Below are 43,881 nucleotides of genomic sequence, written 5' to 3'. Positions count from 1 at the left end.
CCTGTAACTTTTGTGTATACCCGAGGGGTTTCCTTGTATTCTGGGAAACTCCTCGGATAACAAAACTCACGGGATTATGCGGTTGGGATGTCCCCGGCGCAGATCCCAAAGCCTATGAGCAAGAGCCGATGGGCATGACGCTCAGTTAGGAGGTGCCGAATTGGATTATCAGAAAAAAGCGTTTGAGGTTGAAATCAGCAACGGCGGACCCAGAGGATATGAAACTGCTATCACACTGAAGCTTCCTGCAACCTGGGCAGAGTTTCATGATGCGCTCCAAAAGGCGCGGATCCCCGATGGCCGGAATTGCGGCATTGAGCTGACACGAAGTTGGTGGGCCGGCCTCTCCTCCGAACTCATCGGTGGCGCCCAAAATCTCTATGAACTGAACCTCTTTGCAATGCGGCTGACCATGCTGACCAGTGTGGAACTGCTTTCCATGGATGGCCTGCTGAAAATGGAACAGGCCCGTGGCACAAAATCCATCCCGATTCCCAGGCTTATCAACCTTACATTCAATGCAGACTGCCATATTCTCCCCGATGTTTTCAATGATGAAAGCCTGGGGGCGTTTTTGTATGAAAACGAGATGCTTACGAAAGAGGCCATGTGCCTGCTGGACACCACCGAACCGGGCAGCGGCTATCATGGGCGTCTTCTGGAGGTCTTTGGCGAAGAACATCGCCAGACCATCGGCGGCGTATTTACCAGCTGCGGCTATATGGAATCAAATGGAGAGTCGTTTGAGGAAGTGTATCGGCCTGGTCAGATGGCCTATTTTGACCGGTCAGGCTCTCCGGTGGTGCTGGAAGTGACCATGGGCCGTTTTGACGACCCGGCGTATGACAGCGATAAAAGCATATTTCTGAATCTTCCTGCTGTCGGAAACGCCATAGGGCAGGCCATTGATAAGGTGGGGGCCAACTCCGAGAAGGAGTGCGGGTTCCAGTGCGTGGAATGCCTGATCCCCTCCCTTCGGGAGATGATTAACGACGCAATAGCAGATGCAGGTGGGCTTGCCCCTGCGGAAAAAATGGCCACCCTGCTCAAACAGAAGCAGCGTATTTGGAATGAGGACGCCATTATAAAATATAAGGCGATTCTGGAAGCAAGCGGCTGTTCCGGCCTGCAGGATGCCATCCGATTGATGGAGGATCTGGACCAATATGAGCTCCGTCCAGATGTGGCCCAACCATGGGGTTATGCGGAACTGGTGCTGCGGGAGAAATACCCGGATCTGCCGGAGGCTCTTTTCCAGACGGGTCAGTCAGCGGAGATCGGCAGAGAGCTTCTGGAGGATAGGAATGGTGTCATCACAGAATATGGGCTGATCCGCAGACTGGACGGTCAGCCCGTTCAGTCTCTCCATGAAGCCCCGGAGCAGAACGGAATGGAGATGATCTGATATGGCAGAAGAACAGGCACTTGTTCAATTGATGGATACACTGGACGGACTGGAACTGACCAAATCTGAATACGAGTGGCTGGAACAGCGGTTTGCCGCCATGACGGAAAAGGAGCAGCTCCTGTTTCGCGGTGCGATGAAGCTGGAGAAGCCTGAAACAGCCAGCGAAGCCATCGATATAGCCGGTCAGCTTCACTGCTATGAGCTGTTTTACAGCGCCGGGGACGAGGACGCTTTGGGCCAGTTTGTTATGAAGCATCTGGAGCAGGTTCCGGATGCTGCCCGCCCCTATTTCTCTCCCGCCTATGTTGGGCAGATGTTCCGGCAGGAAGGAGCCTCCGGCGTGTTTTGCGAAGGCCATTATATCCGGCGCAGTGCTGCCCCAAAACATCAACCGGATAAAAACCTCTCAGAACTCCCCACAACCGGCGATTACGCCATCCGTATCAAGCTGGCCAGCCGCTCCAATATGGAAGGTGTCTGGATAGGCTTTCCCGACGCCGGGGAATACACGGATCCCCATTATCCGGATGAACTGCTTTTGGGCATGGACGCAATGCAGGCAGAGAGCCTCAACGAGTGCATCGCTTTGGAGGTGGACTGCTGTCTGCCCCAACTGATGGATATCCTTTCCCAGTATGACTCAGCCAGCGAACTTGTGCGCCATGCCATTGACTTTGGATATGTATGGGCAGAACAGGGCCAGGGTGAGGCGTACTGGATGGATAAATGGCAGGCTGTTCTGGAACTGGAGGACTGCCACCGGCTGGATCAGGCATTGGACTTTTCCCAGAACCTCCAGCACTTTGCCTTCATACCCCGAGGGGTCGAGCTTGGCAGATTCGGCTTCGAGCTGGCGGTCAAAAGTGGGATTATTGACCGAGACAGCTTTCTGGCCAAATGCTTTGACGGAAAGAGCTATGCCGAATGGTATATCCAAAAGCATGGTCTGAGCGCCACCGACCACGGCTATGTTGCATGGAATGGAGGGGAACTCCGTTACGAGTACAGTGATTTGGGTGGATCGCCGATGACAGCCCAGACAATGTGAAGGCGGTATTTTTATTGGATTTTGGTATCGCTATTCCATAGAGTGTGTGATAGTGTTGTGGAGCAAATAGGAGGTGCTTCCAATGGATGAGCGAAAAGAGATCCTGCAGGATACCATAGACCGCCTCATCGAAACCGCTTTGCAGGAGCTGGATCAGAAGCTGCCTGAAGCTGGCGGGGAGGCTGCTCTCTCCCACATCAGCGACCAGATCCGACAGGACGCACAGCTGGATGAACAGCACCGCAAACTGATGCTGGATTATATCCGGCAATTGAATCAGGTTACTTGCCGCCAGTGCAGACACCTCTACCGCCAGGGAGCATTGGACTGTGTCCTGCTTCTGCGAGGGTTGGGGGTGATCCGGTAACAACAGAATAAGAACACACAGGGGCCGTTTTTCCGCAAGGGATAACGGTCCCTGTTTTTTTGCGCCCTTTTTCGGAAAAACGCCCCGGAAAGGAGGCATCCATGCAGAAGGAACTGCTTGCGGAGCATCTGAGGCGATACCATCCGGGTGCTTTGTGCGCCGCAACCAGCCGGGAATTGGAACGGACCTTTTCCATCAAGGGCACAGAGCTTCGGCAGCTTGTCAATCAGCTGCGCCGGGCCGGGATCCCGATTGCCAGCAACTCCAGCGGCTATTTTTACGCCGCCACCGAGCAGGAGGTGCGGGCAACCATTGGGCATCTGACCCGCAGGATCAGCGGTATCGCCGCCGCCATCCACGGTCTGAACCGCTCCCTGGAACAGTTTGACACCGACCAGACCCGCCTGCCCCTGAAGGGGGGTGATGGCAACTGAACAGCTTCATGTCCTGGATCGGCGGCAAAAAGGCCCTGCGGGAGCTGATCGTGAGTCTGTTTCCAATATACTACGAGCGATACATTGAAGTCTTCGGCGGGGGTGGCTGGGTTCTCTTTCACAAACCACCCGGAAATGATTTCGAGGTCTATAACGATTTCAACGGGCTACTGGTCAATCTCTACCGCTGTGTCAGGGAAAAACCGGAAGAACTCATGGAGGCCCTGCGGTTTGTGCTGAATGCAAGAGAGGATTTCGATGCTGTCCGGGCGGCGCTGGCACGGGACAGCCCCGCAAGTGATGTCCAGCGGGCTGCATGGTTCTATCAGCTGATCCGTTATTCCTATGCTTCGGGATTGACCAGCTTCGGCAGCCAGCCCCACGATATCCGGTCTAATTTTCCTCTAATTGAACAGGCCCACCGCAGGCTGGCGAAGGTCGTTATTGAGAACAAGGACTTCGAAAAGCTGATCCGCCAGTACGACCGTCCGGTGAGCTTTTTCTATCTCGACCCGCCCTACCATGCCACAGAGGGGTATTACCAGAACATCGGTGAGAATGGATTCACCGAAGCAGATCACATCCGTTTGAGGGACACCCTCCTCTCCATCCAGGGAAAGTTCCTGCTGTCCTACAACGACGATGCTTTTGTGCGGAGGCTGTACGACCAGCCGGGAATTTTTCTGATGGAAACCACCCGCATCAACAACATCAAGCAGCGGTACGACAATGGGTGCCAGTTCCCGGAGTTGATCATCGCCAACTATGATCCGCAGGAGAGAAACCGGACAATGCCCTCCCAAATGACACTCTTTGACGGAAATGGGGATGATTTGCTTGCACGAACATCAAAATGAGCTGGAGAAGCTCCAAAAGGCGGCCCTGCTGATTGAGGAAATGAGTATGGGCCGTTTGAAGGCCTGCCCCAGCACGGTGGGCCATGTATATATCCGTCCGGAGAGCGACGCCTATATCGGGCTGCAGATGCAGATAGCGCCCGAATCCACTCCGGGACGATATGCGGTTACCTTCACCGCCTTTCCTCGCAGGATGGGTCTTGAACTGGGCTCTTCCGGCCTGCGCCGGCTGATGACTGAGGTCAACCAGTCCTACGCCCTTCTGACCGCATTGGAAATGCAGAAATATCGCCCCACCCAGTTGGAACTGGAGCAATTCCGAGAATCCATAATCGAACAGCAGGAATCGGAGCAGCTGCTCCCACTCCTGAGCCCAAAGCTATAAGGAGGAATATAATTTGAAGTTTGTAAAAGAAGTGACCGGAGAAAAGATGGCCATTCCTGCCGCCGCACTCAAGCTCTGCGGGTTTGAAAACGGGGACAAAGCGGAACTTCATGCACTGCCCAGTGCCGCCATTATCCTCAAGCAGAAGATGACCGCTATGGAGGTGATCCAGGCTATGGACGCCCTGCACCAGCTGACTGTGGACCTTAGCGTGCATCTGGCCAGAGCCAGCGGACCTTGCGACGGCTGTGATGGCGACTGTCCCTTTGACGGTCTGGATGGACAGGAGATCGCTCTGCCCGACTATCTGCGGGATGAAGCTGGAATCCCGGAGAATGCCAAGCTCTGCGCCTATGTAGACGAGGAGGAGAATACCGTCACCATCGCAGAAGCTGGATATGACCATGATCTGCGGGATGTGCCGCCTTATCTGCTGGAGATGCTTGCCGCCAGCGGGATCTGCATTGGAGAACTGGAGGAGCGCCTTATGCTGGAGGATACCGTTTATGGAGTTTAATACCGGGGGTGAACGGAATGCGATTGGATGGCGTTGAGCATTGGGATCACTTTCAAGATGAAACCATTTACTGGTTGGACCTGTCCGATATGCCGGAACCGATTCAGCAGGCGGCAAGGCGAATTGATGGAAAGGCATACAATGATCGATGCTTTGGTATATGTGTTGTCCATGATCTGGCCACAAATGAGTATGCCGTTGTTACCGAAAGCGGAACTTCTCCGGAGGTGGATCGCAACATTTTCTATGTTGACAATGACGGAGATAAGCACTGGTTTCAGGCAGATCTGCCCGATACGCTCGTTAAAGAGATGTTTAGCTGTTGTGAAGATGTCCACGCCGGCAAGCTTCTCCCCCAAGGATATCAAGCCCTGTTCAGCGTCCTCTTTGATAATGAAACCGGCTTTGTCAGCGGTGAAAACCAGGCAGCTAAATCTCCCTTTTCCACCTGGCAGCTTCGTATAGATCATGGGCATCCAGAGTATTACACACCTCACTATCACACGGACAGAGAGAGTGCGGAACAGGATCTGAATGGCCGGGTTGCGGAATATAAGCGGTATCACACCATCCGGGAGAAAAACGGTGAATTTGCGTATCTTTACCCCTACTCCAAGGCAGAGGCTGGAAGGCGTGGGGAGTTGGACAGGTGGGAGGAGAGTTTCCGGGCCAATGTTTCCTGCGCCAGAGAGATTGAGGCGGCTATTCGCGGTTATTCCAGTGGCGATGGAATACTTCAGCCGGGGACTGCCCGAAACATTTTGGAGCAATGGGGCTTCAAACGGACCAATTTTGTCCTTGCCAATACGCTCCAACAGTTGGGCCCTATCAAGGATCGGCTCAGCGAGGCAAACCGGAACTGGCAGCGTGGGGCATATATCCCACAGGATGGCACAAACCGGTACTTTGCGGTAGACACGGCTTTGATTTGCATGGACCAGTTCATCAGTCAGGTCCGGGATGCGTATAAGCAGTTGGAGCTGCTGGGGCCTGAGCACTGCGAATCTGGTTCCTATGAAAAACTGGACTATGAGGGCCGGGTTCTGGTCCTTGCCCCGGACACCCTCAAGGAAAGTTATTGGAACCAGCGAAGTCAGCTCTGGCTGGCCCATGACGGCTTTGGCTGTACTCCTGGGGCCATCGGGCGCAGCATCCGCTGCACCTGTCTGGGTGATGGCGAGGAAACCCGCTGGAACCGGACAGATTTCATTGGTGTGCTGAAGGAGGAATGCCTCCCCCAATGGGCGGCAGAGGCCCTGAGTAAGCTGACCGAGGGCAAAGAGCAATCCCATACCCAAGGAGGGATGACGATGCAGTAAAGGAGGAATGCCGCCATGCGGAGTGTAGAAATCAGGAATGGCCGTCTGTTCTATTATGGCAGCGCAGTTGGCTATCTGGAGGGGGATGGCCTCACGGCAGACCCCATGTTCCGCCGTGAGGACTTGGAAAGGTGGCTGGAGCGTAAAAATCTTCCGGTCCGCTGGGTGGATGGAGTGTACGACCGGCTGGCCAACGGGGAGTCCATTCAAAACGCCCAGCCCCTCAAGTCCCTGCGGATTTGGCAGCTCAAGCCAGATACCCCCATCGAAATGCGCTTCATTGGGCTGGATCGGATGGCCAGGGAGTTCGATGGCCCCAACCCGAGCCAATACCGCATTGCTTATGATGGACAGGCCGAAAGCCAAGAACTGGAAGACATCTGGAACAAGTTCTGCCGCAGAACACTGCCCGGAGGAGATCATCCTCTCGCTATCTCAGATGTGATCGAGCTTTATGATGTCGATGGAAGCGCATTCTACTATGTGGACAAGCGGGAAATCGTCTCTGTGGACTTCACTCCAGTCATCCATGAAAACATGAACACACCGGAGCCGTCCAGAAAGGATGGATCAGATCAAAGACTGTTTCAAAAGCTGGAACAGGAGTACCTTGCTTATTTGGAACCGCTGCGCTCCGCCGCCCTATCGGAGCTTCTGGAAAAGGCTGGCGAGATTGCCGATACACAGGCAGTGTATCGCTGCCTGTGTGAAAACACTGGCCTGTCAACAGAACAGAAGGAAAAGCTGGCCACACTGGAACAGCCACTCCAGGCCATCCGGGATTGCTGGCGCCAGACGCATCCTACCCCAGAGCCGGAGCTGCTGGAGGCTTGTGAGGCGCTTACAACCTCACAGCAGCAGTCTGAGGAAACACCCGCGCTTTCCATGACCCTATGATTCCAGGGCAGCCGTGGGCTGTCCATTTTTTATAAGGAGGAACGCTACATGAAGTATCTGAAAAACGCTGTCCATTCCATGAAAGAGCTGCCTGTTTCTCTCCGCGCCGCCCTGTCCAATCGCAGCGGAGAGGGTTATGTGGACACCGCCGTGAAGATCCTGATGGCGGTAGTCATCGGTGCTCTGGTGCTGGCTGGGCTGTACGCCCTGTTTGACGACACCGTTATGCCCACCCTGACCCGGCGCATCCAGGAGATGTTTAACTACGCCGGCTGATCCCGGCCAGAAAAAGAAAGGAGCAGCGTATGTCGAAAACCGTACAGAAGTCTGGCGCCCAGCCTGCTGTCCGGCAGGACAGCCACGCCGTCTATCCCACTCATTACTCAGTGAAAATCCACTCCCTGCGCCCGGAGGGAAGCTGCCGTGCCACCGCCTCGGTCAACATCAACGGCTGCTTTGCCGTCCGAGGCATCAAGGTCATGGACAGCTCCAAGGGGCTGTTTGTCTCCATGCCCAGCTACAGGGCCGGAAACGGTGAGTACAAGGATATCTGTTTTCCCTGCACCAAAGAGGCCAGAGCAGAGTTTGATTCGGCTGTTCTGGATGCCTACCAGCAGGCTCTTGTGCAGGCCCAAGCTCCGAATCAGAGAGGTCTGGAAGCGCCGGACCCTACCAAGGGGCCGGCGTATGATGCCGGCCCTGCCATGAATATGTGACTGCAGAATAAGGAGGAAAATACCATGAAGAATCGGATGAATAAGCTGGCAGGCAAGATGAACAGCATGATGATCTGTGCCCATGCAGCCCTGACGGACCGGAGAGGTGAGGGCTATGTGGATACCGCTGTGAAGATCCTGATGGCGGTGGTCATCGGCGCTCTGGTGCTGGCTGGCCTGTATGCGCTGTTTGGCGATGTGGTCATGCCCACCCTGACAGAGCGGATCCAGGAGATGTTTGATTATGCCGGATAATCCTCTATGGATGTTCCGGCCATTCCTCTCACCCGCGCCGCTGCCACTGGAAGTCATCTCACAACTGCAGGAACCAATGAAAGCCCTCCAAATGTGGCTGTTTTTCTCCCTGCTTTTGGTTGGCGCCATCTTCGACTGCCAGAAACGCCTGATCCCAAACACACTCTGTGCCCTGATTACCATGGTGGGGCTGCTGGTCTTTCATCCGGCCCAGTTGATGGGCCCGCTGGCGGCCTTGCCTCTGTTGGCTGCGGCTATGCATAAGCCCGGTTCCATAGGCGGCGGTGACATCAAGTTCACCGCCGCCTCCGGCTTTGTACTGGGAATTACAGACGGCTTGTGGGGCATGGCGCTTGGCCTTGCCCTTGCCGCACTGTTTTATGCAATCAACTGGAGCACACAGAAGTTTCGAAGAAGAAAGTGCGCGGCGCCCAGCCAGACAGCCTTGCCTCTGGTGCCGTTCCTTTCCTTTGGATTTGCTATCATTTACATTTTGAATTATGGAGGAACGCTATGAAGAAGCTGAATAAAAAGGCCATTCTCACCATCACCGGCATTGCCTTGCCCCTGGGGGCTGCCGCTATCCTGATTCCCAGGCTGCGTAAGCGCCGCCGCTGCAAGCGGACCAGCGCCTGACCGGGCGGCATTCATTCCGCCATTCCCATAACAAATCTTGACTGAGGAGGACCTGCCAATTATGAGTCTGTTCAAAAATCGAACCGTTGTCGGTGTTATCTGCATCCTGCTCTCTCTGGTGATCTGCTTTGGTGTGACGCCTCTTTTCAATAAGAGTGTCAGCCAGAAAGAACAGATCATCCGGGTAACTCAGCCAATTCTGGCTGGTGAGGAGATCACTGCCGATATGGTGCAGGCTGTAGAAGTGGGCGGCTATAACCTGCCCGAAAATGTGATCCGCCTGAAGGAAAATGTCGTGGGAAAGTTTGCCACCGCTGACCTGGCCGCAGGCGACTATATCATCAACACTAAAGTATCTGACGAGCCTGCCGCTGACAACGCCTACCTGTACAATCTGGATGGAAGCCAGCAGGCCATGTCCATCACCATCAAAAGTTTTGCTACTGGTCTGTCCGGCAAGCTGCAGAGCGGAGATATTGTTTCCGTAGTGGCTCCGGATTTCAAAAAGCAGGGCCAGACCGTCATCCCACCCGAGCTGAAATATGTAGAGGTCATCAGTGTCACCGCCTCCTCCGGCTATGACGCCAATACCGGCGAGGCACCCTCCGAAGACGATGAGCGGGAGCTGCCCTCCACAGTAACGCTGCTGGTTTCCCCGGAGCAGAGCCGCGTGCTGGCGGAGCTGGAGGCTGACGGTAAGCTGCACCTGACCCTGGTCTATCGTGGGTCCCGCGAAAATGCCGACCGGTTCCTGGCGGTGCAGAATGAGGTGATTGCCAAGATGTATCCCCCTGAGCCTGCCGGAGAGGACTCTTCCAGCGACAGTGCGCAGCCTGACTCTACAGAAACGGAGGATGCAGAGGTTCCGGATGCTGGATCGACGGATGAAAGCGAGGCTTCCTGATGCTGAAATTTAAGAAAAACGGTATTTTCTCCCGCTCTGCCAGCGAGGAAGCCACAGCCTCGGAGCTTCAGGAGGGCGGCGTAGTGGCCGTCTGGGGCAGCCCCGGCAGCGGCAAGACTACCATGGCGGTGAAGATCGCCAAATATCTGGCGGACAAAAAGAGAAATGTTGTCCTGCTCCTGTGTGATATGACTGCCCCCATGCTGCCCTGTATTTGCCCGGCGTCTGAGCTGGAGTGTGAGCGGTCGCTGGGAAGCGTACTGGCCGCTGCCCATGTGACCGAAAACCTGGTCAAGAACAATCTCATTACCCACAAAAGGCTGGGATACCTGACCATTCTGGGGATGCTCAAGGGCGAAAACGAGTACACCTATCCTCCCTATGGTGAAGCGCAGGCCAGAGAACTCATCGATTGCTTGCGTGAAATCGCCCCCTATGTGGTGATCGATTGCGGCAGCTACATTGCCAATGACATCCTCTCCGCCGTGGCGCTGATGGAGGCAGACTCCGTCCTGCGGCTGGCCAATGCAGACCTTAAGAGCATCAGCTATCTCTCCAGCCAGCTTCCTCTGCTGAAAGACGCCAAGTGGGATACGGATAAACAGTACAAAATCGCGGCCAATGTGAAGCCCCAGCAGGCCGGGGAGCAGATTGGACAGGCGCTGGGCAATGTGGCCTTCATACTGCCCCACTCTGAGGAACTGGAGGCCCAGTTCCTCGCAGGCATTCTTCTCTCCGACCTGACTATGAAGGAAAGCAGGAGCTTCCGCAAGGAGATCGAGCAGGTATGCCGGGAGGTGTTTTCATGTTAGGACAGAAGCGAAACGATTCTCTGTTTGGTCCCGGCAGCCGCACCATTGAGGCCCCGCAATCTGTTTTGGAGAAGCAGGAGGCTGCGTTGGAGGGATCTCCTCTGGATGAGGCGGTTCAGCCACCCTTTGAGACCCAGGCCCCGGCGACAGCATTCACCGATGCAGATGACCTGCCCCGGCGTACTATTGCCACGGAAGCAGCTGCTGGCCAGAGGGTCCACTCCCTGTTCTTCACACCGGAGAGTGAGAGTAAGGATTTCAGTTCTGTACTGCAGGATGTTCAGGAATATATCTCCGGCAAATATTCCACCCTCATCACAGATGGTGTGGGAGCGGATACCAGGGAGCAAATCAAGCGATACATCAGCAAATATGTCCAGGACCGGCGAATTGCTGTCAGGGATTTGTCCGGGGAACAGCTGGTGGACGCTCTCTACACCGAGATGGCCGAGTTTGGCTTCCTCACCAAGTACATCTTCGGCTCCGGTATTGAGGAGATCAATATCAATTCCTGGCGTGATATTGAAGTTTTGTATTCCAGCGGCCAGATGGTCAAGCTGGAGGAGCACTTCGACAGCCCCGACCATGCCATCAATGTGATCCGCAGGATGCTCCATGTTTCCGGTATGGTGCTGGACAATGCCAGCCCCGCCGTACTGGGCCATCTCTCCAAAAATATCCGTATCGCAGTACTCAAGACTCCGCTGGTGGATGAGGATGTGGGAGTCTGCGCCTCTATCCGAATCGTCAACCCGCAGAATATGCAAAAGGAGGATTTTGTCCGGGGCGGCACAGCCACAGGTCCTATGCTGGACTTTCTTTCCGCCTGTCTGCGGTATGGCGTCTCGGTCTGTGTGGCGGGAGCAACCGGCTCTGGAAAAACCACAGTGGCCGGCTGGCTGCTCACCACGATCCCCGACAATAAGCGCATCTTCACCATTGAAAATGGCTCCCGTGAGCTGGATCTGGTGCGAGAGAAAAATGGCCGGGTCACCAATAGTGTCATTCACACCATCACCCGTGAGTCGGAGAATGCCAAGCAGAGCGTGGATCAGGATATGCTGCTGGACATGGCCCTGCGGTATCATCCCGACATTATCTGTGTGGGAGAAATGCGTTCAGCGGAGGCATACGCAGCGCAGGAAGCGGCCCGCACCGGTCACGGTGTGCTGACCACCATCCACTCCAACAGCTCACAGGCCACCTGGCGGCGTATGGTCACACTGTGCAAGAGAAAGCATGAGATGGCCGATGATACCCTGATGGATCTGGTCACCGAGGCGTTCCCTGTGACGGTGTTCGCCAAGCAGTTGGAGGACAAATCCAGAAAAATCATGGAAATCATGGAGTGTGAAACTCTCCCGGATGGCTCCCGCCAATACAATACCCTCTATCGGTTCCGGATCACGGAAAACCGGCTGGAGGATGGAAAGTTCCACATTGACGGCGTCCATGAAGCGGTGTCGCCAATCTCTGAGAGCCTACAAAAACGGTTCGTGGAGAACGGGATGCCTCAGCAGGAGCTGGACCGGTTGATGGAGAGCTTTGAGCAGACGGTACCTGCTGAGTCCAGCCCCCACGCTGAAGGCAGCGCGGTAGCGAAGACCACGGCCGCCACCGACAAAAATACGCTTCAGGAAGGAGGCAAGACTGTATGACCAGTATCCAACTGATCGCCTGCATCGGCATGGTCACAGGCTTTTTTATCCTGCTGCGCCTGTCGCCGATGGAATTCACCGACGGAGTGTTCCGCCGTCTGACCAGCCGGCCCAAAAGCCTCAAGGATGAGATCAACGAACTCACCCACCGCAAGAAGAAATCTTTTCTGCGCCGTGAGATCGCCGACACTCAGAACATCCTCAAAATGACCGGGCGCGAGGCCAAGTTCCCGGCCATCTGCGCTATGTCCCTCCTGCTTTTTGTGGTGGGAGCTTCTGCCGCCATTATGTTGGGCAATTTCTTTCTCGTCCCAGTGCTGGCTGTGGGCATGATGTTTGTACCGTTCTGGTTCATCAAGCTGACAGCTTCCTACTACAAGAAGAACATTGCCGCCGAGCTGGAAACCGCCCTATCCATCATTACTACAGCCTATCTGCGCAATGAGGACATCCAGACGGCGGTGGAGGAAAACCTGGAGTATCTGAACCCACCTGTAAAAAGCGTGTTTGCCGAGTTTCTGGCTCGGATCCAGCTGGTGGACCCGGATGTGGATGCCGCCCTGCAGGACATGGGTACCAAAATCGACAATGCGGTGTTTCGGGAATGGGTTGCGGCGCTTCTGGCCTGCCAGCACGACCGCGGTCTTAAAACGATCCTCACACCCATCGTGGCAAAGCTATCCGATATGCGCATCGTCAACGGCGAGCTGGAAAATATGGTGTTTGAACCCCGCAAGGAATTCATCATCATGCAGGTGCTGGTAGTCGGAAATATCCCCTTGCTCTATTTTTTGAACAGGGACTGGTTCAACACCCTGATGCATACTGCCATGGGTCAAATCATCCTGGCTGTCTGTGCCGGGGTGATTTTCGTTTCCACGGCATTTGTCATCAAGCTGACACAGCCCATTGAATACCGGAGGTGACAGACATGGCTGTTTTGATTTTCCTATTCGGCGCTCTGTTGGCTCTGGGCCTGTTTTTCATTGCGGCGGATTTCCTGAAGCTTCCGCGCCTCGCCACCCAGCGGGCCATGCTTTCCGTTGGCCGTCAGGAGAAAAAGCAGGCCAGGAGCATGGAAGCCCTCCTGATGGGCTGGGCTGTCAAGCTGGCGCCCCACATCCACATGGATGAATATAAGCGAAGCCGCCTCAAAAACACCTTGAACGCTGCGGGCATGGGGATGACGCCTGAAGTCTACTCGTCCTTTGCCATCCTGAAGGCATCTGTTATCCTGCTGGGCATTATCCCATGCCTACTGGTACTGCCCATGTTGGCGCCTGTGATTCTGTTTCTGGGTATTGCCGTTTATTTCAAGGAGATCAGGCGGGCGGATGAAAGGCTGGGTGAAAAGCGAGGCGAAGTGGAAGCCGAGCTGCCCCGGTTTGTGGCCACCATCACTCAGGAACTGGCCGCCAGCCGGGATGTGCTGAGCATGGTGGAGTCCTATAAGCGCAATGCAGGCCAGACCTTTGCCGCAGAGCTGGACATTCTCACCGCAGATATGCGCTCCGGCTCTTATGAGGCCGCGCTGACCCGGTTTGAGGCGAGGTTCAATTCACCCCTCCTGTCGGATATAATCCGGGGACTGATCGGCGTACTGCGGGGCGACAACGGCGTCGCCTACTTCCAGATGCTCAGTCATGACATGAAACAGCTGGAGCTTCAAAGGCTGAAAGCCCAGGCCATGAAGATCCCGCCCAAGATCCGGGTGTTCTCGTTCCTGATGCTGATGTGTTTTCTGATGACCTATCTGGCCATCATTGTCTATGAGATCATCACTTCCCTGGGTGGGATGTTTTAGAGAGGAGGATGCCTGTGGACTACCACAAGGAACTGAAAAAGAAAATGTCGGCCAGCTATGAACGGCAGGTCAAGCAGTGGATGGCGTCCGATCCCGCCCAACTCATTGCGGCGGCGGAAGATATCGCCGCCATCCGCTTCATCCATGAAAACCTGGTTGATACGATTAGTGATGAAGACGCTTCCTTCCTTCTGACTCTGGATGACCCCCTTGGGGATGTGAGCAGCAAATGGGTTGAGGAGAACGGATCTGACATGGTACATGACGATGATATCCATCACTGTATCTGGTCATTGTGGGAAGAATGCACGGACGGCCAGACACAAAAGAAGATGGTATTTACCAGCTGATCAGCAACGCGGAAAATGAGATGAAAGAATATGCTCACAAGGTAAAACAGCTGTCTGCTGATAAAATTTATCAGCACTCTGCAGAAACCGCAGCCAAAGAAAATTTGCTCTGCTCTATTATTCATGACAGCTATGACCTGGACGATGCGGACTTGGCCAAAATCCTTCAACAGGAGGAACCGCTGGATACACTGTATCAGTTTCTTCTGGGCGGAAAAACCGACCTGTCATCGGAAAGCTCCATTTCAAGCATTTTGAATGAATATAATGCTCAATGTCAGGAGGAAACCGCAACCATGGACACGGGGGTGACGCTGTGCTGAAAAAGATCCTTAGATCAAAGCGCGGCGAGGGATATCTGGATGTGTGTATCCTTGTCCTCTGCGCTATGCTGGTCATTGCGCTGGCGGTGCGGATCTTCCCGGTATTTGTTGCCAAACAGCAGCTGGACACCTTTGCCACCGAGCTGATCCGTGAGGCGGAGATCGCCGGGCGGGTAGGCTCTGAAACCGACCGGCGGGAACAAGCACTGCGGGAGCAGACTGGGCTTAACCCCGATATTTCATGGAGCCGTACCGGGCGTATTCAGCTCAACCAAGAGGTGGCCGTTACAGTCACCTATGAAACCAACATTGGCCTGTTCAGCGGCTTTGGGAGCTTTCCCATTACACTTCGGGCGGATGCTACAGGGAAATCGGAGGTGTATTGGAAATGACCAGGCTGCGAGAAATCCTGCGGGACCGAAAAGGAAACGGCTTTCCATTGGCCATCGCCATCACACTGGCGCTGGTCATCATCTTCTGCGGCATCAGCGAGTACATCCGCCTTCTAATCATTGCCCAGGGGGTGCGAGACGCAGTGCAGACTGCGGTGATCTCCACCGTCAATGACAACTATGACGATGTGTATCATGGTGTCCGGGAAGGTTACTCCGGGGGGTATCAGCCGATGGCCGGAGATTTCGAGGAATCTCTGGACTATGGTGATATTTATGGTAGACTGGAGGAGGTACTGGGCCTGAGCTATCAGGGTGGGACCCGTGTTAAATTCACCGAGGACGGCAAAACCGAGTTTCGGGTGTGGGGACTGGATGTGGATATTGAAAACGCACCTCTGGCTGGCGGGGACAGGGCCGGAAACCGGTTCGTTGCCAATTGCGAAATCGAACTGGAGGTACCTGTTTCCTTTGGAGGCAGACTGCTTCCAGCCATGCGGATCACCGTGGCTACCAGTGCCGGTTATACGCCGAGGTTTTAGCAGTTTTCAAAAAGTTTTCTATTGTCCCCATAGACTTCTGAAACCTCTTGTGGTAGGGTGTGCCTTGAACAAGGAAGTTCTCCACAAGAGGCTTTGGTAAAACAAGGAGGTATCAACCATGAAAAATGCGACCAAGAAATGGCTGATTGTGGCGGGAGGTCTGGCCGCCTGCGCTGCTCTGGTGTTCATCATAGCTGGTCAGTTTGAAAAGAAGCCAGTCAATGACACCCTGCCTCCCCCCAGCTGCTCCTCCCAGGGCGGTGTGATGGTAGATGAGCCGGACAGCAGCATTAGTCCAGAAAAGGATGATCCGGAGATTACGGTGAAGCCTGAGACCCCGGATACTTCATCCACCCCTGAAACCGGGAACAGCGGCAGCGGGGCCGTGGCCTCGGGCACCGAGCAGACGATCCAGGGGGATCCAGAAAAACCGGAATATGATGATGAGGCACTGAAGGATCCGACTCAAAAGCCGGATGGGACCCCGGTAGAGGGAAAGCCAGATGCGGAAGATCATGATACGGTGGAACCGCCTCCTCCGCCCCCGTCCACCAACACCAGCGGTGGCCTTCCTGGTTTTGATAATGTCCCAAATGGCGGTGCCAATCATGTAACCGAAGCAGATGATATGTACGAGAATGGAAATAAAATCGGCATCATGGGCTGATCTCCAGCCTATCAAAAAGCACGGCGGTCGCCGTGCTTTTTGCTTTGCCGGAAAGGAGGATGCATGAAACGAATCTGGAGCATTCTGCTTACGATGACCGTGGCACTCACGCTGTTATGTCCCATGACCGCCTATGCCGCCACTGGCGAGGGCAATATTGACGGTGGTGGCGGTAACTTGGGGGACGCCACCAGCCACGGCAGCTGGAATCCGGGCAACGAAGGCGTTCGGGTGACCATTGTCCGGTCCGATGACCATGCAGTGGTATCTACTCCTATTGATTTGACAAACAGGGCGCCAGCTGCCTCGATCTATCATTTTGGGAAGGTCAGCAAGCTTCAATATACCAACGGGGTTGCATTATCCCCTGTGCAGGGAAGCTATACCTGCATTAAACCAACTCAAGCCGTCCCACGAATTATTAGCACTAATGGCCGAAATAACATCGAAGCCATTAAAAGTTACTTTACAGATGAGCAGGTGATTCGGGCTATTGCCAATTATAGTGGCATGGACTTCGATACTCTCATAGGCGGGGAGTACAAGATCCTTCTGGAACCCATTGCTTATTATAAGTTTGAGGGAGTCATGATAGCCACTACTGCGACCGAAGCGGTCCTCTATGATGAAATCGTGGGAGGCCAGCTCCGCTATTGGATGGGGTCGCTGACCGCCAAAAACCTTCCGCTGTCCATGTTCCTGGAAACGCCGGATCTTGGCTATCCGGCATGGTCCGGAGCGACCAACAAAAACGCCTCCAATGCGGATATCAAGTCTTCGCTTGGGCTTGGTATCGTGCGGTTCGAGGAGCAGCCGGAGGATCCCGTCATCACCACCTATGACTACGAATACCGGGTCAACACCGAGGTTATCACTGCGGTGGATGTAAGCGGCGGCCAAAGCGACCCGGATAACCCTGCCCGTGTGACCTTTACCATCGATGGCCGGGACTATCATGTGGACAATGTCTATTATCCGGAGGGGGATTCCCAGCTGGCATGGGTGCGCTGGACGACACCGGACACTCCCCAGGATATGGTCATCACGGTCCGAGTGTCCGGCCCCGGAAACGCACATGGGACGATCAACTGCAAAATCGTAGACCTGGACCAGAACCCCCCTCCCAATCCAGTGGCAGATGACCGGAACGACTCCTTCACTCCTTCATCCATCCCCAGCCGGGAGCAAAAGACCTCCAACTACTGGACGATTTGGCGTCCCTGGTGGTATGAGTATTGGGTATGGCATGGGGATGATGAGGATGGCTATTGGTGTGATCACGGCTGGTGGGAGTTTGATCTGGACCGTTATAGTGCCAGCCTTTCCGCCACCATGCGCATCACACCAGACAATAAGAATCCCACTGCTGGCAGCCGAAGCATGAAATCAGGATACGGGGTCAATCAGCTGGTCACTACCGATGTGAGCAGCACCCAGAGTTCAGCCACCACTCCGGCCCAGAATGCAGTCAGCTACTTCTCTGAGTTCAACTATGAGATGTTCTGGAGATTGCTGGAGCAGATGGGCGGCGGCTACAATACCCGATTTGAGTTTCAGAAAAACGAGTACAGTACCTACCGGGGCCGCACACATTTTACCCCTATCTGGTATCCGAATGGCTCGTATACTGTGAACACCTGGCTCATCGACTGCTGGACGCCAGCCGGAATGCTGTCCATGAACCTAAGCGACTCACTCACGATCCGGGGCAGTCTCTGGGATGACTGGCACATTGCCCCGCTGGAACCGTAACAGACCGAGATAAATCACTGAAAAGACAGGCCGTGGGATCTCCTTCTTGCCGCCTGCATAGAAATCAAGCCGCGGGGACGATCTCTGCGGTTCTTTCTTTTCGCAAAAAGAAAGGCGGTTTATATGAAAAAGTGCAAGAAACTCCTTGGCTTTCTCCTGACTATTCTCCTGCTGACCTGCCTGTTCAGCACCACGGCCCTTGCTGCGGGAACCGGTGATGTAGCGGGAGCCATCGAGGGAACCTGGTCGGATGCCTCTGAGCAGATCAAGCAGGTGGTAGACAATGTGGTTTTCCCGGTCATCGACCTGATCCTGGCTGTATTCTTCTTTGGAAAGCTGGGAATGGCTTATTTTGATTACCGCAAGCATGGCCAGTTTGAATGGACAGCTCCCGCCATTCTCTTTGCCTGTCTTGTGTTTACACTGACTGCTCCGCTGTATATCTGGACGATTCTGGGGATGTAAGCTGAACCTTGGCCGGAAAACTCAATATAGACCTTGACAGTGCGAAAGGAGTGTGCGTCAATGAACTTTTTTGAGCAGGAGCTGCGGAAAATCATAGGCCAGTCCACTGCGGCCGCTGATGCTTCCTATGTGGGACGGTCCTGTTTTGTCAGGCTCAACCCTGACCTGCGGGCAAAGCTGACCTTTATCACTATGGGGATCGCCTCTCACTATGAGGCACTGAAGATGACGATCCTCAACCGGAAAGAGGGAGAGGTGGACAATACAGTCCTCCGGTTCTCTGACTTGCTGGGAAAAAAGCAGGTGATGAACCCCAACTTCAAAAGCGGGATCTTCCCTTATATCTGGGATGACCACGGCAGCCCCATGTGGTATGTCTACCAGCTGAAACAGGAGGACTACCAGCTGCTTGCGGAAAGTGTGGATGAATACCTGCAGGTGTTCCAGCCCCCAAACTTTGCAGAGCACCCCGGACAGCAGATGTACTAATCAGCCAGAAAGGAAAATCATCACAGGGCCGAGCTGGACACATGGCCCTGCTTTTCTTTTGGCCATTGATAGAAATGCAGCTTGCCTTCAACTGAAAGGGGTGAGAAAACCAGATGTTTATATGGGATTTTGTGCTGGGCGACATTATGGATCAGTTCATCGACTGGGTCTATGCCCAGCTTGTAGGCTTCTTTGGGAATTTTTTCTCCCAAATGGGCAATATGGGCGTTGAACTGTTTGAAATGAGCTGGGTACAGTCCATCGTCCTCTTTTTTTCTTATCTGGCCTGGGCGCTTTATGCCGTGGGGCTGGTGGTGGCTGTATTCGAGTGCGGTATTGAGTATCAGACCGGCCGGGCCAGCGTAAAGGACACTGCTCTGGGCGCTATCAAAGGCTTTATAGCTGTTGGCAGCTTTACACTTGTTCCGGTGGAACTGTATAAGCTGGCGGTCGACCTACAGGCCGGTCTCACCAACGGCATTACAGGATATGGGAGCATCGATGCCCTTGCAACGGGGATCACGGATGCCCTGAGTGCCGGAACTGTTGGCAGTATCGATGCCTCCGGTGTCTTCGGTGGGCTGACCTCTGTGATTACCAGCCCCATCATGGCTCTGTTTTTGATCATCATGATGGGGTATGCCATCGTCAAATGCTTTTTCAGTAACTTAAAGCGCGGCGGTATCCTGCTGATCCAAATTGCTGTGGGATCGCTCTATATGTTTTCCATCCCCCGCGGATACACGGATGGGTTTATACAGTGGTGCAAACAAATCATCGGTTTGTGCCTGACCACCTTCCTGCAGGCAACGATTCTGACCGCCGGCCTGTTGGTGCTGAAAGACCACGCCCTGCTGGGACTTGGCCTCATGCTCTCAGCCGGCGAGGTTCCAAGGATCTGCGGAGCCTTTGGCCTGGATACCTCTACCCGCGCCAATATTATGTCGGCCGTTTACGCAGCGCAGACAGCAATCAATACCACCCGCACAGTGATCCAAACTGTAGCGGCCAAGTAGTCAAGTGCAGCCTCACAATTCAGAAAAGGAGAACCACATGAAAAGCAAGACATTGGAAACAAGTTTGGAACCCGGCGCCGTTCAGACATCCACCTTTAAAAAAAGCTAACTCTTGGGAGCCTCTTCGATGGGATCGGCGGGTTTCCCCTGGCTGGCCTTCACAACGGCATTGAGCCGGTATGGGCCAGTGAAATCGAAGCATTTCCCATTGAGGTGACCAGGGAACGGTTTCCCGGTATGCTCCATGTCGGGGACATCACAAAACTGAACGGCAATGAACTGCCCCCGGTGGATATCATCACCGGGGGTTCGCCATGTCAGGACCTGTCAGTCGCCGGCGCCAGAGCCGGCCTTGCCGGGGAACGCTCCGGGCTATTCATGGAGCAGGTCCGCATAGTGAAAGAAATGAGGGATGCAGATGAGCGACGTGGTAGAGCAGCTCACGCTGTTCGACCTCGATACATGGTCTGGGAAAATGTGCCCGGAGCCTTCAGTTCCGCGGGAGGCGAAGACTTCCGGGTTGTCCTGGAGGAAATTGTCCGAATTAAAGCTCGTACCGGTGCAGTGCCTCGACCTGACTCCGGGCGTTGGGAATCTGCTGGGGCAATCATACTGGGAGATCAATTCTCACTGGCTTGGCGAGTTATGGACGCTCAATACTGGGGTGTCGCCCAGCGCCGCAAAAGAATCTTCCTTGTCGCAGATTTTGCAGGGCGAAGTGCCCCACAAATATTATTTGAGCAGGACCGCCTGCTTGGGGATCCTGCGCAGAGCCAAGGCGAGAGGCAAAGAACTTCCGCCGCAGCTCAAGAGAGCATTAGAGATTCAAGCGGAAGCAGGGCAGAAAGAATAGATGGATCTGAGGTTTTCGCTTTCCACATCAATCAGCGGGAGGAAACCATTGATCTCAAAGGAGTATCCGGCGCATTGATGGCCACGACCAATATGCAGATGCAGACTTTTCTCGCTGAACCGATGGCCTTCGCTGCAAACCAGAGGGATGAGGTACGGGATCTGCACGATGTGGCCGCCGCCCTCGGCGCCCAGCCCGGAATGAAACAGCAGACCTTTGTGGCTGGAATCGTCAGTAAAGGAAACGGCGATTGCTTTCTGACTCCCGATTGCCACACCGCACTGACTGCCGGCGGAGGGCAGGCCGGACAAGGATATCCATGTATTTTTGCTGCTGGATTTTCTGCTGGCCAGGGTGCGGAAGCTGGTGGGATCGGCTATCAGGCAGAATGCGCTCCTACCCTGAAAGCCTCTGAAAGCGGCTCCAATATGGTGCCTTCCGTCCTATGCCTCAATGATCAGGGGGGCAGTGTGATGGACTGCAGTGAAGATGTGGCCGGTACGCTCCGGTCGCAGGAGCATGGGCATCAGCCGTTGGTATTAGCCACCCAGCAGGGTGGCGCAGAGATAGAGGTTGACCTCTGTCCGGCCATTACTGCTGCGGCAGGCACAAGCGGTAATAATCAACCTGTTCTCTTTGAAAACCACGGCATCGACTCCCGCTATACCGGACCGCACCCGGTTGCTCCCACCATGTCTGCCAGGTATGGGACCGGCGGAAACAACCTGCCATTGATTGCCCATGAACACACGGTATTCAGCCGCCAGCGAGTGGATGTCTTTCATCCGGACGAGGTGGTCAGCACCCAGAGCGCCCGGCAGCACAAGGATGCTACGGACCTTGTTATGGAAGTAGCCGGATTGGACTGCAGAAACGGCAATGAAAACGGGGATATCTGCGGTACGCTCCAGCATGGCACCAGCGGGAACTCTCTCAATTCCATTCATCCGGTACGCACCGGTCAGCTCATCCGCCGCCTGACGCCGATGGAGTGTGAGCGGCTCCAGGGCTTCCCAGATGGCTGGACCGATCTTCCGGGTGCGTCGGATTCAGCCCGATATAAAGCGTTGGGCAATAGTGTTGCGATCCCTTGTGTGGACTTTGTCCTGCGGGGGATCGCCTATTTTTTGAAGAAGTAATTGCTTGCGGATGAACGCATGGACCTCCTATATTTTCCGCTGGTCCATGCCGTAATCCCTCTCTGCTTCAATCCACCCGCATTGTAAATTCAAAAAAGGAGATCGGAGATCATGGAGAAACTCAAAAATCTATGCGGCCAGATCCCAGAGGAGCTGCACAACAAGGTGCGGACAGAGCAGGAGTCCCTTGGGCTGACGCTGGGCAAGTATTTGGAGCAGGTATTGACCGCACACTTTTCCGCTCCTGCCCCCGCCGTCCGCGGAGGCGACAGGACGCTGGCCTTCCAGGTGCCGGAGGTCCTTTTCCAGCGGGTCAAGCAGTATCTGGAGGCCCACAAGCCCCTCTCTCAAAAGGCATTTGTAGTGGGCCTGCTTGAAAATGCCCTAATCAAATGGGAGCGCGGCGAGGAAATCTCTTCCGGCATGAACACCATTGGAAAGGGCGAAAAGGAGCGCACATTGGCTGTGGTGGTTCCCTGTGAACTCTTTGAACGAGTAAAGGGCTGCCTTGCAGCCCACGGCTCCATGTCGCAGAGGGATTTTGTCCTTGGCTTGATCGAGCAGGAAGTAAGCGGATGGGAAAACCAGCAGGCTGTGGAGCAAGATGCGGTAATTCCGCAGGAAGAAACAGATGAAGCCCTTTCCAATGTGGGTGTTGTTCAGCAGATCTCTGAGGATGAGCCGTTGACCGAAGATTTGGAGGAGGAGTCCTCTGGCTTCTCTATGGTTATGATGTGATCGGTGGAGGTGTGAGCTTGTATATTTACCCTGACAATCTGAAATCCAAGGCCACGCTGTGGCTGTGGGAGCTGCGGGACATCGGCATTGTGGGGATTGGGTGCCTTATTTCTGTCTTCGCCCTTGCACAGCTTGGCTTCATCCTGCCAATCGTGTTCACGGCGGCTTATGCATTTCTCTCTATCCGCATTGAGGATACCAGCATCCTTGATTTTATCCGTTATGCGCTCCAGTTTTTCGTCCTGCGGCAGCAGACCTATGACTGGGGGATGCGCATCGAAGCGAGGTGAATGAACAATGAGCAGGAAAAAGAAAAATGCCGCACAGCAGCGGCAGACCAGCCGGGAGCTGATTGATATCCAGAAAATCACAGAGTATGGACTGCTCACCAGTCATGGAGAGCTGGTGTTTTTCAGTATAGAACCTACCAACCTCTCCGTCCACTCCCCGGAATCCATCGGCAGCCGGATCTATGCCCTGATGACTGTTCTCAAGGGGATGGCGGAAATTGAAATGCTGGCTCTCAATTCCAAGGAAAGTTTTGAGGATAATAAGCGCCACTACCGCCAGCTTCAGGAGCAGGAGCAGCTTCCAGTCATCCGCAGGCTGCTGGAGAGAGATATGATGGGGCTTGACCGGCTGCAGGTACAGATGGCAACTGCCCGAGAGTTTTTTGTCATCGTCCGGCTTAAAAATGAGAAGGATTCGGATATCCAGTCCTACCTCTCTCGACTCCAGAAAAATCTGGAGGATCAAGGCTTTAAGACGCGGCTGTCCAGCCCGGAGGAGCGCAAACGGATGCTTGGGGTCTATCTGGAGCAGAATGCGACTACCGAAAAATATGAGGATTACGACGGGGAACGCTGGGTCATCTTCAATGACTAAAGCACCCCGTTAACCAGACAAAATGGCCGTCAGGAGATATCTCCGGGCCATCTTTCATACCACGAATACCTCCTGTCGGCCGGACAGGAGGTATCACAGTTTTGGCAAAGAGCAGAAAGAATCATTTTGCGCAGACGCCTGCAGATGCGAAGATCAAAGATTTTCTTGATATGGTGTCCCCCTCGGTCATCCAGTTCAATGTGGACCATTACCTGTGCGGGAACACTTACCGATGCGTCTGGGCGCTGCGGGAATATCCTACCGCCACGGATGAGCAGGCCATCCTGCGGCATCTGGGAGAAAAGGATGGCATCACCCTGCGTATCTACACCCGACAGGTGACCCCGGCCGAGGAGAAGCGCATCATCCACAACGCCGCCAACAAGCACCGGATGAGCCGCTCCTCCACCGATGACCTGCAGCAGACGGTAACTGCGGAGAGCAACCTGCAGGATGTGGTCACTCTGGTTTCCGCCATGCACCGGAACCGGGAGCCGCTCCTCCACTGCGCCGTATATCTGGAGCTGACTGCCCAGAGCTATGACCAGCTCAAACTCCTGCAGACAGAGGTGCTCACTGAACTGGTGCGCTCTAAGCTGAATGTGGACCGGCTCATGCTCCGCCAGCAGCAGGGCTTTGTATCAGTCATGCCCAGCGGCCACAATGCATTCGGCTCTCAGTTTGAACGGGTGCTTCCGGCCTCCTCAGTAGCCAACCTCTATCCATTCAACTACAGCGGCAAGACCGATCCCCAGGGCTTTTACATCGGCAAGGATAAATACGGCGCCAATGTCATCGTGGATTTTGATAAGCGGGATGATGATAAGACCTCAGCCAACATCCTCATTCTGGGTAACTCCGGCCAGGGAAAAAGTTACCTGATGAAGCTCCTGCTCCTCAATCTGCTGGAGGCCGGGAAATCCGCCATCAGCCTGGATGTGGAGCATGAGCAGAAGGATATGTGCGAGGCGGTGGGCGGCTGCTTCCTGGATCTGATGAGTGGACAGTACCGGATCAACCCGCTGGAACCCAAATGTTGGGACGCCGGCGGCAGCCCGGAGGACATGGACGCCCCCGCCGCCTTCCGTCAGTCCACACGGCTGTCCCAGCACATCAGTTTTCTGCGGGACTTTTTCCGCTCCTACAAGAGCTTCACCGACCGCCAGATCGATGTTATCGAAATCATGGTGGGCAGGCTTTACGAAAGATGGCGCATCAGCGACAGCACCGATTTCAGCCGCCTGACCCCGGAGGATTATCCCATCCTCTCTGACCTGTACGCGCTCATCGAGCAGGAGTACAGGAATTTTGATGAGGGAAAGTATCAACTCTACACCGCCGCCATTCTGCAGGAAATTTTGTTGGGTCTTCACTCCATGTGCAAGGGGGCGGAGAGCAAGTTTTTCAACGGCCACACCAATGTGACCTCCTCCCGCTTTGTGGTATTCGGTGTCAAAGGACTCCTGCAGGCCAGTAAGAATGTTCGAAGCGCCATGCTCTTCAATGTCCTGTCCTATCTCAGCGACAAGCTGCTGACTGAGGGCAATACAGTGGCGGCACTGGACGAGCTGTATATCTGGCTGTCGGACAATGTAGCTGTGGGCACTACGATTATTGAGTATATCCGCAACTGCCTCAAGCGCGTCCGCAAAAAGGAATCTGCCATGCTGCTGGCTTCGCAGAATCTGGAGGACTTCAACCAGGAGGGAATCCGGGAGCTGACCAAACCTCTCTTCGCGATCCCACCCCATCAGTTCCTGTTCAATGCCGGCGCTGTGGATAAAAAGTTCTACATGGAGGCCCTGCAGCTGGAGGAGTCGGAGTACAACCTCATCCGTTTCCCCCAGCGGGGCGTCTGTCTCTACCGCTGCGGAAATGAACGGTATCTGCTGGAGGTCCACGCCCCTGCATATAAGGAGGCGCTGTTCGGGAAGGCAGGCGGACGATGAATGTGGTGGGATATGGCGGAGGGACAGACAGCACCGCCATGTTGATTGGCCTGTGGAAAAACCATATCCCGGTAGACCTCATTTTATTTGCGGATCCCGGCGGCGAGCAGCCGCACACCTATGCGTATCTGGAAATCATGGATCGCTGGCTGAAAGAGCACGATATGCCACCCATTACCCGCGTCTGGTATCAGGAGAAAAGTGGGCAAAGGCTCACTCTGGAACAGGAGTGCCTCCGCTCCGGGACGCTTCCGTCCATTGCCTATGGCCGGAAAAGCTGCTCTCTCAAACACAAGGTGGCCCCACAGGAGCGGTTTTGCAACCAATACCAGCCCTGCCTGGATACATGGACAAGAGGAGAAAAGGTGGTCAAATTTATTGGGTATGATGCCGGAGAGGAACGCCGCAGACAGGGGGCGGTAGCCCATGATCTGCTGGATAAAAAATATCAGAAGCAATATCCCCTGATGGATTGGGGCTGGCGGCGCACAGACTGTATTCAGGCAATTCAAAGCGCAGGGCTGCCTCTCCCCGGAAAATCATCGTGCTTTTTCTGCCCCTCCATGAAGCGGCGGGAGATCCGGACGCTGTATCACAGATATCCGGATCTGCTGGCCAGAGCTTTGGCTATCGAGGAGACGGCAATGCCGAATCTTATCTCTGTAAAAGGATTGGGGCGAGACTGGGCATGGCGGGATTTTATCACTGCGGACGAAAACCAAATGGTGATCCCCGGCGCGTTTTCCGATGAGGACCTGCCCTGTGCCTGCCGGCTTGAATCTGAGAAACCTGAACTGCCATAGAAAAGAGGATGCCATGAAAATCATTGAAACAGAACGCTGGGTACCCAGCAAAGAGGACCCCAGCAGAAGTGAATACATTGGTCAGCGCACCGGCCAGGAGGTCTTTGAGGAGCTGCGGCAACAGCTCGAGAACATGGGTTGCCTACCTGACGAATATTTCCTGCTGGATCAGCGGTGGGAGAACGGACGGGAGATTCCCGAGGGCGCAGATATCTTCTGCACCACCGATTATGGTGCGAGTGAGGGTATTTATTTGGATGTGTACCTGAAATGGTATGAGGATGGGAATCCTGTTACCAAGGGCTTTATCACCGGAAAGACTTTGGGCGAGAGCGGTGATGATCTGGACAGGATGTTCCTTATCTCCTCCGCTATTACAAAGGCTTTCCATGGAGATGGGGCAAGCCATGCCAGATATATTCGTCTTGGGGAAAGCCAGATTCCAGCCAGTGGGGTCTTCCACCTTAGTTTGGAGGAGCAGAAAACTATCATTGACGCCCTCATCACACAACATGAAAAGTATCTGGGGCTGATTGCAAACACAGAAAGTCTCCTGCGCCGTATGACCGGAGGCATCACCCAGTACATTGACCAGATGGGGCGCCTCCCCCTCCAGATCAACAACTATGACCAGATAACGCTGGCAGTGCGGGACGGAAATCTCGATGCCTTCAAGAGCTTGCTTACGCAAGTGCTGGAGTATAGTGACGACCTTCTCACCCAAACTGCTGGTCGGTCCGGTGAGGTTGGCAGCAAGATGATGATCCTCCTCATGGCTGCCTGTGACCACTTCGGCAGCGAATCCTATCTACTGGCTTCAAAGCTTGCGGTGAAAACCGGAGATGTGGAGCGCCTGCGTTTTCTGATGGATCAGGCAGAAACCTACACTCTGGAGATGGAGCCGGGTTTCGTGGGCAGGATGATCCGGGATGCATATTCCTTGAATCCTTATATCGGCAGAGAAATGATGGATCACGCCACCAATGAGCAGATCGCCGCCGCACCTGCGGAACTGATGCTGGCTGCGGCCTATAATCGGGATAGCCGCGCCGCATTTACTCTGGCCAGGAAGGGCATTGACATCACAGGCCGGGCCAGCGAGGTCATCCGGCAATATGCCCAGCGTGGTGACGCATGGGAACTGGAACAGCTAATCAAAGATGGAATGAAAATTCAGCCCACCAATCTGTCTGCCCTCAAAGCCTGCGTTCAGTCTGATCTGCTGGGATCCGCCAAGCTCCTGTTGGAAAAAGGCACTGACTATGAGAAGTTCCTGTCCTGGGCGAAAACTATCGGGTATGAGCTCCCCGCTGTAGCAGCGGCGGAATTGTCTGAGTACTGGGAGCAGCTGGATCCCGGACGGACACAAGGCCAGGATCCAGGGATGGGAGGAATGAGCCTTGGCTGATCCTGCAACTCTGGCGATGTTGGCAAAAGCAGCGGCGGCAGTTCTGAGCAGTGAAAAGGCCCGGAAAACTATCGGTTGGGTCATAGTGGCTATTTTTTCCCCTATCATCGTACTGCTGGTGCTTCTCTGTTCTCTGCTCTCCGGTACTGCTGAACACAATACTACGGCACTGGAACTCTGTTTCCACGGCGGGGTGATCTCCGCCTCTGTACCCGAGGATTACCGAGGGCATATCGAGAATATGCGGGATAGTTTTTTCGTTCTGGATGGCGGTGCCGCAGAGTTGGATGGACAGATGGAGAATGGCGACAGCCTTGACCGGACCAGGGTCAAGGCCATTTTTTATGCTCTTTACTTCGGCGAGGAGCAGCCCAGCCAGCGAGCGCACAAGCAGTATCTGGACTGTTTCGTAACCTATGAGGAGCGCACCCGCACCGTCACTGAGGCGGATGACGCCGGCAACGAGGTCGAGGTGGAGGAAACCTACACAGTGGCGGTACCCATCCGCGACCTCTCTGTTGTCTGATAGAAAAATTTTGATTATCCCGAAAAACCCTTGAAATACAAGCACATTCGCAGGATTTCAGATTGATTTTACTACCAATTTACTACTTTTAACGGATTGCGCCTTGATATGCCGGAACATCTTGCGAGCATGAAACAACCCAATACAAACGCGACGCACTGGCGGCGCGGCACGTCGGCAATCACACAATTTCATATAGCACCGCACTGGCGGCGTTACCTTATCCCAACCGGGAAACAAGGAACGCCGCTATTTTTTTACCCTCATGTTACGCAGTAGGGGCAAAAAGAGTCTTGCTACACAAGGCTTTGCGGGTACGGTTTTCACAGGGTAAGGGATTGATACCTAAACCCTTAAAATCGCTGTTCTACCGCGTAACAAATATGCAGCAAAGGAGTTGATGAAGCTATGGCAGTTTTCCGCGTGGAGAGAAACACAGGATATACGGTTATGAGCAACCACCATTTACGCAACAAAGAACTTTCCCTAAAGGCAAAAGGGCTGTTATCGCAAATGCTGTCCTTGCCGGAGGATTGGGACTATACCCTTGCGGGACTGTCCTATATCAACCGGGAAAAAATCGACGCTATCCGCGAAGCTGTCCGGGAGCTTGAAAGAGCCGGATATATTCAGCGTTCAAGGGAGCGCGACGAGAAAGGACGCTTGCGGGGAACTGATTACATCATCTATGAGCAGCCGCCTAACTTGGATTTACCTACATTGGAAAATCCAACATTGGGAAATCCAACATTGGAAAATCCTACGCAGGAAAAACCTACGTTGGAAAATCCAATGCAATTAAATAAAGATATACAAAAGACTGACTTACCAAAAAAAGAAAAATCAAATACGGATTTATCAAGTAACCATTCCATTCCTATCCTTTCCCCTAACCCCTCTCCTTTGAGGGAAGAAACGGCAGAGCCGGAACGGAAAGGAACGGAAGCGGCAGACGCATACAGCGTGTATGAGGAAATCATCAAGGACAATATCGAGTATGAGCATTTTATCAAGCATACCAACATTGACAGGGAACGCTTGGACGAGATTGTGTCCCTTATCCTTGAAACTGTCTGCACCAAACGAAAGACAATTCGTATCGCCGGGGACGATTATCCGGCAGAGCTTGTCAAAGCAAAGTTTATGAAGCTGAACAGCAGCCACATTGAATTTGTCTTTGACTGCATGAAAGAGAACACCACGAAAATCCGTAACATCAAGCAATATCTGAAAGCGGTACTTTTCAACGCGCCCAACACCATTGACAGCTATTACACCGCCCTTGTCAACCACGATATGTACGGCGGCTATTAAAAAACAGGAGGATTTTAATATGACACAGAAAACAGGAGCTTTGATTTTTGATGAAACGGCAGACCGTTACGACATTCGCTTTGACCTTAACGACTACTACGGAGGATTGCATTGTGGGGATTGCCTTGAAGTGTTTGTACGCGGCAAATGGAAGCCGACCCGCATGGAGTACGGGGACAACTGGTATCTTGTCGGTGTGAGGGCTTCGGATTTGAACGGGCTGCGGGTGCGTATCTAAAGGCGGCATGAAAAATGTACGCCTTATTTTTATGCCCCGAAGCGGCACACCACCCTAACCAAACTATGAAAGGAGGGATTTCATGCAAGATGAAGTCAATGAAAAAGTCGTGTCTTTAGCAATCAAAACATCTAAGCTGACCGCCGAAGTGCTGCAAAAGGCTATGAAAGCCCTGCTTGCCAAAGGCAAAGGGCAGCTAACCAAAGCCCCGCATGGGAAAATCACTATGCGGCAGCTTATGAAGCAGGGAGAAAAGGTTTCCAACATTGAGATTACCGACCAAAATATCAAAGCCTTTGACCCTATCGCAAGGAAAAGCGGGCTTGATTACAACGTCAAGAAGATTGAGAACGGCAAGCCGCCGACCTATCTTGTGTCTTTTAAGGGCAAGGATATTGACGTTATGACCGAAGCGTTCCGGGAATTTACCGCAAAGAAATTAGGCAGGGATAAAAAGCCCTCTATCCGCAAGCTGCTTTCCACTCTGAAAGACAAGGCGGCAGCTCTGAACGCACAGAGGGACAAAGTGAAGAAAAAGGACAGGGAGGTATCGCTATGAAGCCGGAACTTAAAAAGCTGCTTATCCTAAATGCCCCCTATCTGCTCTTTGTCTATCTCTTTGACAAAATCGGACAAGCGGTACGCCTTGCGCCGGGGGCTGACCTTTCCGGCAAGGTGCTTTCCCTTGCAGACGGCTTTTCCGCTGCCTTTGCAACCCCGCTTCCGAGCCTTGCCCCTATGGATTTGCTTATCGGTATTGTGGGGGCTGTCCTTATCCGGCTTATGGTGTACTTCAAAGGCAAGAACGCGAAGAAATACCGAAAAGGTATCGAATACGGTTCAGCCCGTTGGGGCAACGCCGAAGATATAAAGCCCTATACCGACCCGGTATTTCAAAATAACGTGCTTCTGACACAGACGGAACGGCTTACCATGAACAGCCGCCCGAAGCAGCCGAAGTATGCAAGGAATAAAAATATCCTTGTTATCGGGGGAAGCGGCAGCGGCAAGACGAGATTTTTTGTGAAGCCCAACTTAATGCAAATGCACTCAAGCTACGTTGTAACTGACCCGAAAGGTACGGTTTTAGTCGAGTGTGGGAAGCTCTTACAGCGCGGCGGGTATCGGATAAAGGTGCTGAACACGATAAATTTTAAGAAATCCATGCGTTATAATCCCTTTGCCTATATCCGCAGCGAAAAAGACATTTTGAAACTGGTAAATACCTTGATTGCCAACACCAAAGGGGACGGGGAAAAAGCCGGGGAGGATTTTTGGGTAAAATCGGAACGGCTCTTTTACTGCGCCCTTATCGGCTACATTTGGTACGAAGCCCCGGAGGAAGAAAAGAACTTCACGACGCTGCTTGAAATGATAAATGCCAGTGAAGCCCGCGAGGACGACCCGGAATTTCAGTCCCCCGTTGACCTCATGTTTGAACGGTTGGAGGAAAAAGACCCGGAACACTTTGCCGTCCGGCAGTACAAGAAATTCCTGTTATCTGCGGGAAAGACACGAAGCTCTATTCTCATTTCCTGCGGTGCGCGGCTTGCCCCTTTTGACATTAAGGAGCTGCGCGACCTTATGGAAACCGACGAAATGGAGCTTGACACCATAGGCGACCGCAAGACCGCCCTGTTTGTTATCATCAGCGACACCGACGATACTTTTAACTTTGTCGTGAGTATTCTTTACACGCAGCTTTTCAATCTGCTTTGCGACAAGGCAGATGATGAATACGGCGGCAGGCTGCCCGTCCATGTGCGCTGTCTGTTAGACGAGTTTGCAAATATCGGGCAGATACCGAAGTTTGAAAAGCTCATAGCCACCATACGAAGCCGGGAAATCTCCGCGTCGATTATCTTACAGTCGCAAAGCCAGTTAAAGGCAATCTATAAGGACAACGCCGATACCATAGTCGGCAACTGCGACACCACCCTTTTCTTGGGCGGCAAGGAGAAAACCACCCTCAAAGAAATGTCGGAAATCTTGGGGAAAGAAACCATTGACAGCTTCAACACTTCCGAGAACCGGGGGCGCGAGGTATCGCATGGGCTGAACTATCAGAAGTTAGGCAAGCAGCTTATGACGGAAGATGAAATAGCGGTTATGGACGGCGGGAAATGTATTTTACAGCTACGAGGGGTGCGCCCGTTCTTCTCTGATAAGTACGACATTACAAAGCACCCCAACTATAAATATCTTTCCGACTATGACAAGAAAAATACTTTTGATATGGAAAAGCACCTACGGCGCAGACCTGCCCTTGTAAAGTCGGACGAACCCTTTGACTATTACGAAATCAGCGAAGCAGATTTGCAGGAGGACACCGCCCATGAATAGACGTATCCGAAAGAAAAAGGACAAGAAAATCACAGAAGCCATAAACGGGCTTATTTCCATTGCCGAGTGGCAGGAAAGACAGCGGCAGGCAGCTATCCAGCAGTTTGTAAAACGGTGTGAAGCCCTGTATGAGCAGCAACGAAAGGAGGAATTGACGCAGTAACAAAGAAAAATACAACTTACAGGATACGCGCCCCTACAAAAATTCCTATCGCTCACCCCAACAACTGAATACCGCCGCGCGGCAGACACATAGGCAGCGCGGGGAAACCGCCGAAATCCGGCGGGCTTATGACCGCGGCAGTTTGAAAACTGACCGCCGTTTTTTATGCCCTTTTACGGGGCAAGCCGCATTTACGGCAGAAAGGAGCTTTATGGAATTTTTTAACTCTGCTATCGACGTATTACAGACCCTTGTTATCGCACTGGGCGCAGGCTTAGGCATTTGGGGCGTCATCAATCTCTTAGAGGGATATGGAAACGACAATCCGGGTGCAAATGCTCATGTACGGTAGAGAAGCACAAGACATGGATAGCCAGCCCTGCCACTATTCCGAAGTCAGGGGAACGCAATAGAAAAATTCATAGCTGTATGCTATACTTAATTAGCATTTGAACATATCAAGCTGACACAGCAATCTCTTTGCTTGCCGTTAATGTGCGTCTACCAACAGTCCGCAGAAAGCAAGAGTAGCGTAAAGGTATAAAAATTTCAAACTTCTTTGTAACGAAATTCCGATTTCTCCGTCTAACCTATGAAGCTGAAGGAGGTGATGACAAGTATGGACTATGAAAAGCTCTATAAAGCCTACTATTTACAGGTATACTCGTATACTATTTCTCTTGCCAAAAATCGTGAGATAGCAGAGGAAATCACGCAGAACACATTCTATAAGGCTGTTTCTACAACATCACAATTCAAAGGTAAGTCAGATGAATTGACATGGCTCTGCTCCATAGCAAAAAATCTTTACCATGATGAAATGCGAAGCCGTCAGCGAGTAGCTGATGTGAGTGAAATCAATGACTTGCCATCAAATGAAAATGTTGAGAACTCAGTTGCAGATTCTGACATGGCGTTCCGCATACACCTCGTTCTTCACCGTTTGGAAGAACCATACAAAGAAGTCTTTCAGCTTCGCGTATTCGGGGAACTATCTTTTTCACAAATCGCTGCAATTTTTGGAAAAACAGAATCATGGGCGAGAGTTACTTATCATCGTGCAAAGCTAAAAATTCAAGAAAGGATGGATGAAAAGCATGAGTAAACAATGCGATATTGTTCGAGATATTCTTCCGCTGTATGTTGACGGTGCTTGCAGCGAAGCAAGCGCAGAGATGGTAAAAGAGCATTTGAACGCCTGTGCTGATTGTAACGCAATTTATCAGAAATTGCTTTCTCACACGAGCGAAGATGTTCTTCACGAAGAAAGCGAAAGCGTTATTATGCGCCATGAGGCAAAAGAAAAGCAGAGGGGCAGGAAAAAGATAACGATTGCTGTTCTCGTTTCCATCGCTCTTTGTACCATTGCAATTTTTACAGCTCTCTTTCTGTTACCTATAAACATTGCTTATGAGCCTGTCAAAATCGACTTCCCATTTGAGGTTGAAGATGTCGAAAGCGTTGAAATGTACCACTATGACGGAGTGCCTGCATCAGCAGAAAAGAAAGTAGTTGTTGCTGAAAATGATATAAAGACCCTGTATGATAAGTTCAAGGACTTATCCTTAAAAGACAAAACAACTGAGGAAACTGCCGGAGCAGATGTGACCAGCTTTAGATTTAACCTCTCAGATGGAACAAGCTACGATTTGATTTACGCCTGCTATGGAGTTAAAAACGGCGAATTGAAGTCAGAAGCAGGCGGTTTTAAGTATTTCACAAGTGCGGATATTGGCTCTTATTGGAACAATTTGAATACGGACCTTGAAGCAATTCCTATCAATGAGAGTGAATTGCCGTGAGCAGATAGCAAACCCAGCCGAGCCTGTCAACGGTCAAGATGAACGGCGCAAATGCGCCGCCGTTGACAGCCCCGCCCGTCTTTGCTGTTCGGTAATCAAGAGGGCGACAGCACAAGATGCTGCCGCCCTCTGCCATTATTCAGAAAGGGGGATTTTCCATGACCGAACACGAAAAGTATCAAGAACATATCCGGCATACACACGATGCCTTTTGCAAGACTGTTATTCGCCACGCTGCCATAGACGCAGCCCGGAGCATACGGAGCCGCCGCAAGCGGGAAATCTCGCTTGAATATCTGATAGAAGAAAAACACTATCCATTCAGTACCACAGATAAATACTTTGCGGAGCAATCCGGCATGACCAGCTATCCGCTTTTCGTCTGTGGTCAGATGGTGCTTTTGGAAAGCCCAGAGCTTGCCGCAGCCCTGTCCGCACTATCACAGATGGAACAGGAAATCATTTTCTTGTACTACTTCCAACGATTGACGCATAGGGAGATTGGACGGAGATATGGACGGGCTGGCAACACAACCGGGCGGCGTATTCAGATGATTTTACGGCGGCTACGGGCAGAGTTGGAGGGTTTGTCCTATGAGCCAGCTACTTCCCTATGAGACAATCGTTAAGGCAAGCGAGGGCGACCCGGAAGCTGTTGCCGCCGTCCTATCCCATTATGCGGGATGTATCCGCTCTTGTGCGAAAATGGACGGACAGATTAACACGGATATGCAGGAGCATATCGTCAGGCAACTGATAGAAAGCCTGTTGAAGTTCCACTTTGACCGCTAAACAGAAAAGTTGTATAATTAGAGCCTAACAAATTAAACTTCAATGAGGGTAGAGCAAATGGAACAGATTATCAATTATAGAGACATACCCACAGATAAAAGGATTGACATATTAAATGCTCTTGAGCGAATAGGTTTTTTTCCGGCATACGGCGGCGTGAAAACAATGCAGCAAATTATGGAAAAGTCAGTTCCAGGTTCAGGCCCACAATTCTATTTCGTTTTCCGTGAAAATGAGTTGATAGGGTACAATTTTCTCATTGGGGACACTAAGAAATATAAAGCGTTCCCATGGCTTGCTATTAGCAATATGGATGAGCAGAAGTTGACTGTTTGTGAAGAAATGATGAAAATACAAATTGCCTTTTTTGAAAAACTCGGAATGCAAAAGATAGCAGATCATTGCGTTAGGATTATGGAAGATTACAGAAAAGGAATTGGAAAGCAGAAAGAAAGCGATTGCAGATAAATTCCATTTGAAAAACGGCTGACAATTTAATACCGCCGCCCATCACAGCGGCAGATAAGCAGTAAATCTTGAAAAGGTTTACTGCTTTTTTTGCGCCCATTTTCAAAAATCTTTGGCAAACCACACCGCCGGATTGTTGTAGGGAGCAGACAGGTAAAACAAAAAAATTTCCGCTGCGTTTGCCAAAACGCCCCCTTTTCACCGTTGTAGTGGTGAACAGCGGGCAGAACACGCCGCCGCAATCGCTATATTGGTGGAGCAAGCCAGTATATCCGCAAACCAGAGCCGCCGAGGAAAGCGGTAGTTTTTTAGAGCAAGATTCTACCACGGTGCCAAAATCCGCATATCTGCGGTTTTGCCCCCTTTGGTAAATCTTGTTGGGGAGTGCCTTCCCCAAACCCTGCTCATGCGCCCTGTCGGGCGAGAAAGGAGGTCAACGCTTGAAGAAAAAATACAACACGCCCCACCGCTGCCATGTGGTCAAAACCCGCATGACCGAGGAAGAATACGCCGACTTTACCGAGCGGCTGAAACACTATGACATGAGCCAAGCCGAATTTATCCGGCAAGCCATTACACGGGCGACCATTCGCCCCATCGTTACCGTTTCCCCGGTCAATGATGAACTGTTGTCCGCCGTTGGCAGGCTGACCGCCGAATACGGAAAAATCGGTGGCAACCTCAATCAGATTGCCCGCGCCCTCAACGAGTACGGCACACCATACAACGCCCTGTCCGTTGAAGTCCGCGCCGCCATTTCTGACCTTGCTGCCTTGAAGTTTGAAGTCCTGCGAAAGGTAGGTGACGCTGTTGGCAACATTCAAACATATCAGCTCTAAAAATGCGGACTATGGCGCAGCCGAGCAGTACCTCACCTTTGAACATGACGAGTTTACCATGAAGCCCACCCTTGATGAAAACGGGCGGCTCATGCTCAGGGAGGACTATCGAATAGCCACGCTGAACTGCGGCGACGAGGATTTTGCCGTTGCCTGTATGCGCTCCAATCTCCGCTATGGGAAGAACCAGAAGCGGGAAGATGTAAAAAGCCACCACTACATTATCAGCTTTGACCCACGGGACGCGGTGGACAACGGTTTGACCGTAGACCGGGCGCAGGCGTTGGGCGAGGAATTTTGCCGGAAGCAGTTTCCCGGACACCAAGCCATTGTCTGCACCCACCCGGACGGACACAACCACAGCGGCAATATCCATGTGCATATCGTTATCAATTCTCTGCGGATAGAGGAAGTTCCGTTCCTGCCTTACATGGACAGACCGGCAGACACCCGCGCCGGGTGCAAACACCGCTGCACAGACGCGACGATGGAATACTTCAAAGCCGAAGTCATGGAGCTGTGCCACCGGGAAAATCTCTATCAAATCGACCTTTTGCATGGCAGCAAAAACCGCATTACCGAGCGTGAGTATTGGGCGCAGCGGAAAGGGCAGGCAAAGCTGGACAAGGAAGCTGCCGCCTTGCCAGCCGAGGAGCAGCCAGCCAAGCCCACGAAGTTTGAAACAGACAAGGAAAAATTGCGGCAGGCCATACGCACCGCGCTGTCCTCTGCCGCAAGCTATGGCGAGTTCACCGCCGTTCTCTTGCAACAGGGCGTGACTGTCAAGGAGAGCCGAGGGCGGCTATCCTACCTCACGCCGGACAGGACAAAGCCCATTACCGCCCGCAAGCTGGGAGATGATTTTGACCGCGCTGCCGTTCTTGCCCTTTTGGAACAGAATGCCCACAGAGCCGCCGAGCAGACCGCAACCGTACCCGAATACCCCCGCAACATAAGGGAGCGTTTGCAGGGTAAAAAAGCTGTCCAAACCACCCCGGAAAAGGACGGTATTCAGCGCATGGTTGACCGGGCGGCAAAACGAGCGGAGGGAAAAGGCGTGGGCTATGACCGCTGGGCGGCAGTCCACAATCTGAAACAAATGGCGGCTACCGTTGCCGCCTACGGGCAGTACGGCTATTCGCCGGAGGAGCTGAACGCAGCCCTTGTATCCACCAATGCGGATTTACAGGACAGCACCGCCAAGCTGAAAGCCCTAGACGCTGCTATCCGGGAGAAAAAGGAGCTTCAGACACAGGTGCTTGCCTATGCCAAGACCAAGCCTGCCCGTGACGGTCTGAAAGCGCAGAAAACGGAAAAAGCCCGCAGCGCCTACCGGGAACGGCACGAAAGCGATTTTATCATAGCGGACGCAGCCACCCGTTATTTTCGGGCGCATGGCGTTTCCAAGCTGCCAAGCCATAAAGCCCTGCAAGCGGAAATCGAGCAGCTTACCGCCGAAAAGAACGCCCATTACAACGAATACCGGGAGAAAAAAGCCCGTGTCAAGGAGCTGCATACCGTGAAAAGCAATCTTTCTCAAATCCTGCAAGGCGAGAAAGACAGAGAGAAAAAGCACAAACATGAGCGTTAAAAACCGCCCCGAAACGATACCAAAACGGGGATATGCCCTGCACCCTATCCGCAATACTGCCCACCTTTGAAACGGGGCGCACAGCGCAGGAAATCCCCGAAAATGACACCGAGAAACTACATTTTTACCGACCTATCCGCTTATACCAGCGGAAACGGCAGAAAGGAGCGAGAAATGCCACGCATGAGCAAAAAGCGGCGGTTGGAATGGAGCTTTTTCCTCAACCACCGAAACCGTATTACCTACAATGACCTTTGCCGGGGCTGCACACACGGCTGCAAGCAGAGCTTCCGGGCGATTATCGTCCTCTGCCCCCGGTATTTCTCTAAGAGATGGAAACACAGGGAGGACACCGCCAATGGCAGATAACCGCAAATATTACTACCTCAAACTGAAAGAAAACTTCTTCGACAGCGATTCCATTGTGCTGTTAGAGGACATGAAAGACGGGATTTTGTATTCCAATATCCTCTTGAAGCTGTACTTAAAATCGCTGAAAAATGGCGGCAGATTACAGCTTGACGAGCATATCCCCTATACCGCCCAGATGATAGCCACGCTGACCCGTCACCAAATCGGGACGGTGGAACGGGCGTTAGCCATCTTCCAGCAGTTAGGGCTTGTGGAGCAGCTTGACTGCGGGCTGCTTTATATGACCGACATTGAGCTGATGATCGGTCAATCCTCTACCGAAGCGGAACGGAAACGCGCCGCAAGGCTTGAAAACAAGGCGCTTTTGCCGCCGCGGACAAATGGCGGACATTTGTCCGACATTCGTCCACCAGAGATAGAGATAAAGAAAGAGATAGATATAGAGTTAGAAAAAGAGGGAGAGTTAAAGGGACAAGCCCCCGCCCGCCGCTATGGCAGATACAACAATGTTTTTCTTTCCGATACGGAACTGGACGAGCTGAAAGCGGAACTGCCCGACAAATGGGAGTATTATATTGACCGCTTATCTACTCATATAGCGTCCAAAGGAACGAAATACCGTAGCCATGCAGCCACGATATACAAGTGGGCGCAGGAGGACGAAGCCAAGAAACCGCCGAAAAAAGGCATACCCGATTACACCTTTAAGGAGGGCGAGAGTTTATGACTGAACTTTTTACCGATACCGTTTTGAATATGATGACTACTACCGCAGAGCCGGAGGACTACACAGGCGAGGACGGGCTGCTTTACTGCGGCAAGTGCCGCACCCCGAAAGAAGCCTACTTCCCGGAAAAGCAAGCCGCCCCGTTTGGGCGTGACCGCCACCCGGCAGAATGTGACTGCCAGAAAGCCAAGCGTTTGGAGCGTGAAACCGCCGAACAGCGCAGAAAGCACCTTGATACCGTGGAGGACTTGAAACGCCAGGGATTTACCAATCCCACCATGCAGGAATGGACTTTCGCCAATGACAACGGGAAATGCCCGCAAATGGAGATTGCACACTTCTATGTGGAGCATTGGGAAATCATGCGCGAGGAAAATATCGGCTATCTGCTATGGGGCAAGGTCGGCACAGGAAAAAGCTATTTTGCCGGGTGTATCGCTAATGCCCTCATGGAGCAGGAAGTCGCTGTCCGCATGACGAATTTTTCTGCGATTTTGAATGACCTGACCGCCAGCTTTGGGGGGCGCAACGAGTATATCGAGCGTCTTTGCCGATTTCCTCTGCTTATCATTGATGATTTTGGAATGGAGCGCGGCACAGAGTACGGTTTAGAACAGGTCTACAATGTGATTGACAGCCGCTACCGCAGCCGCAAGCCCCTAATCGTCACCACCAATCTGACATTGGACAGCCTGCAAAATCCGCTGGACACCGCCCATGCCCGGATTTATGACCGCCTTTTGGAAATGTGCGCCCCTATCCTCTTTACGGGTGAGAACTTTCGCCGGGAAACGGCGCAAGCCAAGCTGAACAGGCTGAAAAAGCTAATGGGGGCCCCACAAAGCCGTAAGGCTTTGCGGGGAGAGGAGGAGCAAGGAAATGAGCGTAGTTTTCCGCTCCAGCGGGAAACGGAGCCGAATGGACTTTGCGACGACGAGATGAAATGAAAGGAGTTGCCTATGGCAGAGAACAAGCAGAACACCACCCCGGAACGCCGCCCGGACTGCGTGACAGAGATCCGCATGGGCAACACCGTCCTTGTCGTTTCCGGCTTTTTCAAGAAAGATACCACCGACACCGCAGCCGATAAGATGATGAAAGTGCTGGAGGCGGAAGCCGCCGCAGGACACAAAGCCCAGCTTTCGCCTTAACGCTACAAGCCGCACAGAAAAATCGTCATTTTACCGGGCGGTAAAGAAGCAGAAGCCGCTATACAGACAGCCGCCCCATGTGGTATAATCGAAATACGGAATAGTGGGGCTGGCTGTCGGAAACGGAGGATTTTATGTTAAGACAGACCACCCAGAAAATCACTGCCCTTTATCCAAGACTATCCCATGAGGACGAGCTGCAAGGCGAGAGCAATTCCATTTCCAACCAAGAGTTACTATGTAGAGGGTGGTTTCTCCCACCTAATACATATGACTGCGGCTCATTTGTGGTGAATGGAACAGCAGTTGTAGGAAAGGAGCAGAATAATCCTTATAACCGCTGCAAATCAACACAAAAAGGAGCTGATTCTTATGAAATCTCTATTTGAGAAAATGGGTGGCACTTACCGTCAGGAGGGTGATTATCTTATCCCGAACCTTGCGCTGCCGGATGAACCGGAATACCAGATCGGCAAGTACGGGCGTATGCGCCGTAGCTATCTGAAAGAACATCGTCCAGTTCTCTACGCAAACCTGCTCACAAGCGGAACGCTGCATTGGCACCTTGTCGAGATCGACCAAGCTTGCAATGAGCGTATGGAAATCATCGTTCCTGCAATGGCGAAGCAGGAAGGCGTGACAGAAACTCTGAAAGCCGCCGACCAAATGGAATGGGTGCGCCGCATGAACAGCATCCGCAGCCGTGCGGAGGAAATCGTACTGACCGAGCTTGTATATGAATGACAAATGCCCGTTATTGGCTGTATGGCCGATAACGGGCATTATCTTTATTCTTTTGGTGCTATAAACTTATATTTACCCTTTCCAAAGCCGCTGACAGGCTCGATCAAATCCGCATTTTTCAGTTTTGTAATGAGATTGCCTGCGGCAGTAACAGAATCCTTTGTGATAGTAGCGATATCGGAGCGACCAAAGACACCATCAACGCCCATATTTGCAAATACCGCTTTTGCCTTTGCAATCGTACCTTGGCTTGCGTTCAGCCGGTCAATCGCAACCTCAATCGCAATATTTTCGTCCTCAATCGTAACCTTGCTTGCAGTTGCCACTGTTCCATAATTTAGATTATAGAGCGTAACTTGAAAAGAACTGGCATCTGAATAGAATTTAGGCTCCAGTTCGTCACGGTAATTGTGAGCGGCGCGGTAGGTTTCCGTGATTTTCTTAAAGCCGCTGCCTTGCCGCTCCATATAGCCCAGCCGTCCGAAAATATCTGCAAGGACAGGGTTGCGGCGCGTGGAGGAAATGCTGGACAGATCACGCTCCTGTATCCGTGTGCCGTCTGCCATACCGCCGGGAGAATATATGGTAAGGCGGTCATCGTAAATGTCGATGTGGACTTCGCTGCCCAAAATCAGATAGTCACGATGGATCAGTGCATTGACAAGCGCCTCAAAAACGCTTCGTTCGCAGTAGTCGGGCATCTCAACACGGGAATCGGCGGTTTTCTTCCAGCGCGTTTTCATATTCCGCTTGACAAAGCTGACGCCCTCATTGAGCAGAATGATCAGGCTGCCGGAGAATTCCGCACTGTCAAGTGCATCTACCATGCCGCCGCTTTTATCAAGGCCGTTCCAGCGTGTGCAGAACAGGCGGGAATGTCGGATGGGAGAATCATCCGCAAGCAAAGCGCCTGCATTGGTCAGCTTGCCGTGTTCGTCCCGCATATCGAAGGAATCGAACAGCTTTTCTTCCATGCTGTTGCCCGTCCAAGCCTTATACCGTTCGCGTAGCTTGGAAAAAGCGTAATCCTTGAAATCATACTCGGAAATTAGCTCGTCATAGGTGCGGTGCATCCCTTTGAGAATCAGCTGATTCAGCGCATAGGACGGGGCGATCACGCTTTCATTGCCCATTCGGATATAGGCTTCCATGATACCGTCCGCTTTATAGTAATACGGCGTAGACCGTCCGGACGATACGGACAGGACAAGGATGTCCTTACCATTTTCTCGTTCAGGAGCAAGGACAAAACTCGGATAGGGCGTGATTCGCTCTTTGATCAGACGGCTGATCGTCTCCGCATCGGTCTGCGCATCTGACAAGCCTATCACGTTTCTGTCATCATCAATCCCGAAAAACAGCGTGCCGCCGATGCCGTTTGCAAAGGCACTGACGCTTTTGAGCCAGCTTTTCGGCTTCTTTACCTCCAGCGCGACCTTGAAATCACATTCGGTCGCTTCTGCGATCCAGCGGTCAATCATCATTCTCACCGTCCTGTCCCTTATTTTTTCCTCTGCTCTTATAGACATTATACTGATTCTTGCACCGGGGGCTGCAAAATGCGGAATTGGCCCGGCTGCCGAGGAACACCTTCTGGCAGTGCTTGCACAGCCGCAGAGGCTTCTCTCCATCCACCAGCAGGAAGCTGAACATCATCTGCACGCCCAACAACAGGGAGTGGAAGTCCCAATAGATGGTCGGCTTGTCCAGCAGCTCAATATGATAGCTGGGCGCAATGCCGCCGAAGGCAGCCATGCCCTTGCGGTATAGATTCCGGGTGTCCTCATCGATCAGGTCATAATCGTTATAATACAGAATGGAAGTGGTCAGCGTAAAGGCCCAGTCCTTGAACTGCTGTGCCACCCATTCATACGGTTCAGCGTACTCCCGCTGGAAGCTCATGGTTTTCGCCATGGGTTCATCTGCAAAGGTCATGGTCAGCGCCACCATCGTGCGGTCACCGGACACGCTCCAGCTGGACTCAATGCCCTTCTTGACCACATCCAGCTGGTCAAAGGGATAGAACAACGCCAGATAGTCCTCGGTTTCCATGGATTCTGCCTTGATGAAATGGTTTTTCGGCAGATACACCTTCTCATAGTCCATAAAGGACGGCGTGGTGGGCAGCGCCGTCATCAGACCCAGCAAACCGTAATGGGTCACAAACTCCAGAATAGCCTTCTGCACCTCGTCCTCCGGACTGCGGTTCATCATCAGCATTCCCACATTCAGCGCATCCAGCACGATTCCCGGCGCTTCCTTCAAGGGATTATAGATGTCGGGTTTGGCATTCTTCCCCGGCGTGATATACCGCTTTCCGTCTGCGGCAGTTTTCAGTTCATAGCGGTCATACCGCACCCAATGGGAACGGGACTGCTCAAAGAGATTCTTCATGGCACTGTTCCTCTCGACTCGTAATCCAACTATATATTAACTATATTACTATTGTATCAACCGTCCTTGGCTCCGTCAAGGATGGTTTTCTTTTTCCTCGGAGGCGTTTTGTTCTCCGGGCGAATTACCGCATTCTTGCCCATGGTTTGCAGCAGCTCTCCAAATACACGGAAAAACTCCTGTTCCCGCAGCGTCAGGCTGCCGCCCGCCTCCTGTTTTTCCTGCAAATGCTGGCAGAACGCTCTTTGCAGCTTCTTGTGGATGGTGGTGCGCAGCTTGCGGATGTTCCGGTCAGATTGCCCTCGCAGCACTGCCAGTTTGGTGGCGCTATATAGCCGCAGGGAGAGAAAATACAGCACTTCCTTGTGCTCCTCGCTGAGATCACGAATCATATCGGAGATGAATTTGTCCGCCGTCAGCTCGTGCATCTCATACGGGCAATCAAAGAGAATGTCAAGAAAGAAGCCGCTGCAAAGCTGCCGATATTCGGGATCATTCATCCAAAGCGGCACGATTCTCGGTTCTGGCACAGCCTGAAACTCCAACGGAACTTCCCCGCGCAGGTTTTCGTGGTCACGCTCCCGGCGTTCCCGATTTCTGTCCAGCTTGTTCCACTCGTCTACCACAGT

Annotated in this window: 55 protein-coding genes and 4 pseudogenes; 55 read left to right on the top strand and 4 right to left on the bottom strand. The window is 52.8% G+C overall.

Annotation, left to right across the window (positions count from 1 at the left end; translation table 11 throughout):
* Positions 1-160: 160 nt before the first annotated feature.
* The 47 genes and pseudogenes from LKD37_RS09345 to LKD37_RS09115 all read left to right on the top strand — a co-directional run bounded on the left by LKD37_RS09345 (position 161) and on the right by LKD37_RS09115 (position 35,434).
* Entirely contained in the window at positions 161-1,405 is a 1,245-nt protein-coding gene (locus LKD37_RS09345; RefSeq protein WP_242878424.1) for a hypothetical protein, read from the top strand.
* 1 nt (position 1,406) lies between these two features.
* Positions 1,407-2,456 carry a hypothetical protein gene (locus tag LKD37_RS09340; RefSeq protein WP_069432206.1) on the top strand — a complete coding sequence of 350 codons (1,050 nt, stop codon included), beginning with the start codon at positions 1,407-1,409 and terminating at the stop codon, positions 2,454-2,456.
* Positions 2,457-2,538: 82 nt separating this feature from the next.
* Entirely contained in the window at positions 2,539-2,823 is a 285-nt protein-coding gene (locus LKD37_RS09335; RefSeq protein WP_069432207.1) for a hypothetical protein, read from the top strand.
* A 101-nt stretch (positions 2,824-2,924) separates the two neighbouring features.
* Complete coding sequence (locus LKD37_RS09330) at positions 2,925-3,257, top strand: hypothetical protein (protein ID WP_069432208.1); 333 nt, start codon at positions 2,925-2,927, stop codon at positions 3,255-3,257.
* A gap of 8 nt (positions 3,258-3,265) precedes the next feature.
* Entirely contained in the window at positions 3,266-4,114 is an 849-nt protein-coding gene (locus LKD37_RS09325) for a DNA adenine methylase (protein ID WP_069432209.1), read from the top strand.
* On the top strand, positions 4,095-4,499 hold the full coding sequence (locus tag LKD37_RS09320) for a hypothetical protein (RefSeq protein WP_302928954.1): 405 nt from the start codon (positions 4,095-4,097) through the stop codon (positions 4,497-4,499). Before LKD37_RS09325 ends, LKD37_RS09320 begins: the two co-directional genes overlap by 20 nt.
* Before the next feature lie 13 nt (positions 4,500-4,512).
* Positions 4,513-5,016, top strand: coding sequence for a hypothetical protein (locus LKD37_RS09315; protein ID WP_302928953.1), 504 nt, complete (start codon positions 4,513-4,515; stop codon positions 5,014-5,016).
* A gap of 23 nt (positions 5,017-5,039) precedes the next feature.
* Complete coding sequence (locus tag LKD37_RS09310) at positions 5,040-6,335, top strand: DUF3849 domain-containing protein (RefSeq protein ID WP_302928952.1); 1,296 nt, start codon at positions 5,040-5,042, stop codon at positions 6,333-6,335.
* Between the two features lie 15 nt (positions 6,336-6,350).
* On the top strand, positions 6,351-7,232 hold the full coding sequence (locus LKD37_RS09305) for a YodL domain-containing protein (RefSeq protein ID WP_302928951.1): 882 nt from the start codon (positions 6,351-6,353) through the stop codon (positions 7,230-7,232).
* A 78-nt stretch (positions 7,233-7,310) separates the two neighbouring features.
* Complete coding sequence (locus LKD37_RS09300; RefSeq protein WP_069432259.1) at positions 7,311-7,508, top strand: DUF6133 family protein; 198 nt, start codon at positions 7,311-7,313, stop codon at positions 7,506-7,508.
* A gap of 29 nt (positions 7,509-7,537) precedes the next feature.
* Entirely contained in the window at positions 7,538-7,948 is a 411-nt protein-coding gene (locus LKD37_RS09295; RefSeq protein WP_069432212.1) for a SpoVG family protein, read from the top strand.
* A 24-nt stretch (positions 7,949-7,972) separates the two neighbouring features.
* Positions 7,973-8,203, top strand: a complete 231-nt coding sequence (locus tag LKD37_RS09290) for a DUF6133 family protein (protein WP_069432213.1) — start codon at positions 7,973-7,975, stop codon at positions 8,201-8,203.
* Positions 8,193-8,720 carry a prepilin peptidase gene (locus LKD37_RS09285; protein ID WP_242878426.1) on the top strand — a complete coding sequence of 176 codons (528 nt, stop codon included), beginning with the start codon at positions 8,193-8,195 and terminating at the stop codon, positions 8,718-8,720. The genes LKD37_RS09290 and LKD37_RS09285 overlap by 11 nt, the downstream gene beginning before the upstream one ends.
* Positions 8,717-8,839 carry a hypothetical protein gene (locus tag LKD37_RS09280; protein WP_278336462.1) on the top strand — a complete coding sequence of 41 codons (123 nt, stop codon included), beginning with the start codon at positions 8,717-8,719 and terminating at the stop codon, positions 8,837-8,839. The genes LKD37_RS09285 and LKD37_RS09280 overlap by 4 nt, the downstream gene beginning before the upstream one ends.
* A gap of 61 nt (positions 8,840-8,900) precedes the next feature.
* Entirely contained in the window at positions 8,901-9,743 is an 843-nt protein-coding gene (gene cpaB / locus LKD37_RS09275) for a Flp pilus assembly protein CpaB (protein WP_069432214.1), read from the top strand.
* A complete protein-coding gene (locus LKD37_RS09270; RefSeq protein ID WP_069432215.1) occupies positions 9,743-10,555 on the top strand; it encodes a CpaE/TadZ family protein in 813 nt (270 codons plus the stop codon). The genes cpaB and LKD37_RS09270 overlap by 1 nt, the downstream gene beginning before the upstream one ends.
* Positions 10,549-12,213, top strand: coding sequence for a CpaF/VirB11 family protein (locus LKD37_RS09265; RefSeq protein ID WP_302928950.1), 1,665 nt, complete (start codon positions 10,549-10,551; stop codon positions 12,211-12,213). Before LKD37_RS09270 ends, LKD37_RS09265 begins: the two co-directional genes overlap by 7 nt.
* Positions 12,210-13,139 (top strand): type II secretion system F family protein, encoded by a 930-nt coding sequence (locus tag LKD37_RS09260; RefSeq protein ID WP_069432216.1) that lies wholly within the window; start codon positions 12,210-12,212, stop codon positions 13,137-13,139. The genes LKD37_RS09265 and LKD37_RS09260 overlap by 4 nt, the downstream gene beginning before the upstream one ends.
* Positions 13,140-13,144: 5 nt before the next feature.
* Positions 13,145-14,017, top strand: coding sequence for a type II secretion system F family protein (locus LKD37_RS09255; protein WP_069432217.1), 873 nt, complete (start codon positions 13,145-13,147; stop codon positions 14,015-14,017).
* A 14-nt stretch (positions 14,018-14,031) separates the two neighbouring features.
* Positions 14,032-14,367: a DUF3848 domain-containing protein gene (locus LKD37_RS09250; protein ID WP_302928949.1), complete on the top strand. Its 336-nt coding sequence runs from the start codon at positions 14,032-14,034 to the stop codon at positions 14,365-14,367.
* Between the two features lie 20 nt (positions 14,368-14,387).
* A complete protein-coding gene (locus LKD37_RS09245) occupies positions 14,388-14,690 on the top strand; it encodes a hypothetical protein (RefSeq protein ID WP_069432262.1) in 303 nt (100 codons plus the stop codon).
* A complete protein-coding gene (locus tag LKD37_RS09240) occupies positions 14,687-15,082 on the top strand; it encodes a DUF4320 family protein (RefSeq protein WP_349048722.1) in 396 nt (131 codons plus the stop codon). Before LKD37_RS09245 ends, LKD37_RS09240 begins: the two co-directional genes overlap by 4 nt.
* Positions 15,079-15,624 carry a hypothetical protein gene (locus tag LKD37_RS09235; protein ID WP_302928948.1) on the top strand — a complete coding sequence of 182 codons (546 nt, stop codon included), beginning with the start codon at positions 15,079-15,081 and terminating at the stop codon, positions 15,622-15,624. The genes LKD37_RS09240 and LKD37_RS09235 overlap by 4 nt, the downstream gene beginning before the upstream one ends.
* Positions 15,625-15,742: 118 nt before the next feature.
* Positions 15,743-16,291, top strand: coding sequence for a DUF6550 family protein (locus LKD37_RS09230; RefSeq protein WP_069432220.1), 549 nt, complete (start codon positions 15,743-15,745; stop codon positions 16,289-16,291).
* Between the two features lie 63 nt (positions 16,292-16,354).
* Positions 16,355-18,043 (top strand): DUF8193 domain-containing protein, encoded by a 1,689-nt coding sequence (locus LKD37_RS09225; RefSeq protein WP_069432221.1) that lies wholly within the window; start codon positions 16,355-16,357, stop codon positions 18,041-18,043.
* Positions 18,044-18,166: 123 nt separating this feature from the next.
* Complete coding sequence (locus LKD37_RS09220) at positions 18,167-18,508, top strand: DUF3852 domain-containing protein (protein ID WP_069432222.1); 342 nt, start codon at positions 18,167-18,169, stop codon at positions 18,506-18,508.
* A 60-nt stretch (positions 18,509-18,568) separates the two neighbouring features.
* The gene (locus tag LKD37_RS09215; RefSeq protein WP_069432223.1) at positions 18,569-18,997 is read left to right on the top strand and encodes a hypothetical protein; all 429 of its coding nucleotides are present in this window, start codon (positions 18,569-18,571) and stop codon (positions 18,995-18,997) included.
* A gap of 113 nt (positions 18,998-19,110) precedes the next feature.
* Complete coding sequence (locus LKD37_RS09210; RefSeq protein WP_069432224.1) at positions 19,111-20,013, top strand: conjugal transfer protein TrbL family protein; 903 nt, start codon at positions 19,111-19,113, stop codon at positions 20,011-20,013.
* Between the two features lie 132 nt (positions 20,014-20,145).
* The gene (locus LKD37_RS09205; RefSeq protein WP_069432225.1) at positions 20,146-22,005 is read left to right on the top strand and encodes a DNA cytosine methyltransferase; all 1,860 of its coding nucleotides are present in this window, start codon (positions 20,146-20,148) and stop codon (positions 22,003-22,005) included.
* Between the two features lie 111 nt (positions 22,006-22,116).
* Positions 22,117-22,743: a hypothetical protein gene (locus tag LKD37_RS09200; RefSeq protein ID WP_302928947.1), complete on the top strand. Its 627-nt coding sequence runs from the start codon at positions 22,117-22,119 to the stop codon at positions 22,741-22,743.
* A gap of 17 nt (positions 22,744-22,760) precedes the next feature.
* Entirely contained in the window at positions 22,761-23,033 is a 273-nt protein-coding gene (locus LKD37_RS09195) for a hypothetical protein (protein ID WP_069432263.1), read from the top strand.
* A gap of 7 nt (positions 23,034-23,040) precedes the next feature.
* Positions 23,041-23,628 (top strand): hypothetical protein, encoded by a 588-nt coding sequence (locus tag LKD37_RS09190; protein WP_069432227.1) that lies wholly within the window; start codon positions 23,041-23,043, stop codon positions 23,626-23,628.
* A 170-nt stretch (positions 23,629-23,798) separates the two neighbouring features.
* Complete coding sequence (locus tag LKD37_RS09185; RefSeq protein WP_081338368.1) at positions 23,799-25,577, top strand: VirB4 family type IV secretion system protein; 1,779 nt, start codon at positions 23,799-23,801, stop codon at positions 25,575-25,577.
* Positions 25,574-26,380: an adenine nucleotide alpha hydrolase family protein gene (locus tag LKD37_RS09180; RefSeq protein ID WP_069432229.1), complete on the top strand. Its 807-nt coding sequence runs from the start codon at positions 25,574-25,576 to the stop codon at positions 26,378-26,380. The genes LKD37_RS09185 and LKD37_RS09180 overlap by 4 nt, the downstream gene beginning before the upstream one ends.
* A 13-nt stretch (positions 26,381-26,393) precedes the next feature.
* Positions 26,394-27,788 carry a hypothetical protein gene (locus LKD37_RS09175; protein WP_069432230.1) on the top strand — a complete coding sequence of 465 codons (1,395 nt, stop codon included), beginning with the start codon at positions 26,394-26,396 and terminating at the stop codon, positions 27,786-27,788.
* Positions 27,781-28,314, top strand: a complete 534-nt coding sequence (locus LKD37_RS09170; protein ID WP_302928946.1) for a hypothetical protein — start codon at positions 27,781-27,783, stop codon at positions 28,312-28,314. Before LKD37_RS09175 ends, LKD37_RS09170 begins: the two co-directional genes overlap by 8 nt.
* A 408-nt stretch (positions 28,315-28,722) precedes the next feature.
* Positions 28,723-29,628, top strand: coding sequence for a DUF6017 domain-containing protein (locus LKD37_RS09165; RefSeq protein WP_003529199.1), 906 nt, complete (start codon positions 28,723-28,725; stop codon positions 29,626-29,628).
* A 19-nt stretch (positions 29,629-29,647) separates the two neighbouring features.
* Positions 29,648-29,866: a DUF5348 domain-containing protein gene (locus LKD37_RS09160; RefSeq protein WP_002610290.1), complete on the top strand. Its 219-nt coding sequence runs from the start codon at positions 29,648-29,650 to the stop codon at positions 29,864-29,866.
* An 82-nt stretch (positions 29,867-29,948) separates the two neighbouring features.
* Positions 29,949-30,425, top strand: a complete 477-nt coding sequence (locus LKD37_RS09155; RefSeq protein ID WP_055224705.1) for a PcfB family protein — start codon at positions 29,949-29,951, stop codon at positions 30,423-30,425.
* Positions 30,422-32,209, top strand: coding sequence for a VirD4-like conjugal transfer protein, CD1115 family (locus LKD37_RS09150; protein WP_302928942.1), 1,788 nt, complete (start codon positions 30,422-30,424; stop codon positions 32,207-32,209). Before LKD37_RS09155 ends, LKD37_RS09150 begins: the two co-directional genes overlap by 4 nt.
* The gene (locus tag LKD37_RS09145) at positions 32,202-32,372 is read left to right on the top strand and encodes a hypothetical protein (RefSeq protein WP_005932507.1); all 171 of its coding nucleotides are present in this window, start codon (positions 32,202-32,204) and stop codon (positions 32,370-32,372) included. Before LKD37_RS09150 ends, LKD37_RS09145 begins: the two co-directional genes overlap by 8 nt.
* 211 nt (positions 32,373-32,583) lie before the next feature.
* A pseudogene (locus LKD37_RS17595) lies at positions 32,584-32,712 on the top strand (Maff2 family mobile element protein); the annotation flags it as partial.
* A gap of 252 nt (positions 32,713-32,964) precedes the next feature.
* Complete coding sequence (locus LKD37_RS09135) at positions 32,965-33,477, top strand: RNA polymerase sigma factor (RefSeq protein ID WP_003533443.1); 513 nt, start codon at positions 32,965-32,967, stop codon at positions 33,475-33,477.
* Positions 33,470-34,174, top strand: a complete 705-nt coding sequence (locus LKD37_RS09130) for a zf-HC2 domain-containing protein (protein WP_009259848.1) — start codon at positions 33,470-33,472, stop codon at positions 34,172-34,174. The genes LKD37_RS09135 and LKD37_RS09130 overlap by 8 nt, the downstream gene beginning before the upstream one ends.
* 116 nt (positions 34,175-34,290) lie before the next feature.
* Positions 34,291-34,791 (top strand): RNA polymerase sigma factor, encoded by a 501-nt coding sequence (locus tag LKD37_RS09125; protein ID WP_004853592.1) that lies wholly within the window; start codon positions 34,291-34,293, stop codon positions 34,789-34,791.
* A complete protein-coding gene (locus LKD37_RS09120) occupies positions 34,769-34,966 on the top strand; it encodes a helix-turn-helix domain-containing protein (RefSeq protein WP_302928940.1) in 198 nt (65 codons plus the stop codon). The genes LKD37_RS09125 and LKD37_RS09120 overlap by 23 nt, the downstream gene beginning before the upstream one ends.
* 42 nt (positions 34,967-35,008) lie before the next feature.
* The gene (locus LKD37_RS09115; RefSeq protein WP_006573565.1) at positions 35,009-35,434 is read left to right on the top strand and encodes a hypothetical protein; all 426 of its coding nucleotides are present in this window, start codon (positions 35,009-35,011) and stop codon (positions 35,432-35,434) included.
* Here the strand turns inward: LKD37_RS09115 and LKD37_RS09110 are convergent.
* On the bottom strand, positions 35,379-35,762 hold the full coding sequence (locus tag LKD37_RS09110; protein ID WP_227103581.1) for a hypothetical protein: 384 nt from the start codon (positions 35,760-35,762) through the stop codon (positions 35,379-35,381). The two genes, LKD37_RS09115 and LKD37_RS09110, sit on opposite strands and share 56 nt — an antisense overlap.
* Positions 35,763-35,874: 112 nt before the next feature.
* On the opposite strand from LKD37_RS09110, the gene LKD37_RS09105 reads away from it, so the two are divergent.
* The 8 genes and pseudogenes from LKD37_RS09105 (at position 35,875) to LKD37_RS09070 (ending at position 40,858) form a co-directional block, all read left to right on the top strand.
* On the top strand, positions 35,875-36,273 hold the full coding sequence (locus tag LKD37_RS09105; RefSeq protein ID WP_040647222.1) for a plasmid mobilization protein: 399 nt from the start codon (positions 35,875-35,877) through the stop codon (positions 36,271-36,273).
* A complete protein-coding gene (locus LKD37_RS09100) occupies positions 36,245-37,864 on the top strand; it encodes a relaxase/mobilization nuclease domain-containing protein (protein WP_055221990.1) in 1,620 nt (539 codons plus the stop codon). Before LKD37_RS09105 ends, LKD37_RS09100 begins: the two co-directional genes overlap by 29 nt.
* Positions 37,865-38,038: 174 nt before the next feature.
* Positions 38,039-38,233 (top strand): hypothetical protein, encoded by a 195-nt coding sequence (locus LKD37_RS09095; protein WP_006573562.1) that lies wholly within the window; start codon positions 38,039-38,041, stop codon positions 38,231-38,233.
* Positions 38,223-38,963: a phage replisome organizer N-terminal domain-containing protein gene (locus LKD37_RS09090; RefSeq protein WP_009259845.1), complete on the top strand. Its 741-nt coding sequence runs from the start codon at positions 38,223-38,225 to the stop codon at positions 38,961-38,963. Before LKD37_RS09095 ends, LKD37_RS09090 begins: the two co-directional genes overlap by 11 nt.
* Positions 38,960-39,793: pseudogene (locus tag LKD37_RS09085) on the top strand (ATP-binding protein); the annotation flags it as partial. The gene LKD37_RS09090 and the pseudogene LKD37_RS09085, both read left to right, overlap by 4 nt.
* A 129-nt stretch (positions 39,794-39,922) precedes the next feature.
* Complete coding sequence (locus tag LKD37_RS09080) at positions 39,923-40,114, top strand: transposon-encoded TnpW family protein (protein WP_005946147.1); 192 nt, start codon at positions 39,923-39,925, stop codon at positions 40,112-40,114.
* A 134-nt stretch (positions 40,115-40,248) separates the two neighbouring features.
* A pseudogene (locus tag LKD37_RS17820) lies at positions 40,249-40,347 on the top strand (recombinase family protein); the annotation flags it as partial.
* 139 nt (positions 40,348-40,486) lie between these two features.
* Positions 40,487-40,858: a TnpV protein gene (locus tag LKD37_RS09070; RefSeq protein ID WP_302928938.1), complete on the top strand. Its 372-nt coding sequence runs from the start codon at positions 40,487-40,489 to the stop codon at positions 40,856-40,858.
* 44 nt (positions 40,859-40,902) lie between these two features.
* On the opposite strand, the gene LKD37_RS09065 is transcribed toward LKD37_RS09070, so the two are convergent.
* The 3 genes and pseudogenes from LKD37_RS09065 to LKD37_RS09055 all read right to left on the bottom strand — a co-directional run.
* The gene (locus tag LKD37_RS09065) at positions 40,903-42,342 is read right to left on the bottom strand and encodes an ATP-binding protein (protein WP_302928937.1); all 1,440 of its coding nucleotides are present in this window, start codon (positions 42,340-42,342) and stop codon (positions 40,903-40,905) included.
* On the bottom strand, positions 42,332-43,252 hold the full coding sequence (locus LKD37_RS09060) for a hypothetical protein (protein ID WP_302928936.1): 921 nt from the start codon (positions 43,250-43,252) through the stop codon (positions 42,332-42,334). Before LKD37_RS09060 ends, LKD37_RS09065 begins: the two co-directional genes overlap by 11 nt.
* Positions 43,253-43,308: 56 nt before the next feature.
* Positions 43,309-43,881, bottom strand: a pseudogene (locus LKD37_RS09055) (sigma-70 family RNA polymerase sigma factor); the annotation flags it as partial.

Origin of the sequence: Brotocaccenecus cirricatena (assembly GCF_020687045.1) — a bacterium.
Lineage (GTDB): Bacteria > Bacillota > Clostridia > Oscillospirales > Oscillospiraceae > Vescimonas > Vescimonas cirricatena.
The sequence above is the reverse complement of the archived record's forward strand: the minus strand, read 5'-3'. Positions and strand labels throughout refer to the sequence as shown.

Bases quoted from the DNA above. Each gene is read 5' to 3' on its own strand.
- LKD37_RS09090 (WP_009259845.1), top strand. From the start codon at position 38,223: ATGGCAGATAACCGCAAATATTACTACCTCAAACTGAAAGAAAACTTC.
- LKD37_RS09150 (WP_302928942.1), top strand. From the start codon at position 30,422: ATGAAGCCGGAACTTAAAAAGCTGCTTATCCTAAATGCCCCCTATCTG.
- LKD37_RS09160 (WP_002610290.1), top strand. From the start codon at position 29,648: ATGACACAGAAAACAGGAGCTTTGATTTTTGATGAAACGGCAGACCGT.
- LKD37_RS09330 (WP_069432208.1), top strand. From the start codon at position 2,925: ATGCAGAAGGAACTGCTTGCGGAGCATCTGAGGCGATACCATCCGGGT.
- LKD37_RS09285 (WP_242878426.1), top strand. From the start codon at position 8,193: ATGCCGGATAATCCTCTATGGATGTTCCGGCCATTCCTCTCACCCGCG.
- LKD37_RS09280 (WP_278336462.1), top strand. From the start codon at position 8,717: ATGAAGAAGCTGAATAAAAAGGCCATTCTCACCATCACCGGCATTGCC.
- LKD37_RS09115 (WP_006573565.1), top strand. From the start codon at position 35,009: ATGAGGGTAGAGCAAATGGAACAGATTATCAATTATAGAGACATACCC.
- LKD37_RS09290 (WP_069432213.1), top strand. From the start codon at position 7,973: ATGAAGAATCGGATGAATAAGCTGGCAGGCAAGATGAACAGCATGATG.
- cpaB (WP_069432214.1), top strand. From the start codon at position 8,901: ATGAGTCTGTTCAAAAATCGAACCGTTGTCGGTGTTATCTGCATCCTG.
- LKD37_RS09145 (WP_005932507.1), top strand. From the start codon at position 32,202: ATGAATAGACGTATCCGAAAGAAAAAGGACAAGAAAATCACAGAAGCC.
- LKD37_RS09325 (WP_069432209.1), top strand. From the start codon at position 3,266: ATGTCCTGGATCGGCGGCAAAAAGGCCCTGCGGGAGCTGATCGTGAGT.
- LKD37_RS09070 (WP_302928938.1), top strand. From the start codon at position 40,487: ATGAAATCTCTATTTGAGAAAATGGGTGGCACTTACCGTCAGGAGGGT.
- LKD37_RS09125 (WP_004853592.1), top strand. From the start codon at position 34,291: ATGCTGCCGCCCTCTGCCATTATTCAGAAAGGGGGATTTTCCATGACC.
- LKD37_RS09235 (WP_302928948.1), top strand. From the start codon at position 15,079: ATGACCAGGCTGCGAGAAATCCTGCGGGACCGAAAAGGAAACGGCTTT.
- LKD37_RS09265 (WP_302928950.1), top strand. From the start codon at position 10,549: ATGTTAGGACAGAAGCGAAACGATTCTCTGTTTGGTCCCGGCAGCCGC.
- LKD37_RS09255 (WP_069432217.1), top strand. From the start codon at position 13,145: ATGGCTGTTTTGATTTTCCTATTCGGCGCTCTGTTGGCTCTGGGCCTG.
- LKD37_RS09155 (WP_055224705.1), top strand. From the start codon at position 29,949: ATGCAAGATGAAGTCAATGAAAAAGTCGTGTCTTTAGCAATCAAAACA.
- LKD37_RS09095 (WP_006573562.1), top strand. From the start codon at position 38,039: ATGCCACGCATGAGCAAAAAGCGGCGGTTGGAATGGAGCTTTTTCCTC.
- LKD37_RS09135 (WP_003533443.1), top strand. From the start codon at position 32,965: ATGAAGCTGAAGGAGGTGATGACAAGTATGGACTATGAAAAGCTCTAT.
- LKD37_RS09295 (WP_069432212.1), top strand. From the start codon at position 7,538: ATGTCGAAAACCGTACAGAAGTCTGGCGCCCAGCCTGCTGTCCGGCAG.
- LKD37_RS09305 (WP_302928951.1), top strand. From the start codon at position 6,351: ATGCGGAGTGTAGAAATCAGGAATGGCCGTCTGTTCTATTATGGCAGC.
- LKD37_RS09300 (WP_069432259.1), top strand. From the start codon at position 7,311: ATGAAAGAGCTGCCTGTTTCTCTCCGCGCCGCCCTGTCCAATCGCAGC.
- LKD37_RS09120 (WP_302928940.1), top strand. From the start codon at position 34,769: ATGAGCCAGCTACTTCCCTATGAGACAATCGTTAAGGCAAGCGAGGGC.
- LKD37_RS09210 (WP_069432224.1), top strand. From the start codon at position 19,111: ATGTTTATATGGGATTTTGTGCTGGGCGACATTATGGATCAGTTCATC.
- LKD37_RS09130 (WP_009259848.1), top strand. From the start codon at position 33,470: ATGAGTAAACAATGCGATATTGTTCGAGATATTCTTCCGCTGTATGTT.
- LKD37_RS09080 (WP_005946147.1), top strand. From the start codon at position 39,923: ATGGCAGAGAACAAGCAGAACACCACCCCGGAACGCCGCCCGGACTGC.
- LKD37_RS09190 (WP_069432227.1), top strand. From the start codon at position 23,041: ATGAGCAGGAAAAAGAAAAATGCCGCACAGCAGCGGCAGACCAGCCGG.
- LKD37_RS09185 (WP_081338368.1), top strand. From the start codon at position 23,799: ATGGTGTCCCCCTCGGTCATCCAGTTCAATGTGGACCATTACCTGTGC.
- LKD37_RS09200 (WP_302928947.1), top strand. From the start codon at position 22,117: ATGGAGAAACTCAAAAATCTATGCGGCCAGATCCCAGAGGAGCTGCAC.
- LKD37_RS09175 (WP_069432230.1), top strand. From the start codon at position 26,394: ATGAAAATCATTGAAACAGAACGCTGGGTACCCAGCAAAGAGGACCCC.
- LKD37_RS09225 (WP_069432221.1), top strand. From the start codon at position 16,355: ATGAAACGAATCTGGAGCATTCTGCTTACGATGACCGTGGCACTCACG.
- LKD37_RS09180 (WP_069432229.1), top strand. From the start codon at position 25,574: ATGAATGTGGTGGGATATGGCGGAGGGACAGACAGCACCGCCATGTTG.
- LKD37_RS09065 (WP_302928937.1), bottom strand. From the start codon at position 42,342: ATGATGATTGACCGCTGGATCGCAGAAGCGACCGAATGTGATTTCAAG.
- LKD37_RS09215 (WP_069432223.1), top strand. From the start codon at position 18,569: ATGAACTTTTTTGAGCAGGAGCTGCGGAAAATCATAGGCCAGTCCACT.
- LKD37_RS09060 (WP_302928936.1), bottom strand. From the start codon at position 43,252: ATGAAGAATCTCTTTGAGCAGTCCCGTTCCCATTGGGTGCGGTATGAC.
- LKD37_RS09165 (WP_003529199.1), top strand. From the start codon at position 28,723: ATGGCAGTTTTCCGCGTGGAGAGAAACACAGGATATACGGTTATGAGC.
- LKD37_RS09230 (WP_069432220.1), top strand. From the start codon at position 15,743: ATGAAAAATGCGACCAAGAAATGGCTGATTGTGGCGGGAGGTCTGGCC.
- LKD37_RS09260 (WP_069432216.1), top strand. From the start codon at position 12,210: ATGACCAGTATCCAACTGATCGCCTGCATCGGCATGGTCACAGGCTTT.
- LKD37_RS09220 (WP_069432222.1), top strand. From the start codon at position 18,167: ATGAAAAAGTGCAAGAAACTCCTTGGCTTTCTCCTGACTATTCTCCTG.
- LKD37_RS09270 (WP_069432215.1), top strand. From the start codon at position 9,743: ATGCTGAAATTTAAGAAAAACGGTATTTTCTCCCGCTCTGCCAGCGAG.
- LKD37_RS09335 (WP_069432207.1), top strand. From the start codon at position 2,539: ATGGATGAGCGAAAAGAGATCCTGCAGGATACCATAGACCGCCTCATC.
- LKD37_RS09340 (WP_069432206.1), top strand. From the start codon at position 1,407: ATGGCAGAAGAACAGGCACTTGTTCAATTGATGGATACACTGGACGGA.
- LKD37_RS09245 (WP_069432262.1), top strand. From the start codon at position 14,388: ATGAAAGAATATGCTCACAAGGTAAAACAGCTGTCTGCTGATAAAATT.